Source organism: Leptolyngbya sp. AN10, from assembly GCF_050565645.1.
Classification (GTDB): domain Bacteria; phylum Cyanobacteriota; class Cyanobacteriia; order Leptolyngbyales; family Leptolyngbyaceae; genus Leptolyngbya.
In genome coordinates, this window is record NZ_JBNXVP010000049.1 from 1 (window position 1) to 48381 (window position 48381).

Consider the following 48381-nt stretch of genomic DNA (forward strand, 5'->3'; position numbering starts at 1 on the left):
GCGCTTATCCCCAAAAGCCGCGCCCTTGAGCGCTTGAGCATGAATCAATATCGGATTGTCCATCATTGGGCTGACCTCCTCTCACACTGCATCCAGCTTACAATCGACTTGTGTATACACGGTAGGTCCTTAAGGAGCGGGGATTCCCGCTCGATTCCGTTGAAGTCGGGGCTAATGGCTGAGTCCACTTCAGTGGACTCAGCCATCGTAAACTGGCTCTCAGTCCTCTGAAGAGAACTTTCCCCTGTTAGCCCGGAGATTGATCTCCGGGTGAGGCGGTGGACTGAACAAAAGGCTTGAAAATACGCTAACTGAGAGTAGGCAAGATTTCAGTTAGTTCAAGGAATTAAAGACGAATTGATCTCCCCTGCGAGTCACCTTGAGCGAAACTCGTGTGGGAGCTTTTCGATCGCCCGTATCCGGATCAAAGCTAATTTTGCGACCTTGAAGAATATCGCTATTCACACTAAATTCGAGATCGCTTAACCGATCGCGAATTTCATTCGGCTTAAAGTTCGGGGCTTGAAACACTGCCACCAATGCTTGCACTGCTTCATACGACAAAGCCGCTTTATGGTTGACATCGCCTGCCCAGTAGGACTTTACTTCTTGTCGAAACGCATTGGCTCCTTGCAGTTCAAAGAACCAATCGGCAGCAACAATCAGCTTGCCGTCTAGCTTCTCGAATCCGACACGATCGGCAAGTTTGGTCATTTCTCCTAAAATGCTGCTGTTATAAAGCGTGTTTGAAGCCAAAATTAGTTTATTGCCTGCATTTTGTCTGAGGACTTCGATCGAGCGTCTGAATGTGGTGGAACTATTCGTTTGTCCATCTGCAAACAGCGCGATCGCATCAACATCATTCATTTCAGAGAGCGATCGAGCAACATCAAAATCACTGTTAGCGAGGTTCTTCTCAGTAAAGTTGATATTGCCCGCTTGCAGTAGATCTTTGAATTGTTTTGCGAGATCTTGACTAAACTTTTCGTTGCTGTAAAAAATGCCGATCTGTTTTCCGCTTGGAACTTGCTGTTTGAACGCATTGAATAAGGCTCGCGCTTCATCTTCAGTTGTCGAAGTGGTGCGGAAGAACACTTTATTTTTATCGTTGCAGTTGGCATCATCTCGAATGTTGGTAGCAGTGCTCGCTGACGAAATTACAACGATATTGGCTTGGCTATAAGTTCCCAGTGCTGCACAAGTTACTGCGCTGGTGTAATGTCCGACCACAGCTAGAATTTTTCGTCCATCAACGCCATTGACTAAAGCTTGTGCTATCTCTTTTGCTTGTTCGGTATTACCGCGATCGTTGGCGATCATGATTTCTAGATTGATCTTGCCTTTTACGGCGCGATCTTGCATTTGTGCTGCCCCAAAGAGAATCTGGCGGCTGACATCGGTATCCTCTAGATTCAGCGGAGTGGCAACTGCGATCGTATGCAGTGGTGTTTTTTCTGCGATGCTGCGTCTACGGGATTCAGCATTGTTGCGATAAATCAGAATTTCGGGATCTTTGAAGGCTTGGCGGGCTTGCTCTCGCTCATCAGCAGAAAGCTTGTTCCTTTGCTCTCCAAAGACATTGCGAATTTGATCAAAGATTTTCACTGCTTCAGCAAAGTTACCTTGTCTCAGTTGATTGACTCCTTCTTCTTTGCGGTTTTGAAAATCTAATCGCAGTTGAGAAACGCGATCGTCGTCAATTTTGTCGAGTTGTCCATAGCTAATCAGTCGATTAGTTGGAATTAGCGAAATGGTTGCAGTGTCAGGATTTTGTGAGCCAACTGGAACCATTGAAGGGCGGAAAAATCCAAGTACGATCGCGATCGTCAATGCAAGCAATCCCAGTGCAATCCACTTAGCGTATTTCGGTAGCTTCCATTTTTTCGGTTGTAGGGGTGGACTAACGACAGGCGGAACCGTTGTTGATCCGGTTGGCGAGATATTTTGAGTTAGTGAAATGTTTTGAGTCGGTTGAAGTTCCGCAAGAATCGCCTTTGTGGTGGGGCGTTGTTGGGGATCATCGTTTAAACAGCGATCGAGCAAATTCCGAAACCGATCCGAAGGCGTGAAATCAAGCATCGTGTACCAATACGGTACATCGAGATAATCTGGGCGAGTTCCAGTCAGGAGATGCAATAGAGTTCGTCCTAAAGCATACACATCGGATTGCGGAACGGCTTTACCAATTAGCTGCTCTGGAGCCGTATAGCCAAGAGAACGCCATTGAGTGACCGGATGCCCATGAATCACGGTTTCGGTGAGTTCTCTGGCAGTTCCAAAGTCAATCAGAACCAGCCTGCCGTTTGGTTGGCGAATGATATTTGAGGGTTTGATATCGCGATGAAAGAACTGCCGCTGATGGACATAATCTAGAACTCTGGCGATTTGAGCAAACCAATCGACCGCCATTGTTTCAGTCGTCAATCGCTGACCCCGATCGAGCCAATCTTCGAGATTTTCACCTTCAATCCACTGCATCACCAAGCAAGGAAGTTCTCGGTGAGTTGGACTGGTAATCGCGATCGAAAAAGCATCTTCAAGTCTTGGAATGCTCGGATGCTTTAGTTCCGATAAAATTCTGCGTTCTTGTCCAAATGATTCTCGAAGCTTGGGATTGGTTTGACATTTCAGAGTTTTGAGAACCTTTCGCTTGCCGCCTTCTTCGAGATCTGAAACTTCAAACACTTCGGTGTAGGGATGCTCATGTTCCCCCAACAGCGATCGCAGAATTCGATAACGATCGTGAATGACCAGCGGAGTTTGACAAGCTTGGCAGTAATTTGTCGAAGCTTGATTCTGTCGCTGGGGGCACCAGGGATTGATGCAATAACTCATAGTTTCAGTCGGGGGCAGCGTTAGTTTTCAGTGTCGCATAAAGAGATCATGCTAGGAACTCGTCTTCAAATGTCTTCGTACCACTTCTAGTATCATCGGTTGAAGCGTGTATAAAACGTCATATCCTTCGATCACTTTCTCAATCAGCGATCGTCGTCCTAAGCGATCGAGTCCTTCGATCAAATCACCCTGTCCTTTTAATTCATCTTGTAGTTCTCGCTGTGATAATGGTTCTGATCGTGCTAGTAATTTCAGAATTAATCGATCGAATTCGGGAAGCGTTTGGATTTGCTGCATTAAAGCTTGCTGAATCAATCCTGAAACGTAGATGCCTGGATTTTCTAGAAATTGATGCACTTGACCCTGAAATAGATCTCGCACGATCGGACAGACGAGCTTGAGCGCAAGTGGATTTCCGCTGTATCGATCGACTAACTGCTTTCCGTCTTCAGGCTTAAACTTTAGTTGTCCATCCGCCAGAATTTTGCAGCCCGATTCTGAGTCAAGACCGAGCAAGACTTGTGAAATTGCCTGTTCGCGCATGAGTGCAGTAAAGTCTGGTGGACGTTCGCGAGTGGTTACGAGAATGCAACTCTGGTGTTGAATTTGTCCCAAGTCTTGTAAGGTGCGAATTAGATGTTGGTAATTGACACGATCGCCTTGATCGGGATTGACTTCATCAAGAACAATCAGCATTCTCGAATTCATTAAATCCTGTCTTAAAATCTGAGTGAGTCTGGTTAAATCATTCGGCAACGATCGGGGAGTTTCAGACAACGTATGTAGCAGATTTAGCATCAATTGTTCGATCGGTAATCGGTGATCAAATTGCAGCCAAATTCGTCGATCGAATAATGGCTTCACTTGCTCGACTAATTTCACAGCGATCGCCGTTTTTCCGATTCCAACTGCACCGTATAAAATCACAAATTGATACTTGAGTAGTAGATCTGTTAGCTGCTTTAGTTCATCACTACGACCATAAAAGTTTTGAATCAATGGCATCAAACTCAAATCATCACGAGAAATTCTGAGTTCGGGAAATTCAGCGATCGTTTTCCAATCGAGATCAAGCACGTCGCAATAAATCTGAAAAGTGCGGCGATGAATCGGACGACTCGCATAAACAAATCGCTTCCAAGTGGTTTCTGACACGCCTTTGGCATACTCTTCAGACGAACCTCCAAGGCGTTGACTTGCCGCAATCAGCGCCCGTTCATCGGTCATATTCCAGTTTCGGGCTTCAATGACCTGTTTAATTTGTTGTTTTCCTATTGCCGAAGCTCTCAATCCGACCATGATGACCATCACCAATTTGGGTCTATTCTACACTGACCCAAAAGTGACCCAATTGCAGAAACCCGCAAAATATCAGAAATTGAATGATTTTAAAAAGTGACCCAAATTCCGATCTAGTAAGACCCTAATTCGATTGATTAGGATGCGCTCAACAAGGCTGCAATTGGGAAAAAGAAATGAGCGTATCGAATTACTGGACTCTATTCCGTTTGAGTGCTTCGGGTCGGGCGATGCCGAAAATTGTGCTATCGGCAAAATCATTTTTTCAACAAGAATTTGCCGACCATCAAGACACTCGATCGATTCAAATTCGACTGTTTGATCTCAGCCAAAGTTCCGATGAAACAACTGCACAACTCGCGTTACTCTGTTTGCGTTGCTATATTTCCTATCAAATTGTTTCCACTTGTATGCGGTTGGTGGAACGATTTGGCGATCGCTATTCGTTCAATTTGACAGATATTCTCCCGTTTGTTTTGGATGATCAAGGACGCACAGAACTCAAAAAAACATTGTCGTTTGAAATTCTCCGAACGTTCAAACCCGACAAAGGCAGCTTATCGACGTGGACGGCTCGATTTGTCCAACAACGCCCAGATTTGACACGATTTTTTGCTCAACAAGGACTCCTTTTAGTGAGTAATTGGGCGTTGTTGAATGACACAACCGAGAAGCAACTCTGCCGGATTTTGAGCGAAGTTTATCTTTTGTCGCCACGAGAAATCGATCGCTCGATCGCGCTTCTGTCTGCTTATCGTTCGGTGTATCGCAATAATCCAAATCGTTCTGGTCGCTGTATCCCGCCGTCGATCGCTCAATTGCAAAAAATTGCTCAGCATCTCAATTCTTTTGATTCACCCGATGTCTTGATGTCGCGCTTGAATCGGTTATCAAACTATGTTCGTCAGTATCGGGTTTGGTGCAGACGTGGAGCCGCTTTGACTTGTTCGATCGAGTCTGTAACGATTCAGCCAGCGGAGATCGAGAAACAAGTCTGTCCGCTCGAAACTCGATTCCTCCGTCGCTATCGTCAAGCTTTGATTACGGAGCTAGATGCTGCAATCATTCATGTTTTGAATGCTCGAATGCAGAAAGTATCTTCTCAAGACTTCTTACTGTCGCTGCATGGATTGTACTGCGGACAGCAAACCATGAGAGCGATCGCGGTTCAACTCGGTTTGCCGGGACAGTATCGCGTCGTGCGGTTGGTGCAATTAGCGAAACTACGATCGACGATTCAAGCCGAATTAATCGAGCGCTTAAAACCAAGACTGGCTCCATTTTTGCCTATTGCTTCGATTGATCTCGATCGTATTTTGCAAGAAGAACTTGAGCCATTGTTCAATCTAGATGCACAGTACTTGCAGACTCCGATCGCTTATCGATCGTCCGAATCGCGGAGTTTGTTCACGTTACGAATGGAGCATTGTGTGGAAAAGCTCTTTACTGAGAGAAGAATCCCGCAAGCAACAATGGCACAAGCAGGATAGCGATCGCAATAATCAATAAAGTTCCAGCATCAACATCAATCACGTTCTTCGGTTTATTGTTCATAATCTTAGATAGTGTGCTGGTCTTATCTTATGCCCCCGAAACTGATCATCCAACTCGGTCGCTTTGTTTGGACGACGATGTGGAAAATTATGATGTCCAATCTAGCTCCGCGTGATGCGTCTGGGGCTTATCTTCGCCCAGAGAGTCAGTTTCGCGATCGCATTGGATCAGAATCTTATCCTGCGGCTTCAGGACGATACAAGTTGTTTGTCGGAATGAGTTGTCCTTGGGCGCATCGAACCCTGATCACACGAGCATTAAAAGGATTGGAGAGCGCGATCGACTTCTCGATCGTGTCTCCTTCTCCTGAGAATGGCGGATGGATTTTGGATCATCCTGAATTCGGCTGCACCACTTTGGCAGGACTTTATCGATTAGCAAAACCGGGATATCAAGGTCGATCGACCGTTCCAGTACTTTGGGACTGTGAGACAAATACGATCGTGAATAACGAAAGCTCAGAAATTATCGTAATGCTGAACGCTGAATTTAATGAATTTGCAACACGTTCAGAGGTCGATTTGTATCCAGGATCGTTAAAAGATGAGATTGATAGCTGGAATCTTAAAACTTACAACTCAGTAAATAATGGCGTTTATCGCTGTGGATTTGCTCAAACACAAGAAGCGTATGAAACTGCTTGCAATGAATTATTTTCGATGTTAGATACGATCGACAAAACTTTAGAAAAAAACCGCTACCTCTGCGGTGATACATTAACGCTTGCCGATGTTCGACTATTCACAACGCTATTCCGCTTTGATGCTGCTTACTATGGAATTTTCAAATGCAGCCGTCGTCGCATTCAAGACTATGCAAATTTAGGCGCTTATGTGCGAGATATCTATCAGCTTCCCGGTGTCGCTCAAACTTGTGATTTACAAGCCGTGAAACGAGACTATTACGGCAATCTATTTCCACTCAATCCAGGCGGAATTATCCCGATCGATAACGATCCCCAAAACTTACTTGCACCGCACAATCGCGAACACGTACCCGTGCAGCAAAGCTGACGCATCTACGCCTGACGACCACTTTCCCCGTTCATCACTGCTGACGCGATCAAATGCGCCAATCTCAACGCTTCAGGCACATGACCTCGATCGGTTAATCTTGCCAATACTCGTGCAGTCGTTTCTGGACTCGCTCCATGTACTTGAAACACAAACGGGGGCGATTGATGAATTTCTCCAGCTTTTGCAATCATCGCCAATCGACGTTCCGGTTCGGGTAATCGTCTGAGTGCAAATTCAACTTTCTCTAATTTCGGATAGCGGCGCATCACACTCACACAAGGACGTTCGATCGCATCAGATAAAGCAGGCAAATCCACCACATTAAAGCCACCGAGCGAAATTCCATCCAGGAGAACAATATGAGCTTGAGGCAGAAATTTACTATTCAAAAGAATGTTCGCGATCGTCTCTGTCGCATCCCAGCCATCGGGTTCGATCTGACCCCATAACATTCCTTCAAATCGAGTTCCAGCGCAGACAATTCCAGCGATCGACACAGGTTTGCCCGACTTCCGAATGAACGGCGCATCATCAAACCCGATCGCTCGAATCAATCGACGCTGCTCTAGTAATGCTTCTAGCTCCATTGCGATCTATTTCAGCCTGCTTAGCTGGACTTACTTTAGCAGGTGTAAATACCAATGGTGTTTAAGCCACTTGGCGACTTTAAAGACAAAAACCCCTCGATCGTGAATATTCGATCGAGGGCTTTTTCCAATCTTCAATCTAATTCAATGCCAGCCACTTCTGACCGTTCAACCGCTGAACCGCTCCAAAGACCAGCAGATCCAACGAAACTTTACGCTCATCAATCAGAAAAGATTCCAACGTGCTCAAACGGTCTCCTTCTGCACAAGCGAATCCTTTCAAGCCGTTGATGTTCTCTTCAAAGAAATAGATATTGAACTCGCGTAATTGCTTGTAGCTTGGTTGCCACTTTCCAATCACCTGCCAACATTCCGGCGCTTGGTCATATCCCTTGATCGGAATCTTGCGCTTCTCGAAATGCAACTCTAGCGATCGCGTTCCCAATTTCTCTAATCCTTGCTTCAGAGCAGGCAAATAATCCTGTTGAACAAAATCAGCAAACGGTTTGCTCTCAAGACCTGGAGCCTTTTCTTTCTTCGCTTTCGCAGGTTTGAGCGCCTCATCGGTTGGCGTGTCCTTGTCTGGTTTCCCAGCTTTAGGCTTTGCTGAGTTAGGATTATCTCCATCGTTTACGGCAGTCGGATCAGGCGCGTTTGCGGATGGGAGCGTCGTGGCAGTAGGTTCTGACTCACTGCTTATGTTTTCTTTGATTACATCGGGCACAGTGTCAGTCACCGTGGGTGGGAGTTCCGATTCGCCTTGCGGCTTGGTTTCTTCCGTTGCCATAACACCAGTTTGTTTGGGAGTACTCGTTTCTAATGATAACGAAGAGCGGGTGTCGGATATCGCGATTTGGGAGTAGAGATGAATCGATTTTCTTTAAAGGTATGGATTGATGGAAGCGGGTATCCGATCGTCTGTCTTCACGGTCATCCGGGATCGGGTCGCAGTATGGGCGTTTTTACTCAGCATTTATCAAAACGATTTCACACGATCGCGCCGGATCTCCGAGGCTATGGACAATCGAAAACACGAGAAAATTTCGTCATGCTCGATCACTTGGATGATCTTCAGGGTGTGTTTGATCAGTTCGGACTCGATCGCGCTTTGATCCTCGGCTGGTCGCTCGGTGGGATTGTCGCGCTAGAACTCGCCGCCCGATTTCCTGAAAAAGTCAGCGGTTTGATTCTGGTTGCCACTTCTGCACGTCCCTGGGGGGATCATCCGAGAATTAGCGTTCAGGATAATGTCTACACTGCGATCGCGGCTTTACTCAACATTGTCAAACCTGGATGGCAGTGGAATATCAATACATTTGGCAAGCGATCGCTCTTTCGCCATCTCATCCAGCAACATACGCCAGAGACGTATCAATATATCGCTAGTGATGCTGTGTATGCGTTTCTCAAGACTTCACCCGCTGCGAATCGAGCGTTAAATGCGGCATTGAGCCAAGGTGCGTATCGAGTACAAAATTTTGAAAATATTACTTGTCCTGTCCTGATGCTGGCAGGAGAACACGATCGACATATAAATGCGTCGTCGAGTTGCTTCACGGCTGAACACTTATCGAACTGTGAATGCAAGGTCTACCCAAAAACGGCTCATCTACTGCCCTGGGAAATTCCGAATCAAATCTTGGCGGATGTGGATGAATGGCTCGATCGACATCCCGAAGCTTGGCACTAAGGAGATTTCTACGAAAGAGCTTACCGCTTGAAAGACTGCCCTTCGGCTTCGCTCAGGGCGCGATCTCTAGCTGACTGAGCGAAGCCGAAGACAGCGGGTAATTTGTTTTCGATAAATCTCCTAATTGATCCCCTCTTGTTAAGAGAACTCCGACTTTCGAGAAAAAATCGGAGTTCTAGAATCTTACAAGCTTGACCTTAGTACTGACTACTCAACACACGGGACATCGAGTTAAACCCCCCGTCCACCTTCTCATCGTAAATCGTTAGATTCGACGGCTTACAGCGCTTGATGCTGACCTTAATACTAGTTGCTCCTTCCCGTTCAAGATCCTCGACATAGCCATTTTGATGTGACTTTGCTTCTTTCTCATTGAGAAACGGACCAAAATAGTAGACGCAGCGCGGGTTCTCGGTGGTGATTTCTGCCCACCATGCAAACCCGATCGCACTAAGGAAACTTGTCAAGAGTTCATTCATAAGCTTGCTAATTCAATTAAAAGAACTACCTGCAAACAGGAGCGAACATTGTCAGAGCGGAAATACAGCGCCGCATCAGGTTCAATCTTGCAACAGAATGCGAGGAGATTGTTGTGCTTGACGCTCCAAAATCGGAGTTCAAGCTTCTTTATACTCCGTTACACCTGATTTTTCAATCCGATCGTAGTCTTAAATCCGTCCAGATGAATCGTGTTTTCCCACCGTTGGCGAAACACTTCGTACAATGTCATTCCTGCTGCCACAGAAGCGTTGAGGCTGGGCGTAGTGCCATGTAGTGGAATCGAAACCAGTACATCACATCCGCGCTGCGTCATCAATCCTAAACCTTCCCCTTCTGCGCCGATTACCAACACTGAGGCTTTCGCAAATTTTACCGTATGAATGGGCTGACTGGACTCAGAAGCAGTGCCATAAATCCAAAATCCAGCGGCTTTCAGGTCTTCAAGAGCACGAGCTAGATTAACGACTCTGGCAACGGGAAGTTTCTCGATCGCGCCTGCTGAAACTTTCATCACGGTTGAAGTCACACCGACTGCACGACGCTGCGGGATCACGATTCCTTGCGCTCCCAAAGCTTCTGCTGTCCGAATGATTGCACCTAAGTTATGGGGATCAGTAATGCTATCAGCTACAACAATCACAGGCTGATCGGTTGCTGCTTTTGCCCGAACAATCAAATCACCAAGTTCAGTGTACTCATAAGCTGCGATTTGTGCTGCGATCCCCTGATGATTTGCTCCATGAGTGATCTGATCCAATCGTTTTGGAGTGACTTCATCGATCACAGTTCCGTTTGCTTTTGCTTGATTGAGTAAAGAAAGATAACGGGGATCGTAGTGTAGCTTCTCCGTAACCCAAATTCGATTCAGCGATCGCTCACCTTGCATTGCACTCAGCACCGGATGACGACCGTAAATCAAATCGGGTGCATCATCAGTTTCAAACGGTTCATCCTGTCCAACAAAGTGCCGAGGAATATCAGCGCGTTCTTGTTCTGCTAGACGATCGCGCTTTTCATCATTTCTAGAGCGATCGAACTTGTTAAATTCGCCTCTCGGACGATCAAAGCTGCGTCTCTCACCATTGTCGCGGTCATAGCTCCGACGCTCTCCATTAAACTCGCCTCTCGGACGGTCGAAGCTGCGTTTCTCACCTCGATCGAAACTGCGTCTTTCGCCGTTAAAGTCGCCTCTCGGACGATCAGAGTTTCGTCTGTCACCGTCGAACTCTCTTTTTGGACGATCGAAGCTGCGTTTTTCGCCATTGAAGTCGCCTCTGGGACGATCAGAGTGCCGCTTGTCACCGTCGAACTCTCTTTTTGGACGATCGAAGCTGCGTTTTTCGCCATTGAAGTCGCCTCTGGGACGATCAGAGTGCCGCTTGTCACCGTCGAACTCTCTTTTCGGACGATCGAAACTGCGTCTTTCGCCATTCGACTCCGGACGATCGCGCTTTTCAAATCGTCCCTTTGAATCATTTCCTGGACGATCGAAGCTTCTTTCCTTGCGCTCATAGCGTCCATTCGACTCTGGACGATCGAAACTGCGACGATCCCCATCGGAATTACGATCGCGTTTTTCGTAAGAGCCTTGGGAATCATCATTGCGGCGTTTGGGATTGCTGGGGCGCTTCCCTTTGAAGTTGGGCTTTTTGCCGCCAAAGTCACGATTTGACCGACCTTGCGAGTCGGCATTGCGGTTATTCGGATTAGCCATAGTAATTTAGTCCTGGTGTGGAGTCGGAAGAAACAGGCGAGAGAGATAGCAGCTTTTTTACTATCTTGATTTTTTATTCAAAGCTGAGAAATCCTAACAGCTCAAACAAACGATTCGGGTCAGTCAGGTAAAGATAACCAATGAGTGCTTCTAGGCTGGTGGCGTTTTGGTAAATTTCGGGGTCAAGACGTTTTGGGCGATTCAGGGCAGCATTTCGACCACGTTTAAGAAACTCATGTTCAGACTCGCTTAAATGGGGCATGAGCGATCGCAAATGGGATGCCTGGGTTTCTGCCCTCACTTGTGACACAACTTGCTGATGATAAATCTCAGACCGCTTCGGTGGCAAGAGACAACGCCTCCGAATATACAGTTCGTAAACTGCATCCCCTAAATAGGCGAATGCAGCCGGAGAAAGCCGCTGGATCTCAGACGAGGAAGGTACAGGCAAAACCGTAGATACGTCCAAAATCCCTAACTCATTCGATGAGATCACATTTTCTCCAACTCCGCACAACGTTCAAAGCTTATTAATCCTAGCAGACCACAAAAAAACCGACTATCCTTCAGGACAGCGGTTTTCTTGATTCAAGATAACATCAGACCTTTAGATGGGTAGAACTGCCTCATCTCGCCAAGAAGCAGGCAGTTCTACCCCAGAGTCACTCTAGTTTCCATTCTTAGGCTGGACATTTTCGATCGCTTGATCCACCGACGGTTGCAGCGCTAAGAATTGCTCTAAGCGAACGAGCTTGACCGTCTGAGTTACACGAGCGTTCGTCACAATCTGAAGAGTTCCTTCAGCTTGCTGCGCTTTTTTGGCGACTTGCACCAAAGCGCCCAAACCAGAACTATCGACGAAATCGATCTTGGATAGATCTAAAATGACGTTTTTAGGACCCTCTTCAACACATTTTGTCAGTACCTTCCGAAAGGTCGGTTCCGAAAAGGCATCGAGTTGCCCTACGAGGCGAAAGAGTTGGTATGTGTTGTCCCTAACTTCGCGTGTGCCTCGAAGACTGACTGTTAGGGTTAGTTGCTCAGGAATAGCCCCCTCCTACCGCGTTAACAATACTAAGTTTTAATTCGACGCTCCAGTATACACCGTTGCAGTAATATTTGCTATTTTTTATGTTCGCGCATCGATTTAACGAAATTCTCGAACAAATAGTCGGCATCGTGTGGTCCTGGGCTTGCTTCTGGATGATACTGCACCGAGAACATGGGAAGCGTTTTATGGCGCAATCCGGCAACGGTTCGATCGTTCAAATTCAAGTGCGTAATTTCAACGGTAGCATCTGGAAGCGAATCGGCATCGATCGCGAACCCATGATTTTGACTGGTAATCTCAATTTGCTGAGTCAATCCGCAAGGCTGGTTCAATCCACGATGCCCGAATTTCAGCTTGAACGTTTCCGCTCCAAGTGATAATCCGAGAATCTGATGCCCCATACAAATGCCGAAAACGGGTTTGTCAGCTTGTAAAAGAGCTTTAGTGGTTTCAATCCCTTCAGTCACAGCAGCAGGATCGCCAGGACCGTTTGATAAGAAAATTCCATCGGGATTATGTTTGAGAATTTCTTCTGGTGGCGTGTTCACCGGAACGACGATCACACGGCAGCCATAACTCGCCAATCGACGAAGAATATTGCGCTTAATGCCGAAATCCAGTGCCACAACCGTCATTTGAGCGCCATCTGTCGGAGTCGCGCTAAATTCCCAAATGGTTTCAGTTTTCTCTGACCATTCATAAACCTTGGTTGTACTGACTTCTTTCACCAAATTCAATCCCGCCATGCTGGGAGCGTTTTGAACTTGTTCGAGCAATTCAGCGGGATCGAGAATTTCGGTGGAAATCGCGCCGTTCATCGCACCGATCGATCTTAATTTCCGAGTGAGCGCACGAGTATCAATTCCGTAGATTCCCAGAAGATTATGGCGTTTGAGATAATCGGGGAGCGATTCGGTCGATCGCCAATTACTCGGTCGATCGCAGATATTTCGAGCAATCACGCCGCGCACGTGGGGCACGTCCGACTCTTCATCATCCGGATTCACGCCCGTATTTCCAAGTTCTGGATAAGTAAATGTCACAATCTGACCCCGATAGCTCGGATCAGTCATGACTTCTTGATAACCCGTCATTCCGGTATTAAACACGACTTCCCCGATCGTGGTTCCCGTCGCACCAAACGAGTAACCACAATAAGTTGTGCCATCAGCCAGCACAAGTAAGGCAGGTTGAGCAGAGGACATAAACAGAGGCAACTACAGAGATCTCATCATTATTATCATGTCCGTCGCAAGTTGCAAGCGGTTTCTAAGGTTTTGCACAGAATTTGGGGGAACTCTAATGAGGTCGGAATGTAGTTCGGATTATGCTCAGATTTGGTGTTCGGGTGATTCTGCCTTTGTCAATGGCAACTTCAGCGGCGATCGGGGTTGGTTGTAGTCGAATGCAATCACAACAATCTCAAGCGCCGAAAGTAGTCGCTGCTCCGATTCAGTCCAGTCCAACACCGTCGGCAAAACCTGTTCAGGAAGATTTTTATCAAACGGCGCTCGATCGTGCGGCAAGTGCCCGATCGATTAGTCAATCGGCGCAATCTCCAGAGGATTGGCAATTGGTCGCGAGTCGCTGGAAAAATGCGATCGCGGCTCTCAAACGAGTTCCCAAATCCGATCGGAATCACAAGTTAGCAACTCAAAAGCTATCGGAATTTAATCAAGCGCTCGCAAAAGCAGAAGATCGAGCGGCGAATACTGGCAAAGAAAAAATCGCGGCACAAGATCCAGGAATTCGAGTCGATCGTCGAATGTCTGCTGAAGAATTAAGTACGATCGCGGCTCAAAAAGAAAAAGGCATCCGAGTGCCAATCAAGTACCGAAAAAATCGAATTCCGGTGATCGATGTCGTATTCAACGGCAATCAACGGTTTGAAATGATGGTCGATACGGGCGCATCCGCAACGATGATTACTCAAGAAATGGCGCGGCGATTGGGTGTGAGAGTGGTTGGGGAAACTCAGGCGATGACTGCGGCAGGAATCACTACAGTTCAAATTGCTGTAGTGCAATCGATGTCGGTTGCAGGCAGCACGATTCGAGAGGTTCCGGTGTCGATCGGTCCTCTGGATGTTGGTTTACTCGGTCATGATTTCTTTGGCGATTGTACGATCTCTATCGATCGTGATTATGTTGAGTTTCGCCAGTGTAACGTGTTGTAGTTACGAATCTTTCTTGCCAAAAACCTCTCGAACGCGGTAGATTGGGCGACCTTGAGATTCGTGATAAGTTCGCATCGAGATTTCAGCCAGCAATCCAAAGCTAAAGAGATTCAGACCCGCGAGAAAAAGAACAACCGCAAGAATTAACAGAGGTCGCTGTCCGATTTCTTCGCCAAAACCGAATTTGACGATCGTCAAATAAATCCCGATCGACATTCCCGATAAGAGCGACATCAATCCAAACAAGCCAAAAACGTGCATCGGACGAGTGAGGAATTTCCGCATAAACGAAACGGTGAGCAAATCCATCACGACGCGAAATGTTCGATCGAGTCCATATTTGCTTTTGCCAAATTGCCGCGAATGATGCTTTACCGGAACTTCCGCGATTCGTGCCCCTTCAATAAACGCCAATGCGGGTAAGAATCGGTGTAACTCTCCGTACAAGTTCATGTCTGCGACGAGTTCCGATCGATAAGCCTTCAACGAGCAACCGTAATCGTGTAGTCGCACACCTGTCACCTGTCCAATCAGCCAATTCGCAATCTTAGAGGGGAGAACGCGAGTCAGAGAAGCATCCTGCCGATTTTTGCGCCAACCGCTGACGAGATCGTATCCTTCGCTTAATTTTTCTAGCAGCATGGGAATATCACTCGGATCATTCTGCAAATCGCCATCTAAAGTGATGATTACTTTCCCGATCGCTTGACTAAATCCGGCTGCCATTGCGGGTGTCTGTCCATAATTTCGCCGCAAAATCACCGCTTTCAAATCGTTCCGAGTTTGAGCCTGTTGTTTCAGCAGCGCATCTGAACCGTCACGAGAGCCATCATCGACACAGATAATTTCGTAGGTCAGCGCGGCATTTCTCAAACTGGTCGCGATCGCATCAATCAGACTCGGAATGCTTTCCACTTCGTTGTAGATCGGAACCACGATCGACACATCGGGCTGAAGAGTGGATGCAAGCGCAGTCGATACTCCGTCGGGAATCAAGGGCGAATTCATGAATGGTTCAAATCTAAACGGGACGCAGGCAAGATTTAGCTTAGGGCATCAGGACGATTTTTGAGCAAATTATGTTGCAGTTTTGTCTTGTGCAATTGCGCCGATCGTTCCTTTGACTGCTCGAAGATAATCACTTGGAGCCAATAGAATCTGTAGTCCCCGCATTCCCGCAGAAATCGAAATGACATCAAATAGTTCGATCAGTTCATCAACGTAAACTGGATAGTCTTTTTTGCAAGCAAGTGCTGTCACGCCACCTCGAATGTATCCAGTGAGCGGTTGAACTTCTTTGAGAGGAACGGTTTCAATTTTGCGATCGCCCGACACTTTCGCCAACGCTTTGAGATTGAGTTGCATATTCCCGCCAATCACTGCCAAACAAATCCCGTTGCGATCGCCACGCGCAACCAATGTTTTGAAAACTTGTTCAGGTGGAAGACCAATCTTTTCGGCAACGGATTCTGCTGCAAGATTGTCAGGATCGACTTCGTATTCTCTCAATTCGTAAGCGATTCCCAAATTATCTAAAATGCGAACAGCATTCGTTTTCATAACGTTGGCGTGTACGGAAGATCAGTGACTCCTGGATCATATCCGAGTTGATTTAGCAAAGTTGTAAGCTGTCCGCGATGATGAGTTTGGTGATTGAAAAAATGCGTCACCAATAACCACGCAGGGCGCGTAACGGTTTTTGTTGGAGCGGTAATCGTGGTGTAAGTAAACGGAGCTTCGAGCCACTCGGAAGTAAGTTGCTGTGTCCAGTTAAGAATATCTTGATCGGTACGATCGCGCTCTTGCCGCAATTCGTCAAAATCAGAATAGAGAATATCACTCAGTTTTGAGGTAAAAGGCTTTTGGATAAAGCGACCGAGCCAAATACGATCGGCAACCAGAATATGATTTAGCGTTCCATCGATCGATTCAAAGAATGCACCCAAATCTTCATTGCGTTTCGCGTTTGGAATTTCAGCACAGATCGTATAAATCTTTTGATTCATCCAGCGATTATACTGTGCCATCGTGGTGCAATATATTGTGCTGCTCATTTGTTTACTTAGTGCTAACAACGCTGACCAAGCCAAATTCTAACTTCTTGCCGATCGCTTCATGCACTTAGTCTAGGTTCCCAAGGTTGCATACTAAGGGTTTCTAAAGCACCTTTCGAGAAATCACACAAACTTTGGAATATTTCTCGCTAAGCCTTCGTTGTTTCTCTTGGGGTTGCGTTGCTGTGCTTTTCGAGGGCGCAACTTTAACTAGATAGAACAAAGGAACGGAGGAGTAAAATGCATTCAAGAATGAAGTCAATTAAACTCTTGGTGTTATCAAGCGTGATGTTTGGTGCAGGCGCGATCGTATCAGCAGTCACTCTTGCAAATCTATATCCTGTGAATGCGAATCCGATCAGGCTGAGGCAGCAATCAGGCGCAGAATCAACGGGTTCGATCGTCGAAGAAAATGGCTTTAGATTTGACTTTCAAGGTTGCCAAAGACCGAAGCGGGGAGGGTCGGTGCTCTGCAACTTCTTGGTCACGAACTTGAGTGCAGGCGATCGCTGGTTATCCGTTGGGGGTGGTTATACCGGATCTCGCATCATCGATTCTTCAGGAAATGGATACACAGACGTGCTAGCCAGGGTTGGAACTGGTGCACCTCAGATGTATAATACGTCTGAGGAAACGCTTGTTGCTGGAGTTCCGACAAAACTGACGATGGAGCTTAGAATTCCGCAAGAAGTTACCAATTTTTCGTTGCTTGAAGTCGCTTATAACTCAAAGGAAGGCAATAGCAGTATTCAGCTTCGGAATGTGAGCGTGAATGGAGCTAGAACTACGAATTCTGCGAGTTCCAGAAACGATTGTCCACCACAAACCAAGCCAACAAGAGCGAGATAGATTTGCTTGCTGATGTCGATCGTGCTGAAGGAATTTTTTGAGCAATGAACCGAAAAAAATATTTCGCTTGGGCTGCGATCGCAGCCCTGCTTTCTTTGACCGCCTGTGAAAATCCTAAGGAAGCCAACAAGGAAAATTTCAAGGTAGCCTTGAATCAGTATTTCAAGAAGAACCCTGCTTGTTTGCTATCCAGTGGTAAATTTCCTATTGAGAAAGAACAGGGAAAGATTGAATTTTTCAGGACAAGCAAAAGCATAAGCAAAGCAGAGTACGATGCTTTGGTGACAGTTGGGTTACTCGAAGTTCAGGTCGTTCAGAAGGAACGGGGAAGCTTTTTAGGCTCACCCGTAACCGCGCCTGTGCTTGTCTATGATCTAGCAGACAAAGGGAAAAAGAGCTTTAAGCCAGATGAAGGTTTTTGCTATGGAACACGCGAAGTGACTGAGATCGTCAAGTTTACAGAGCCATCAGAAACGCCACAGGGCAAAGCAGCACAAGTCGCATACAAATACCGAACGATTCCTACGGCAGATTGGGCGGACAAACTAAGTCAGCCTGAACTCGCAAAACTGTTTCCTAACCCAGAATTAACAGCGTTCAAAGAACCTCAGGAAGCAGTGATTGTTTTTGTTCTCACGAATGAGGGTTGGGAGCCTCAACAGTCGTTTTAGGCGGTGGTAGCTCTCATTGCATTCTCGATCGCAACCGATAGAGTATCCTGAGAGCTGTCAAATATTCGTCTTCACTTTATTGATTGGGATTTACTGATTGAGACTGGGGTGCATCGATCGTTCTCAACAAATGCTCAAAAGGTGCTTAAACCATGCCTCCAAGAAATGTTGGTAGCATTAAGGCTGCCAATTTATCCATTACGAATAAGACCCTCAAGCTAGATACTCCTTACATCGTCTATCAAGTTAAGAACATTGCAAGTGTTAATAAATTTGTTACTCAACCCGATCAAAACGATTCCATTCTTCGCTCCATCAATCAGGAGATTCAGTCTGTACAGCTACAGATTGCTTCAAAGGTTCCAATCCTAGGATTCGCAATTTTCGTAATTGGCATCTGTGCGATCGTGCTACTATCCAGCGCTTTTCATGCTTCCGATTTTGTCGCTCTTGTACGGCTTGTTGCTGGCTTAGGCATAATATATGCGTTGTGGAAAGCAAAAGCAAATCACACGTTAGATAGTCTCAAGTATGGGAAATACACACCGCTGGTTGCTCTTATTCCCTTGCTGTATCTTTTAGGTGGAAATGTTTTTACTCTAATGTTCATGGGTGGCGGTTTTCTTGTCCTTTATAGAACCCAGAATAAAATTAACGACCATAAAAACGAGATTTCCAAACTCAACGACAAGATTAGTCATCGCATGATCGATGGTGTGCGCTATTGCATTTCGATTTCTACCAATGATTCCAGATCTTTTACAATCCGTCATCGATATGAACCTTTTGTCGATGAGGTTATGGCGAAACTTCATGAGGTCATGGAGAATCAAGACACTTCAGTTCACTATCATTTCCAAGTTGAGGGAGATGTAATTCAGCAAAGCGGTAACTTTGGGGTAGGCGTGAATCAAGGGTCGATCGATAATTTGAGCATTTAAGTCGCTTTAAAACGAGGGATCTGAACAATGAGCGGTCATAAAAACGAAATTATTCAACAAAGCGGTAATTTTGGGGTTGGGGTGAATAAAGGCACAATTCATGCTCAACAGCTTGGAGGCGTGAACCAGACACTACCAGACCATCTGATCGAAACCATTCGTGAGGTTGAGCAGTTGTTGGAGCGCCTTGAACAAACCTATCCAGCCCGTACAACACTCGACAGAATGACGATCGCAACGGAAGCCATTAAAACGATCGACAGAACTCCTAACTTACGATACCGAATTTTAAGCGCTCTCAAAGCGGGTGGGCTGCAAGCCTTTGAACAATTCATGAATCATCCAATGGCGAGTTTCTTCATTGGGGTTTTAGATGACTGGCAGAAAAGCCAGGGGTGATTGGTAATTTAACTCATTTGTCTCAAATGCTGCGATCGACAAGGTGATCCCCAACACACATATTGTGCAGGCATCGATTTCAGAACCGTACTCCGCGCCCCAATCACCGCATTTGAGCCAATCTGAACTCCTGGAGCGATAAAGCAATCAGTCGCAATCCAAGCCCCGTGACCGATCTCGATCGCATTCGTTTCTAGTCCAAATGCTCGATCGCTTAGATCATGACTTCCGGTGCAAAGATAACTTTTCTGAGAAATGACACAGTGATCACCGATAGAAATGCGATCGAGACTATAAAAGACAACATTATCGCCAATCCAACTGTGATCACCAATCTCAACCTTCCAAGGATAAGTAAATCGTGCAGTTGGACGAATTAGAACACCTTGACCGATCTTGGCTCCAAACAATCGCAGAACCGAACATCGGATCGAATTTAGGGGCTGAGGCGTGATTGGAAATACGATCGCTTGCACCAGCCACCAGAGTAGAACGTACCAGCCTGGACGACCGCGATCGTACCAGGACTGATCATAAGAGCGAAGATCGACTAGCGGAGGCGCATTTAAGTCGATCGAGGATCTGATTTGCGTCATGATTCCGGTTGTACGATCGCTTGAGTAACAGGTTTCGGAGTGTTCAACGTGCCGCCAAACTGCTGCAATTCAAACAATTTCACGCCAATTTGGAACTCGTACTGACTCAGCAAACGTGCATAGATATAGCCCGCTTTACCATCCAGGAATCCTAACCGAATCACATACGCTAATAGAAATCGCAATGTCGGTTTGAACGGCAATCTCACCCAAATCCGCTTCAAAAATCGTTTCCGCTGCACCGAATCTCCAAATAGATTTGCGCCGATCGTGCCGTCGTCACCTTTCCCAGTCAGCAAATTCAAATAAACCTGTGCTTCCCAATTCGAGTAGCGATTATGCCGTTCTAACCAGTGATACAAATCCTTGAAATCGATGTGCAGCATATCATTTTTCAGATAGCCGACTTTTCCCGACATCACAACGTGTTCGTGAACTTCGTTGTCTCCAGTGTTCCGCATCCCCTCGGTGCCAAGATTTTCGTAGCGTCCTTTCTGGTGCTTAAACAATCTCAAGTTCCAGTCCGGATACTTGCCGCCAAATCGAATCCACTGACCCAGAAAGAACACTTTGCGATTGAGATAATACCCTTCAAACTCTGAATTCTGAATCGCTACCTCAATCTCTTCCCACAACTCCGGTGTGATCCGCTCATCGCAATCTACAATCAGCACCCATTCATTCCGAAATGGCAAATTTTCCAGCGACCAATTCTTCTTCTTCGGCAATCGTCCATTGAAGTGAAACTGAACGACATTTGCCCCATACCGTTCTGCAATTTCAACGGATCGATCGCTGCTCTGCGAATCCACGACAAACACTTCATCGGCTCTCGCCACACTTTCAAGACAGGCGGGCAAATTGGCTTCTTCATTGCGGGCAGGAATGAGCACCGAAATGGGGAGTTTAGAGAAAGTCATAATCTGAGTACAAAGAGGGCACGACACAGCCAAAATCAGCACAGCCAAAATCAGCCATGACAGCCCCAGTATTCCCATTCAAACTAAAAAAATCGGAGCCATTTCAGACTCCGATCGACATAAATCACGGGGATCAAACTTTCTAGCTGCTCGATTTATCCACACTCAATCGATAAGCAGGTTTCACAGATGGAATATTGGCAACTTTCTCGAACAGTACTTCGTACTGATTAAGCGCTTGCTCGAATGAATACCGCTCGATCGCATATTGCCGTCCTTGTTTTCCAAGCTTCGTCGCAAGTTCCGGATTCTCATATAGTTCCAAAATCTGATTTGCCAATGCTTCTGGATTTTCCGGCTCTACAACAACGCCACCGCGACTTTTCTCGATCGCTTTCGCTGCACTTCCCGTACTCGGAACCGAAGCAATCACCGCCCGACCACTAGCAAGCAATACCTGGGTTTTCGACGGCATGTTGAACGAAACAACATTGCGCTTTTGCACAATCAACCCCACATCTGCCGCCGCCAACATTTCCGGTAATTTCTCTCGCGGTTGGAACGGTAAGAGTTTCACGTTATCCGCTCCGAGTCGTTCACAGTGCTGTTTCAATTGCGCGATCGCTTTCGGTTCTCCTACGATCGCAAAAGCAATCTCTGGAACATGTTGCAGTTTCGCGGCCGCTTCAATGACCGTCTCTAACCCTTGTGTCAGCGCGATATTTCCTGCATAGAGAACGACAAATTTTCCATTTAGCCCATTTTCGCGACGAAACGCATTCTCTTCCTTAGACATGGGACGAATAAACCCTGTATCGACCCAATTCGGAATACAGGTGAGCTTACTTGACGGAACACCTTTATTTTCAAGATTTTCGACAAATCCATCCGCAATCACGCTAATCGTATGAGCCGTTCGATAAGCAAACTTTTCTAGGGCTTCAAACACCCGAATCATCGTTTTATTCTTCAACAGTCCAACATGAACCGCTGCTTCAGGGAGAATATCCTGGACATTTAGCACGATCGGGCAATTGTGGAACCAGCTTAGAAGTGCCGCAGGAACACAAACCGGAAGGGGCGGAACCGTGAGCAGGATTACATCCGGTCGCCAACCTTTCAGCGCTTGGAAAAAACTGGTAAAAACAAAACTGCTATCGAGGAGAAGTCGATCGATCAAACTAGGTTTCGGTTTGACCCACATGTAACTGCGCTGAATGATGACACCGTTGCGTTCTTCAGTGCTGTAGAGCTTACCGCGATAACCTTCATAGATCTGGCGTTGCGGATAATTGGGCATTCCGGTGATGACTCTAACTTGATGCCCCCGTCGAACTAACCCTTCAGCAAGTTCGGTCATTAAAGGCGCGATGCCTATCGGTTCTGGATGATAGTTGTAGGAATAAATCAAAACACGCATAGCTTTGTGAACCCAAACGGCAATGGTCGCGGTATTAAAACTCAGCCGCTAAGCGTTCAGAAGCCACAGTTGACTTGAACTGGTTCGATATTGGATGTGCTAGGGGGGTCACAAATGCAGATCAAATCTGCGATCGTGTTCAAACAATCCTGTGAGTTCTGGGCTGAACGTTCGGAATAAATTTAGGGACGCTGATTTTAGATTGCCCAGAAAACAATCGTCTTCACATTGCTTTCTAAAAAGCCCTCATTTCAGCTTTTCTCTGATGTCTTAAATTCGGACAAATTGACTTGAAATCTGACCTTTTGCGGGGGCGGTCTATATTACATTTCAACGCAAAACCTACCACTCCGGAAAGTGATAGGTGTTACAGATTTCAACTATTTAGAGAAAAATTATATTTGTGTAGTTTTACTGATCGGGACAAACGATCGAGAATAAAGCCGCATAGTCCAAATCGGATAGATTTTCAGCGATCGCTCGATCTAAAACCGCTTGGACACCTTCAACTGATGCCGTTTCAAGATTCGCTGACTGTGCAGTTTCAATGAATAATCCCATATCTTTCTGTAAATGTTTTGTGGGAAAATTCGGGTTTTCAAAATCTCGATCGACCATTCTTTGCAATTTCTTGTCAAAGGTCGGCGCGTACAAGGCACTTTGTCGCAAAATTTTCATGAACGCTTCAACATCCACATTTTGACGCAGCACTAATCCAAGACTCGCAGCAAACGCACTCGTCAACGATCCAATCAATTGATTCAATGCAAGCTTCACAGTCGCAGCGGAACCCACTGAACCAAGCAAAATCGGATTCTCCCCAAAGATTTGCAGTAGCGATCGCCATTTTTCAAACTGTTCCGGTTCGGCTCCAACCATGACGATTAATTTTCCCGATCTCGCTTCGGGAATACTCCCTAATACTGGAGCTTCGAGATAGTTTCCACCTGCGCCAACGACTTGATTCCGAATCAATTTGCTTTCATCAGGCGCGATCGTACTCATTTGAATCACAGTGCGATCGCGTAACACTGAAAAATCAGAAAGCAGCGTTTCTTGAATGGCTTGAGCATTCGTGAGCATGAGAACTACACACTCAGAAGCCGCGATCGCTTCCGAAGCAGAAGAAGCAATCACGGCTCCACTTAGAGAGTTCAATTTTTCAGCAGTTCGATTGTAAGCAGTGACCGAATGACCCGCCTCGATCAAGCGCTGAGCCATCGGTAAACCCATTAATCCTGTGCCGATAAATCCAATCTTTGCCATTGCCCCACTCCAGACTGCTCTTTCACAAGTCTAGAGGCAAAGGAACTAAGTAGGAGAGCCAAATTAAACCACTCGTTGGGTTTGGGTTTCGACTGCGCTCAACCCTCGAAGAATCGGGTGTTGCGCGTTGAGCGGAGTCGAAACGCATCTTACGATTAATCTCACCCATCTACTTATTGGATCGCTTTCATAATGAAGTCAGCAATTTCGATCAGTTCGGATTTGTTGAAGGATTCGAGTAGCGATCGAGCAGCGGCTCTCGGTTCTAGGGGGATCGAAATTTGCTGTTTGGCGGCAGGTGCAGGAGTGGATTTTGCAGGTTGAGCAGGCGGATTAACTAGATTCTTTAAAGTCTCACTCACGCTGATTTTGTTAGCGCTTCCAGTTAGGAGCAAATCGCTGGCTTGCTTCAGATCCTTGATGACGACAGGAGCGAGAGTGACATAAGAATTTTTGGGATTCGCGATCGCTCTTTGCGCGGTTTGCAGCAATTTCACCCAGTTCGGAGTGGTGCTGCTGATTTGAATCAAACGGTTACAGAGCGCGACTAATTGCTGCCGTCCTTTCTGAGAATCACCCTGTTTGAACAGTTGCAACATCGCTTTGAGAACAGCCGTGATCTGAGTTGCAGCGGTTTGAGAGGAAGACGATTTCGGAGATGAGCTTTTTCCTGAAATCAATGTATTCAGGTAGGATTGCAGTTCTCGAAAGGTGGGTTCTGCTTCGGAAACCGCTTGCAGGGCATCTTCTTCACGTAATCCAAACGGACTTTGCAGTGCTTCGATCAATTCTTTCAGCGTGTCAAAGCCTTTGAGAAAAAGGTCTTCCAAACGTTGGTCAATTTTAACGGGGTGCTCTTTGAGGATTTTGAAGCAGTCCTCGAAATGGTGAGCGGTTTTTTGAATCCCATCAAAACCGAGCATGGCAGCACCGCCTTTGACCGAGTGAGCCGCCCGAAAAAGTTCGTTCACACGCTCCGAATCTGCCATCGTTGCCGCGAGATCGACCAAACCTTGCTCGATCGTATCGAGGTGTTCTTTCGCTTCTTCGATGAAATAGCCGAGAATTTGCTGTTGCTTAACAGATTGCACCGCCCTGCTCCTGAAGTGACAGATCCACAAATTTTTGGGGCAACTTGCCCGTGTAATCTGAGTGTTCCCTGGCGCGGTAAGAATTCACAGCAAAAATAGGCTAAATTGCTGTTATGACAAATCTTTGCGGCGATTTCATGAATTCGTGCTGAGATGTTAAGTCCTGATTGAGAAGTTTGAAATTCTCCAAATCAGACGGTTCTGATCCTGAACGATTCTACGATCGTGCGGATAATTAGACAGAATCGGGATTTCAGCGGTATAAGTAAGGCATTCCCGCAACGTCCGTTTTAGCGTGTCCAATTTAGTGTGTCTATGGAACAGTCGAATCTATTAGAACTCGCGAAGCAAGGTGAACCCAATGCGATCGCTGCCTTGATGAATGCGGTGTTGTCCCCGAAAGGCATCACGGCACGTGCGGGAATGGATCAGGACTGTCTGTGCATTTTTTTGGAGTCTCAGAAGCCGCTGAATCAAGAGACGCTGGTGGCATTTATTCAGAAAGGGCTGCTGGAATTGGGCAATGACTCGATTCGAGCGGTGAGAGCACAAGGAAAACGGCTCGGAGAAGAAAATTTTGCCTGGACACGGGAATTTTCACTGCGATCGACGGAACCCACTTCACGAGTCGCAACGCTTACCTCTCCAATCGAATTGGAAGACGAAGAGCCTGAAGAAGCGATCGTAGAAGATTCCATTGAAGAAGAGTTTGAAGAGGAATCATTATCGTTTCGGGGCTGGCTCAAAACTCGGTGGCGAGTCTATGCGATTCCGGTCGCGCTCGTGGTGGTTGGTGGCTTTATCGCAGGCGGTACGATGGCATTTTGGTCAACCGCGAAAAGTCAATCGCAAGGCTCGATCAATTCGGCAATGAAGCCGCGTCAGGATAGCGCGAGTGAGAAGCAGAAAGAAGCGGAAACCTATCTCAAGGCGATGACCGCTGCACAACAGAAGTTTTATCAGCAAAATAATCGATTTGCGAAAAGCTTGGAAGAATTAGAGCGATCGGCAAATGTGATCTCTCAAAGTTACAGTTATGCGTATCGATTACGAGTGGGAACCGATTCGGTGATTACAGCCGTTCCACGTGAGGCAGATCTGAAGAGCTATGTTGGGCTTGTTGCGGTCACACCATCGGGAACGGAAAGCTTGATTTGTCGATCACTTAAGCCTTCGACTCAAGCTCCTGAGAAACCGAAAGCAGCGAAGACGACGAAGAAATTGGCTTGTCCGAGTCGATCGCAGAAACTTTAGGAATGTGGTTTGAAGGAGAGGAATGTGATTTGAAGAAGCTCGTCGATCGCCTGAATCGCCCCTCGAATGGAATTCGGGGCTATCGGAACAAAGTCTGTTGAAACAGACTGAACCACTTGCATTTATTGGGCTATGGTTCTTTTAATAGAATTCAGAGCTTGTATTTAGAGGGTGTTTGAAAAGTAATCGTTGATCGCATTCACCCGCCCGGAAATGAATCTCCGGGCTAATCGGGGGAAGCCCACTAAACTGGGCTAAGAACTCCGAATGATTCTCCCAGTCCGCTTCAGCGGGGTTTCCTCCATTAGCCCGGAGATTCATTTCCGGGCGGACTGGCAACGCAGCAAAGCCGCTTTTTATACTTTTCAAACACCCTTTTAGATCAACAGTAGCTCCGAATTCTATTAAACAAATCTCTAAACCTTTGCTTCCAACGATTTGAGGAATTCTGTATTTACGCCCGATTCGCGGCTGAGAGCAATTTTGCCTGTTCGAGCAATTTCGCGCAGCCCAAACTTTTGCAGCACTTGAACGATCGCGACCAGTTTTCCTGGATCGCCTACCACTTCCAGAGTCAGCGAATCTTCTGCAACATCTACCACACGCGCCCGGAAAATCTGCGCCAACTCGACAATTTCCGATCGAGTCGAACTGCCTGCATTCACCTTCAGCAGCATCAGTTCGCGTTCAACACACGGAACTTCGGTGATGTCTTGAACCTTGATCACATTGATCAACTTGTAAAGTTGTTTGGTCAACTGCTCGATCACTCGATCGTCTCCAGGAACCACCATTGTGATTCGTGAAACGCCCATTTGTTCAGCGGGTCCCACTGCCAGACTTTCGATGTTGAAACCACGACGGGCAAACAATCCTGCAATCCGAGTCAGAACCCCGGCTTCATCTTCGACCAAAACCGAGAGCGTGTGCTTCATTGCTGTATGTTGAGTAACAATTTGTCTTTCTATGGTGCAACGATCGTTCCGTCTTGTCCACCCACGAGCAAAAGAATTTCTAAAATATCTTGAACCCGAAGAATTTTATCGATAAGGTAAAACACGACAGCGATCGAGGTGGATTCCTTCTCTAGAGCGATGGACATTCTGATGACTCGATCGCTCAATTGTCTGTGTAAAGTGATATTTGGAGTCAGAATTGTTATGGGCTGGTTACAAAGACTTTTTGGGCAAGAGAAGCCTGCAAATCCTCAACAGGCGGTGAGCGGTCAAGCGGCTCCGCAGGCAGTGGCATCGGCTCCTGCGGAGGCTCAAGTGGGTGGCACGATCGCGCCTGAACGGGTGGGATTGAATGGTGAGTACGACCAAAGTGGTTTGGCGAAGCGCGTGGCGTTGGCATTTGACCAAGATCCGCAGTTGGATGATGTGAATACGCTTTGGGTGGCACAGTTGGGGACGACTGTGGTGCTGAAAGGGAGTGTTCCGAGTCAGGATGTTTTGAATAAGATGGTTCAGGTTGCTCGTAGCGTAAACGGTGCACAATCCGTTGATACCAATCAGGTTCAGGTCGGCTAGTTTGAGCGCTGAATAATTGAAGACCTCCGGCTATCAGGTTGGAGGTCTTTCGTGTGAAAAGGGTTGTTTTACGATTTGGCTTTTTCTGGGCAGAAATATTTTGGCGCGATCGACATCATAACCAGAAATTCCTGTCTTAGCTCTTTTGCTTCGGTCTGAGTGTCTTTCGAGGAGGGTTGACGGTTTCGAGCGATCGATTCAGCGATCGTATCCATCGTGTCGGATTCTGGAGTACCGCCGTTTCGCAGATATTTGCAATAGGTGAGAGCGCTTTCAACCCGCCAATTTAGCATCGTTCTCCAGCGTTCTACGGCGGTTGGGTCATTGGATGCGATCGCAGAAGTTCGCCCAAATGCAGCTTGGTGGACTCGCTCAAATTCGGTCAAGTACTCCATTGAGCGCCGATGCAATTCGGGAGTTTTTGCGGGTTCGTTGGCGAATCCTGTTGGATGTGGAAGCGCGATCGCACACATCACTAAGCCTGCAAGACCGAGAACAAGAGTCTTTTTCATAAATCTCTCCAAAAAGCTCTCTCATCTTGCAAGCCAAAGCGATCGACGAAATCCGTGTTTGCCAGGAAATCATTAGGCAGGGATGAGCGCAAGGCGGTTAATCCTGCCTAGTAAACTTTTCGTGTAGATGCCTGGGCGAATAGAATTTGCAGCTACTTCATGCAAACACTCTAAGAGGGTGTTTGAAAAGTATAAAAAGCGGCTTTGCTGCGTTGCGAGTCCGCCCGGAAATGAATCTCCGGGCTAATGGAAGAAACCCCGCTAAAGCGGGCTGGGAGCGTAATACGGAGTTCTTAGCCCAGTTTAGTGGGCTTCCCCCGATTAGCCCGGAGATTCATTTCCGGGCGGGTGAATGCGATCAACGATTACTTCTCAAACACCCTCTAATGAATACTATTAGCTCGCCCAGTCTTTTGCCCAATTCAAAGTTTGGTGAACTTGCTCGATCGATGACGCTTCACAGTACAAACGCAAGACAGGTTCCGTTCCACTAAAACGAATCAACAGCCAGCTTTGATCTTCTAATCGGAATTTGTAACCGTCATCGGTTTGGCAGCTTACTACGGCTTTTCCAGCGATCGCTTGTGGAGGTTGCGTTTTCAATTGCTCTAACAATTTGGCGCGGACTTCCATGCTGGCAAGCGGGAGATCAATTCGATCGTATTCTGCCGAAAATCCGGCTTTCTCTTGCAAACGACGATACAGTTCGCCTAAGTCAGTTCCAGTTTGCACCACAGTTTCGAGAACGTACAAGGCAGAAAGTAGCGCATCTCGTTCTGGAATGTGATGTCCGTATCCGATCCCGCCGGATTCTTCGCCGCCAAGTAACACTTTCGCTTCGAGCATACGATCGGCAATATATTTGTACCCGATCGGGGTTTCATACACAGGCAATCCGTAGAGTTTTGCAACCAAGGGCATGAGATCTGAGCCACTTACAGTTTTGACAAATTCACCTGTGAAGCCTTTATCCACTAGATGTTCGAGCAAGATCGGAATCAGAATTTGAGAACTGAGAAAATTCCCTTTTGCATCGACCGCGCCCACTCGATCGGCATCTCCGTCAAATACCAATCCAACCGCTAAACTGTTGCCATCAAAATTCTGAATGGTGTGGAGAATTTTGGGGAGATACTTCGGCAAAGGTTCCGGTGCACCACCTTCAAAGAGAGGATCACGATCGCTGTTCAATTCATGGATTTCAACTCCAAGCAATCGGGATAATCCAGTCGCCGCTGCTCCGTGCATCACATCTGCGAATACGGTGACTTTACCTTGCTCGATCGCGGTTTTGATGGCAGAGGTATCGACTAGCGATCGCAATCCTTCACAGTAACTTTCCCAAGGATCGAACGTCGTGAATGTTCCGGGTGTCTTTTCAGCAGCAGGCTCGTTCTTTGCGAGTAATGCTTCAATCTTTTTCGTGACTTCGGGTGGAACTGATCCCCCATGAGCGCTTTTGACTTTCAAGCCTGAATAGTTTCCAGGATTGTGGCTTGCAGTAATGACGATCGCGCCTAACGCATTCAGTTTTTTAGCTGCCCAACTAAAGGCGGGAGTGGGAGCGAAACTTTCAGAAAACAGAATATCAAAGCCCATTTTGCGGATTGATTCTGCCGCAGTTCGGGCGAACTCTTCGGATAAAAAACGGCGATCGTAGCCCACGATCACGGTATTGCTTCCGGTTTCTGCACCGTAGACTTCCGACAAAACTTGAGCCGTGATCGGAGCCACTTGCATCACTCGATCGAAGGTAAAATCAGCAGCAATCACGCCGCGCCATCCATCCGTACCAAACTGAATCGGGTTAATCGTTGTAATCGTTATCGGCGCGTGAGCCATGAGCGCATTCTCCTCAGCAAAACAAAGGGGTTCGGGACACAAACAGTGTAACGGGATAGATTCGACTCAGTGCGAGTTTTTTGATCTTTCCCCTGTTTCTTTACAGCTTGCCTCAAGTTTTCCAGGAGAGTTCACAAATTTTTTGCACGTTCGATACAGGCGGAATCTGGGTGTTTCTGATATAACCCTCAACATTGTTCGCTGTTTGGAATTATGAGGGCTTCGTTAGTTTGGATGATGGCGATCGCGTCAGGGGCATCGGTCGCAAATTTGTACTACAATCAGCCACTTTTAGCTAAGATTGCTCATCAGTTTGGCGTGTCGGCTGCGGAGGTGGGCGCGATTCCAATGTTGACGCAGGTGGGATATGCGATCGGGGTTTTCTTGATTGTTCCGTTAGGAGATCGATTAGAGCGGCGACGATTGATCGTGATCATGACGATTCTTAGTGCGATCGCGCTTTTAATCGCAGCAACCGCAACGAATTTGATTTGGATGAGTGTGGCGAGTTTTGCGATCGGAGTGAGTGCGGTATCGGCTCAGATTTTGGTTCCATTTGCTGCCCAATTATGTGAACCTGCACAGCGGGGAAAAGTGGTTGGCATGGTGATGAGTGGATTGTTTATTGGAATTTTGGTGGCGCGGATTGTGAGCGGATTTGTCGGGCAACGATACGGATGGCAGGTGATGTATTGGTTGGGAAGTGTGGCAATGATTGTTTTAGCGATCGCGCTTTCTAAACAGCTACCGCGCTATCAATCAAGCTTGAAAATGGCGTATCCCGCATTGCTCCGATCGATGTTCAGTTTGATCCAACGAGAGCCAGCACTTCAGGTTTCATCGTGGATTGGAGCGATGTCGTTTGGAGCGTTTAGCGTGTTCTGGAGTACGCTTGTGTTTCTATTAGCTCAACCGCCTTATGAGTATGGAAGTGGTGTAGCAGGATTGTTTGGATTGATCGGAGTAGTAGGAGCATTCGCGGCTCCGATCGTTGGAAGAATTGCCGATCGTCGGAGTCCAGGATTTACAGTTCAAGTCGGAATTCTGATGACGACTACTTCGTTTTTAGTGTTCTGGATTTTTGGGAAACAATTACTAGGATTGATTCTAGGCGTGGTTCTCTTAGATCTGGGTGTGCAGACGACGCAGATTTCTAATCAAGCGACGATTTATCGATTGCCTATGGAATTTCATAGTCGGCTGAATGCGTTGTATATCATGCTTTACTTTGTCGGTGGCGCATTAGGATCGTATTTGGGAACCTCTGCTTGGAATCGGGCACAGTGGAATGGAGTTTGTGCGATCGGTTTTGTGATGATGCTGTTTGCTTGGTGTGGATTGTTCTGGCGACAACAGCGATTAAAGAATGTGGCATGAACAATCGAAAGCGATTTTTTCGATTCATACTATAGCAATGCGTTGAAGGAATAGAAGCGATGAATCCTGAACCGTCTGAGTTACCGATACTTTACCCGTGGGACCAAGGTGGCAAAGTGATGGAATTGCAGGAACTTCTACGGGCGCATGGATTTGAGGTCAGATTAAACGGAGACTTCGATCGATTCACTGAAGCTGCTGTGAAAGCTTACCAACATCAGCAAGGATTGAGAATTGATGGAGTTGTTGGTGAAAAAACCTGGATGGCGCTAACTTCCTCAGTGCAGCCTGGAACGCGATCGCTGAGGTGCGGATGTTGGGGTGCGGATGTTTGTGAACTTCAAGGATTGTTATTAGTGCATGGCTACAACATTGCTCGGAGTCGAATGTTCGAGGATGAGACAGAAGCGGCGGTGCGAGATTTTCAGGAGCGATCGCGCTTGCGAGTGACTGGAGTTGTAGATGCGACGACTTGGACATTTTTGAGAGGGCGTGGACTTTCTACACCGCCTCCGAAACAGAATCGCTGGATTATGAATCCGCGTAAGTGGTGGTAGCCCAACTCCACAATTTCGGCTAAAGAAAAGACGGAATCGCTATGATCGGGAGCGAAGAGAGTCGCTATTAGCCGATTAGGGAGTCTGAGATCGATGCTGAGTGCGGGTGAAGTCCTATACGATCGCTATCAACTAAAGGAGAAACTAGGTCATGGAGCCGGACGGCAAACTTGGCTGGCAAGTGATCAATCGATGAATTCTGAGCCTGTGGTTTTGAAGCTCTTAGCCTTTGGAGAACAATCACAGTGGGATGATCTCAAACTCTTCGAGCGCGAATCGCAAATCTTACGACAGCTTGATCATCTGAAAATCCCGAAATGCCGAGATTCGTTCTCGATCGACGATCGTATTCTTTGGTTTGGGCTAGTTCAAGACTATATTCCTGGCATTTCACTGAAACAATTAATTCAGGACGGCAAACGATTTTCAGAAGTAGAAGCGCGAAAAATTGCGATCGAAGTTCTCACCATTCTGCGCGATTTGCATGGTCTCAATCCGGTCATTCTGCACCGTGATATCAAACCGAGCAATCTGATTCTAGGAGCCGATCAGCAGATTTATCTCGTCGATTTTGGAGCCGTTCAAGACCGTCCGACTGTTGAAGGCACAACGTTTACGGTAGTTGGAACTTATGGCTATACCCCGATCGAACAGTTTGGCGGGCGTGCGGTTCCTAGTTCTGATCTCTATGCGTTAGGTGCAACATTGATTCATTTACTTACGGGAGTGTGTCCAGCAGATTTACCTCAAAAACAACTTAGAATTCAATGGCGTAATTTAGTAACGATCTCTCCAATGTTGGCAGATTGGATTGATCAACTGACTCATCCTGATCTAGAACAGCGATTTCAATCTGCGGCTCAAGCACTTGAGCATTTATATTCAGAAAGTCCAGTTTCGACTGCACCGATCGAGCGTCCGAAAAATACGCGAGTTCAATTAGTGCGATCGAAAAAACGTCTAGAAATTATCATTCCGAAAAATGCTCAGGAAGACGATTCTCGCTCAGAAATACTAGGGCTAATCATGGCAGGTGTAGCACTCCCGCTTCTGATGTTTGCTGCTCCGATCTTTGTATTGATGCTGATTGCAGGCGCACTAAGTTCTGCAAGCTGGATTCTGATCTTGGGATTAGTAGTTTTCTTTATGTTCATCAATCCCAAATTTCAGCGGACTTATGTAAAGTTCGATCGACGAGAATTCGTAGTAGAAACCCAGCGATTCAAAACGATGAGTAATCGAATGACGGGAATTACCCGCGATATTCGAGAAGTCCGACGCGACTCGAATGGACTAATCACAATCACGTCAGGTCCGTATCGAACTGGATATCGACTGCATCAATTTGGCGAAGAACTAACTGATTTCGAGCGGGCTTGGGTACTGAAAGAGATTCGATCGTGGCTCAAACTCAAATCGAATTCTTAAATTCTCTGTTAAGTTCCGCAAAGATGGGAGAATAGATCGAATCCAAAAACTCATCGATCGTACATCATGGCAGAAATTCAATTTTCAAGAGGCATTACCGAAAACGTGATTCCCGATGTTCGTCTGACCCGCTCGAAAGACGGCAGCAACGGAACTGCAACTTTTATTTTTGATAAACCTAAAGCATTAGAAGCAGAAAACACCGATAGCATTACCGGAATGTATATGATCGATGAGGAAGGCGAAATCCTTACCCGCGAAGTAAAAGCGAAATTCATCAATGGTCAACCCGCAGCCCTTGAAGCGTTGTACATTATGAAATCCGTCGAAGATTGGGATCGCTTTATGCGGTTTATGGATCGCTACGCAGAATCAAATGGTCTAGGCTTTACAAAGTCATAATGCAACCTCATCCCGACGATCGACAAATTTCCGTTTCTTGTGCTGTGATTACCGTAAGCGACACGCGCACAAGAGAAACCGATCGGAGTGGTCAATTGATCCAACAGCTTCTAGAACAATCGGGACATACGATCGCACATTACGCGATCGTTCCCGATGAACCGGATCAAATTCGATCGCAATTAGAGATTGATACTGAGGCGATTATTCTGAGCGGTGGAACAGGAATCGCACCGAGAGATACAACTTACGACGCGATCGAACAATTGCTCGAAAAAACGCTTCCAGGATTCGGGGAGATTTTCCGTTCTCTTAGCTACGCCGAAATTGGATCGAGAGCAATAACATCAAGAGCGATCGCGGGCGTTTATTCAGGTAAATTAATTTTCTCGCTTCCTGGCTCATCAAATGCGGTCAAACTCGCACTTGAGAAATTGATCCTGCCAGAGCTTGTGCATTTAGTAACCCTGTTGAAAGGTTAAGTCGATCGACTACCCTACTAGGTGCATCGGGTCTACAAGCACTTCCGCCTCTGATTTCATGTACCCCACTGGCAGAAGACCAATTGCTTTGGAAGACTTACGCCAGCATTCCGCGATATCGACGGCACGATCGCGTTCTGATTGTCGATCGCTCGATGATTTCTGAGATCGCTCTATCATTCCCCAAAATGTCGATCGCTCAATGACTTAGGGCGATCGCCCTACTTCGCCCTCACCGATTGATCTCATCCCCTGAAAAAAGTCCGTCTAGCATTCAAAAAAAGTTCCGCTAACCGCCAAAATTGGCTTTTGCTGTGCGCCAACACTCGGTAGGCTAAACATTAAACACTTCTGCAATTCAACAATGCCAACCTCTAAGCCGCTTCAATCTAAAACTCCCTTACTTCGACTGTTGGACTATGGGAAACGCTATCGATCGCAGATTTGGATGGCAGCAAGTTGTTCGATCGTGAATACCTTAATGGATCTCGCACCACCCGCACTCATGGGAGCCGCGATCGATGTCTTACTCAAACAGCAAAACTCTTTCTTATCTCAATTCGGCATTCAGAGTGTCATTCATCAGTTCTTTCTACTCGCCTTGCTCACAGTGCTAATTTGGGGACTCGAATCGCTCTCGAACTATGGCTATGACTTACTCTGGCGCAATCTTGCTCAGAATATCCAGCACGACTTACGCTTAGATGCTTACACTCATCTGCAAGAGCTAGAATCTGCTTACTTTGAAGAACAGACCACAGGCGGCTTAATCGCGATACTCAGCGATGATATTAATCAACTCGAACACTTCCTCAATACGATCGCAAATAACATCATTCAAATTGTCAGCGCAGTTCTCATTCTGATGGTTGGTGCGTTTCTAGTTCTACCTGTCGAGATTGCGATCGCGTCAATGCTACCCATGCCGTTTATTCTGCTCGGCTCATTGCGCTATCAAAAATTGCTAGAGCCTCGGTACGATCGTGTACGTGAGCAAGTCGGCGATCTCAATGCTCGGCTCGAAAACAATATCAGCGGTATTACCACTATCAAAAGCTTTACGGCTGAGGGGTATGAACGCGATCGCTTAAAAGCAGAAAGTAACGCCTATCGTCGCAATAACTCTAAAGCCATTCGACTGTCTGCGGGATTCATACCACTCATTCGCATCTTAGTTCTAATCGGATTTACAACATTATTAGTATTAGGCGGAATTGCAGCATTTTCGGGTAGATTGTCGATCGCAAGCTATAGTATTGCTCTGATTCTGATTCAGCAACTACTCTGGTCATTAGTTGACTTAGGAGAAATCTTTGATTCGTATCAACGCGCAATGGCATCGACAAAACGAATTATGGATTTGCTCGATACGCCTGTGCAGATTCAGACTGGAAAGATCGCACTCTCAAACGTTCAGGGCGAAGTAAGCTTCGATCGTGTAACTTTTGCTTATCCCAGTCGTCGCCCTGTGCTAACAAATCTATCGCTGCATATTCCTGCTGAGAAAACAACTGCGATCGTGGGTTCAACTGGATCAGGAAAAAGTACACTCGTTAAGCTATTGCTGCGATTCTATGAGGTGAATTCTGGCAGAATAACGATCGACAATCTTGATATCCGAGATCTGAACTTACAGGATCTTCGTCGCAGCATTGGGTTAGTCAGTCAAGATGTGTTTCTCTTTCATGGCACTGTTGCAGAAAACATTGCCTACGGGAGCTTTGATGCAACCGAGCAAGAGATTATCACAGCGGCAAAAGTAGCAGAGGCACATGAGTTTATTGAACGACTGCCAGAAGGCTATCAAACAATTGTGGGAGAGCGGGGACAGAAGCTATCCGGAGGACAACGGCAGAGATTAGCGATCGCCAGAGCCGTGATCAAAAATCCACCGATTCTGATTCTCGATGAAGCGACTTCTGCCGTGGATAATGAGACGGAAGCGGCGATTCAGCAGTCTTTGGCGCGAATTACTCAGAACCGAACGACGATCGCGATCGCGCATCGCCTTTCAACGATTCGCCATGCTGACTGTATCTATGTGATGGAACACGGGCAGTTTGTTGAGTCAGGAACTCATGAACAATTGTTAGAGCAGGATGGAACTTATGCCAACCTTTGGAGAGTACAATTAGGAATTACTCTCATCAATTCCTACCCTGATTACCATGACTATCTCGATGTCTGAGCAAGTTTGGGCTGACTACGAGGAAGAGTTAATTAGTCAAGCACAATATCCTGATCTAGAAGATCAGCACGATTTGCTGATGCCTCAACCCGCGTGGCTGGCTCAAGGATATGTACGAGAAATTGCCCTGCGCGATGGCATCACAATCAAGGTAGATCACTACAAAATGCGCGATCGCTGGGAACAGGCGAACCCAGAAGGGGAAGAAGCGGTTCGGTTTCACTGCCATCTCTCAGGCGATCATTTGGATGCTCGTACAGAAGTGGGCAACCTGGAATACTCACTGTATGGCAGTGGTATCACTCCCAAGCAGACAATGATTTGTTCCGGTCAGTTCCCGATCGTGGAAGTGACGATCGAGATGGAGCCGGAGGTATTAACAGCATTTGTGGGTCGGCAAGGAGAACTACCATCAGAGTTTCAGCACTTGATTGGGTCTACGAGTCAACCGTCTTATGCGCGGGTGGGATCGCTTTCTCCAACGATGCAGCGCGTTCTTTGGCAAATTCTGCGGTGTCCGTATCAGGGCATGACCAAGCGGATGTATTTGGAGAGTAAGGCGTTAGAAGTTGCCGCACTGATGTTGGAGCAGGAACGGGAAGCACAGCAGGGACGACGATTGACGATCGCACTAAAGCCAGATGAGGTCGATCGAATTCATCTGGCGCGGGAAATCTTGCTGCGGAATTTGGAGCAACCGCCTTCGCTGATGGAGTTGGCGCGACAGGTGGGACTGAATGATAATTCGCTGAAACGGGGATTTAAGCAGGTGTTTGGTCAGCCTGTGTTTGCTTATTTGCTCGACTATCGCATGGAGCAGGCGCAGCAGTTGTTGATGGCGGGAGAACTGAAGGTGGGTGAGGTGATGCAGCGGGTGGGCTTTCGCAGTCGGAAATACTTTGCAGAAGCGTTTCGGAAGAGATTTGGAGTCAATCCCAAGGACTATCTGAATCCAAAAAATTCCCGCTAACACCCAAAAATAGTTCTTTTAGCACTCAGCGATCGCTTGTGATTCACGGTCTAATTTTGGTATTTCTTGAGAGAGATTTTCAAGAAGGTGTGGCGAGATGAGTGGACGATCGACGCTGGAGCAAGGATTGAGAGCGCAAAATATAGCCTGGATGCTCAGCATTCTATCGGTGTTTGTCACCTCGATCGCGGGAGCAGCGGAACCGACAACCGTTCGGGATGTGTCTGCTCCAGCAAAGACGGTGAAAGAGTGGGTGGCACAGGTAGAAGCGGCGACGGCTCAAGTCATTGCGATTCGAGTAGTTCCGGTTGAGAATCGTCTACAGGTGCAGCTTGACACTGCTGATGGTAGAACGTTGCAAGCGACGACGCGAGAAGAAGGGAATACGCTGATTGCTGAGATTGCGAATGCGGTGTTGGTGCTACCGAGTGGGCAATCGTTTCGGGCAGAGAAGCCAGCGATCGACATTACAGAAATCACAGCAACTCAAATTAATGCTTCGACGGTGCAGATTCGGATTGTGGGAGATGGAATTGCGCCGATCGCTGAGGTTGTGAAGAGCGATCGGGGTTTGGTGCTGAGTGTCGAACCTGATGAAGATGCCTCTGAAGAAGAAATTACGGTAACGGGTGCAGGGCAAAGCGGCTATCGAGTCCCAAATGCGAGTACAGCAACCCGGACAGATACACCGATTCGGGATATTCCTGCTTCGATTCAGGTTGTGCCGCAGGAGGTATTGCGCGATCGTAACGTCAGAACTACGGCTGAGGCAGTAGAAACAGTCAGTGGTGTACTTGATGGCTCAAACAGCTACGGTGCGCCAGGTGGAACTTTTCTCATTAGAGGATTTAACATCGGCGAGGGTTCAGGAGGCAACCTAAGAAACGGCTTCCGAGATTATGATTACTACTCTGTGTCATCGATTGGAACGATCGAGCAAATAGAAGTGCTGAAAGGACCCGCTTCAGTTTTATTCAGCGCTCAGGAACCCGGTGGAGTCATTAATACTGTTACTAAAAAACCTCTCAACACGCCTTATTACAATATTGCATTCCAAGCAGGAAACTATGGCTTCTATCAACCTAGTATTGACTTTTCTGGACCATTAACAGCAGACCGTAATGTTCTGTACAGGTTCATTGCTAGTTATCGGGGCGCTGGAAGTTATCAGGATTTTGTGAGTTCTGGGACAACCACGATCGCTCCTTCAATTACTTTGAGATTGGGAGAGCGGACAGATCTCAACCTATCCTATGAGTACGTCCGATATTTTGCAGATAATCCAATTTTTGAAGTTCCTCTACTGAGCGATGGCAGCTTACCGCCTCGAAATTTTTACCCTGCCTATCCTAGTTTAGTTTTGCAGGATGTCACAACGAATAGAATTGGCTTGAATCTAAATCATAGATTCAGTGAAAATTTGCAGGTGCGTAGTAATCTTGCGATCGTCTTGAATCAGCGAACTCTTAACCGAAATGGGTTTTCTACCCTCGTTGACGATCGTATTCTGACAGACTCATTCGCTGAGGAATCTAGCGAGTGGGCAAATAGCTACTTCGGACAAATTGACTTGCTTGGGAAATTTAACACTGGCTCGATTTCTCATCAACTTTTAGCAGGCTTTGATATCAGCTATCTTGAATTTGATTATCGGGCTTTTAGTACCACGGTACCGGATTTAGATATCTTGAATCCAAACTACGATATTCCAAGACCCGAATATTCACCAGGCTTTGCCTATGGTCAACTAAACAAAAGTTATGGCATCTACCTCCAGGATCAAATAGCTTTGAGCAACAACGTGAAGCTACTAATTGGTGGTCGCTATGATTGGACATCCTCTGACCTGGAAATCCGTAGCAATGATACTAATGAGCCAGTGATCAACGATGGAGCCTTTAGCCCCCGTGTTGGCTTGGTTTATCAGCCCAGCGATACTATCTCTCTCTATGCCAGTTACAGCAGTTCTTTTAAACCAAGCAGCGGGTTCAGCATTAATCCCGATGGGGGAGCATTCAAACCAACGCGGGGAACTCAATACGAAGTAGGAGTAAAAACAGACTTTTTAGATCGCAAGCTTTCGGCAACTCTTGCTGCGTATCACCTTACTAGAACAAACGTGATTACACCTGACCCGAACAATCCTGGTTTTTCGATTCAGACTGGAGAAGCCAGAAGTCAGGGCATTGAGTTAGATGTCGCAGGCGAGATCTTGCCAGGTTGGAAAATTGTTGCTTCCTATGCTTATACCGATGCAGAAGTCACAAAAGACAACTCGACTCCCGTTGGCAATCAATTGGACAACGTACCTTTCAACCAAGCCAGTCTTTGGACGACGTATGAAATTCAGCAAGGCAACTTAAGAGGGCTAGGGTTTGGCTTAGGTCTCTTTTACGTTGGTGCAAGACAGGGCGATCTAGCAAATTCGTTTGAGATCCCTAGCTACTTACGAACTGATGCAGCAGTGTACTACCGTCGCGATGGCTTTAATGCAGCAGTTAATATTCGCAATCTGTTTGATGTAGATTCAATTAGATATTCTTTCGGCAGAACCTTTATTCAAAGGGATGCGCCCTTGACTATCACAGGTTCGATTGGTTGGACATTCTAACGCCTTTGATATTAACTAGAAGTCCAACCCTGTATCATGAATAGACTATCCTGCCTGCGATCGAAGAACGAGCATGATGAAAAGACAGTCGCATCACCTAGTTAAACTATCCTTACTTGTGATTCTTTCCTTAGCTCTAATTGCAGCTTGCTACCAACCTATCATTAAAAAATCTCACCCCTCCTTGCTGTCTCCTTCTGAGTGTCGAGTCGTCCAACACAAACTTGGTGATACCTGCGTTCCAGTTAAGCCACGGCGTATCATTGCACTAGACTCTCGTATCATACTCGATCCTCTAATCGCTCTGGGTGTTAAACCTATTGGTTTTGCGTCTCACAACAGCAAAGGGAAAGAGGTTCTTCTGGGTGTATCTTCTAATGAAGTCAAAGAAATCAAGAATGTTGGAGACTCAGCACAGCCTTCATTAGAAGAAATCTTGATGCTTAAGCCTGACCTAATCTTATCGACAGATTACAGCAATACTCATCAACGATATCGGTTGTTATCCGCGATCGCGCCTACTGTTTCAATTCCTACCGAGGCTGACATAGCGTCAAATACAAACTTGGAGAACAAAGCTTTCTTTAAAGAGAATCTTCGATATATTGCTAGATTGATTGGTCAAGAAGCGAAAGCAGAGGAAGAATTGGATCAATACCAAAGACGAGTTGAAGAACTAAGAAAGCGACTGGAAAAACAGGCACAGAAAGCAGAGATCTCTGTCATTTTTTACGGTGAGGGTTACATTTGGACAATTGCTAGAAGTGATTCCATTTCTCATATTTTGACTGATGCTGGGCTACGGTATAGAGTTCTACCTGATGGCAAGGAGTGGATGCTCAGCATTGAAGCGATCGATGAATATGATGCTGATGTCGTATTTATTGTTGATATTGATGAGCGATCGCCAAACTTCTATTCTCAAAATTCCATTTTCAGTAGGCTAAAAGCATTTAAAAACAATCGTGCTTATGTTGTCAGCCAAGAGAATTGGAGATCGTTCGGTATTTCAGGAGCCAATAAGATATTAGATGACCTTTACAAATATTTGGTCAACACTTCTTAACTGTCGTTTTACTGGTCTGCCAAGCCCCTTCATCTCTGCAACGTCGCGATCGTCGTTGTGGTATTGTCTGATTTCTCCGTTAGCGCGATCGCGTCAAGCTTCCAGAACTGCGATCGCGCTTATTTCAGGGCTTGTGCTAGGAATGCGATCGCGGTAGCTTTACCAGGTGCGATCGCCTTGACCATTCATTCAGCCAGCGAGCCGCAGCTTGAAGAAAAGACCGCTATCGTCATTGTGGTACTCTGATTTCTCTTGGCACAGCGCGATCGTAGTTTGAGGAGCAGTCCGCGATCGCATTGCTTATTGTGAACAGACATACGATCGCTGAAAACATCACACCGTAAGTAGACGCTGTACTCTTAAATTTCAATGTTGACGAATGTATTCTACTAAAGCCTGATTAATTAGCGATTGATATCCCTGCTCACCCGCCTTCGTCTCAAAATACTCCAAAACAAACGCATCTAGCAGAATCTCAACCCGACGCTGCCCCCGTTCAACAGGCTTTCCCCCAACACGCAGCACCGCCCGGCTCATCTGCTCCTCTGTCACCTCTGGAATCTCAGACAAATCAATCTCCTCATCCGTCATTGCATCAATCCGCTCCCAATCCGTCTCAGAAGTTTTGGAAGAAAATGGCTTGTTCACGTTTCGTCCCCTCCCGCATTGAAATCACTCGAATCTCATCCCCCACTTCGGTATGAGCAATCACTACTACCCTGCCCTGCAACATCCCCATTGTAATGAATCGTTGCTCTCCATAAGTATAGCGGTCATCTTCAAACGTGAAAGTTGCCCCCTCAAAAACTTGTGCAGCATCGAGAAAATCAAATCCATGTTTTGCTAAATTGGAGCGCCGCTTATTTTCATCCCAGGTGAATTGCATTCGTCAACCCACATCCAGACCATTGATTTGTCCAATCTTACTGGAGAATCAGCGATCGCGCCAAGATTCCAGAACTCCGATCGCCCTTGTGGTACTCTGATTTCTCTCACCGCAGTGCGACCCTTGCGGTATCTGCGGAGCAGCGCGCACTCTCAAGAACCTTAGCGCGATCGCGCTTACTTCAGAGCTTGTGCTAGAGATGCGATTACGTTGATGTCTGTTCAATGAGCGCGATCGCGGTGGTTTGAATATTTAGCCGTAGCATGGATCAAATCTGCGATCGACGTTCTCAACTAATCGGTAAATATTCGATGCGATCCTGGTATTCATCCTCAAAGGAAGCCCCTGCGATGATGATTAATTCCTCAACGGTTTGCCCAATACTACGATCGGTATTAATGGTAAAAATTCCTGGAATATGACGACCTAACGCTAGATGGTCAGCCAGATGTTTCGGCATTGACTTGCGATTGTTCGTCACTAAGATAAATCCATTCGTTTGACACCAAATCAAAATTTCTGGATCGAGAGTGCCCTTGGGTGGCGCGTCCAAATCCCCAATAATCCGCACTACTAATTCAGAATCACGTCGCACCAGTTGGGCGCGATACGCTGGATTGAGATGCTCATCCAATAGATACCGAATTGCCATTAGTGTTCCTGCAATTGCTTGCCAGCTTGCTCCTCCCGTATTTGCCGAAACCTCAGTCTGGCAGGAGAAGGATTTCGCTCCTGTTCTTCCCGCATCGTGCGAGAAAACTCCAGCCAGTCTGCCAGATACGCATCTATCTCTGAGCGATGATGCAAGTAATACAAGATGGTGGCGTAGACCTGTTCGAGCGTCACCGTATGAAATTGTTCGGCGATTTCTTCGGGTGTTTTGCAACGATAGATGTACTCGTACAGAATTGACTCAATCCCAATCCGAGTCCCTTTGAGCCGAATATCGTCTGGTGACAATACATTGAAATAATCTTCCAGTTGCATGGAGCCAGTCCTCTGAAATCAACCATTCTACTGCGATTATAGACGGTAACAATTTCTGAAAACGATAACCATTCATCTAGGATTGCTATATGTGATGGAGCATGGGCAATTTGTTGAGTCAGGTACTTATGAGCAATTGCTGGAGAAGGATGGGGCTTATGCGAAACTCTGGCGGGTGCAGTCGGGAATTCTCTGAGCGCGATCGTGGTATTATTGCGAATAATTGCCATTCACAGTACTTGCAATCCTGATCTAGCCCACCATGACCCTAATTCTTAATTAATCTGACTTAGAGGAATTGGAGCAGCAGGCTCCTATCACTTGTCCCAGCAATCTGATTTTGGATGAGTTTGAGGAACTGACAGGAGTCCCAGAATGTTTAGGGCGGGGGTACAGTCGTGCAATGGAGTTGTTGCCTGGGGTCTGGTTGAATTTTTTGGATATCGAATACTATCAGGATTCCGGGATGAAGGTGTCAGCGCATGAACACCTGATTCAGATGACGATTTTTTCCTCTAGCTTTATGGGCTGTAGTATCTACCCTCTGTTCGGCGGAAGTTGTAGCTATTTTTCAGGAAGCGGGCTCTCGCCTGCCTATATTGAGCGGTATCAGGGTGGACAGCGTATTACTCACATCAATGTTGAGATTGATCCAGATGTTCTGGAATCTGCTTTTTTAGATGATCATCAGCGCAAGTCGGATACGATTCGGCAATTGTTCAAAGGGGAAGAGTGGAAGGCTTCGTTTTATCCGAAAGTTACGCCAGAAATGCGATCGCTGGTTCAGCAGATGTGGAATGTGCCATATCGGGGTGCAGCCAAGCGGATGTACCTTCAGGCAAAGGTGCTAGAACTGTTGGCGATTCACCTTGATCTGATTGCGGAAGATACTGCACAGAATCAAGTTTCACTCGGATTAAAACCGAAGACGATCGAGCGGTTGCACCAGGCGAGGGCAATTTTGACGACGCAGTTTGTGAATCCGCCTTCGTTGCCAGAGTTAGCTCAACAAGTCGGATTGAGCCATCGCACGCTTCAGCGAGGATTTCAGACCTTGTTTGATACAACGATTGTGGGGTATTTAAAGCAACGACGATTGGATCAGGCAGAACAGCTATTGCGTCAAGGCAATCGATCGGTGGCTGAGGTGGCGCTTTTGGTTGGGTATGGGCATTTGGGGCATTTTGCGACTGCGTTTAAGCGGCGATTTGGGATTACGCCGAGTCAGTGTTTGGCAGGAAAACGCACATCTTTACTAGAATAAGTTTATTCTCTCCCCCTTCGAGGTTGTATGAACCCATCCATCAGCGATGAACGCATCCGTTGGACGACGGCAGATCTGGAACTGTTGCCCGAAAGTAGCAACCGTTACGAAATCATTAATGGAGAATTATTGGTGACGAGAGCACCTCACTGGAAACATCAAAAAACAGCAAACCGTGCGGCTAGCGCTCTCGATATCTGGTCACTTTCCACTGGACTAGGTGAAACAGTTCAAGCTCCTGGGGTGATCTTTAGCGATGCAGATAATGTGATTCCAGATGTAGTCTGGGTGAGCCAAGAGCGGCTGGCGAACGGGTTAGATGAGGCGGGTCATCTGACTCTAGCGCCTGAACTGGTGGTGGAGGTGCTATCGCCGGGAGTGGAAAACCAGCGCCGCGATCGGGAAACCAAGCTAAAACTTTATGCAGAGCGGGGAGTTCAGGAGTATTGGATCTTGGACTGGCGATCGCAGCAGGTGGAAGTCTATCGTCGGCAACGGGGGCTGTTAAAGTTAGTTGTCACGTTGTTTGTTGGCGATGACATCGTATCGCCCTTGTTGCCAGATTTTAGCTGTCCCGTTGCCCGATTATTTGTTTGACTCGCGATTCGGCTCCTTGAACTTCTGAATTTAGCCGTTTGGCGTTTTTTGGATTAGGATTAGCGCATTTTGGATAGACAGACCCAGAGCAACTTCTTTACACTCTCTTGCAAATTACTTTTGATAAGTAATTTGCAAGAGAGTGATTTGTAAGGAGTGGGCGATGAGTGTAGGATCATCTGTGCGAGTATTGTTGGCGATCGTCATTTCAGGAGGCGCGACCCTTCCGGTATCTGCGGAGCAGCGCGTACATTGGACGCTACCAGGAACAGCACAGGAGAAAGTTCCGCATCTGCAAGAGCGCGATCGTCCTGCAACTTCGGTGAAAGAATGGATGGCACAGGTGGAAGCTGCCATTGTTCGGGTAACGGGGGTGAGACTCGATCGGACTGATGGAGGACTGCGAGTGGTTCTCGAAACAGAAGCAGGTCAGAGTTTGCAAGCGACGCAACAATCCGAAGGAGATACGCTGATTCTCACGGTTCCGAATGCAGTGTTAGCGTTGAGCAATGGACAATCCTTTGAGGCAGAGAATCCGGGAGCGGGAATCAGTCGGGTTACTGTCTCTCAGATAGATGCGACTAACATTCGGATTCGGATTGCTGGGCTGAATGATTTACCGACAGCCGAGGTTGTTGCTGGACAAGGGTTAGTGTTGGCAGTGACACCGGAAGCAGGAGAGGAAGAAGAGATTACGGTGACGGGGGAGGGAGCGCGAGGCTATCGAGTGCCAAATGCGAGTACGGCGACGCGGACGGATACGCCGATTCGGGATATTCCTCAGTCGATTCAGGTTGTGCCGCAAGAGGTGCTGCGCGATCGTAACGTCAGAACTATTACTGAAGCAGTAGAAACGGTGAGTGGTGTAGTCGATGGTTCAAACAGTTACGGCGCACCTGGTGGAACCTTCATCATTAGAGGATTTAATCTAAGTACAGGACAAAAATTGTAGAACTTGCATGAATTCAGTTGCTTTTTGCTCGAAATTGAGAACAATATTGCGAAGATGATCGAAGCCATAGCGAAAGATACTTTTAGCTTTGCGACCATGCTTTTTAATCGTGAGCGGTTTGAGCTGATGCAGCCACTCCCCGATGAGAATTGCCCAACATAAGGCTAATGAAAGCAGGGCGAGTAGCTTACTCAATCGCTCTGGGTCTGTCAGATGGGTCGATTCCAAGCAGAAGCCACGGGTCTTGAACATGCCAAAAAGTGTTTCAATGCCCCAGCGCTTCGCGTAATCGAGAATGGCAGATTTGGGAGCGCTTTGGGTTGCAACCACAAGGAGTTGACCATCGGCTAAACGCAATGCGGCAATGTAGACCCTGAAATGAACCCTCAAAACTAGACCAGGTACTCCGAATTTTTAGCAGCATTTACTTGTTCATCAGTATACTGCTTCCTTCATTTGTTTTCAGGTTTGTCTTACTGTTTCTCTTCCTGCTCACGCTTGAACTCAATGAGCGTTCTTAGCAGTACTTGCCTTTCTATTAGTATACTGCTTGTTCTTGTTCAATTCTACATTTATTTTACTGTTTCTTCCTCCATTCATCTTCAAACTCAATCGGCGTTAAGTACCCAATTGACGAATGTATCCGCTTCTTCATGTACACATCTTCCAAAAACGTCTTGATCTGTTGATACGCTTCTGCAAAGTTGCGATACTCCGATAAGTCCACTTCCTCCTCCTTAATCGTTCGCATCAGTCGTTCTGCATAGCCATTCTGCGTTGGCTCTCCCACTTCTGCCATGCTAATCTGCACCCCTCGCTGTTTCAGCACGTCAACGTATCCAGTCGCAGCATATTGCACCCCTTGGTCTGTATGATGAATTTCCGGCTGGTGATGTTCTAAGGCTTGATTGAGAGCCGTCAGAGTCAGACTGTGATCTAATCCTCGCCCTAAGTGCCAACCGCGAATACAACGGGTGAACACATCCATCCGATCCAATACACGACAGATATCTGTTGAGATTTTTGGCGTGTCGCCCAGGTTGATTGATTTACTCAACCGTCTATCTGACAAGCGTTCTGAGTCCTCTTAATGCACTGGTTGCGTATCTCGTGGGCACAAATGCGCGGATTCATACTAAACAGCATTTGCATATCGCCCCGACGTGTATAGTGAATTTCACGGCGGTACATGCGATGCCCATCAGGACATTCCACAGATTCATCATCCAGGATTTTGAAGTCTTTGCCTGCATACTTGTGACGACTTTTCGCCCAACCCTCCGAAACCGTCATGGCTCCATAGCGAGGGGCGGGTAGTTTACTAGATTGAGGCGCAGATGCTGGTTGAGGGGCTTCTGGTTGAGGAGTCGCAACCTCCTCGGTTCTCTCTGGTAGAGCAGACGACCATTCTGTTTGCCGCCCACACAATTGAGGCGATTGTGCCGCTCCTGCTCGAATCCGCCAGTTCCACACCCATTGATTCAAAATCTGCCAAAAGCTTTGTCCTTGTGCTTGCCAACTACACCATCGGTCACCATCTTGTTCTTTGTCTTCTTCTGCAAGCGTTTGCTCAAATCCACCCCGACCACAATAGAGATTCAGCACATCGGTTGCGGTAAATTGCTCGACTGGAAGGGAGGTGAGAAATAGCTCATGAATGTACTTCCCGTTGCATTTGCCCACTGCCCGTTTGCGCTTGTCAAATCGCTCCATTCGCACAATCACCAGGCGCATCGGTTCATGGTAGCCGCGTCGGGTCGAATCCAGGCAAGGAATATCAAAGAGTTCGCGGGGATGAGGACTATCCGGATAGGTAATCGTGGCATGAGGGGGTTGCCTTAGCGCTTCTACAACGGTTGGGTCAGTGAGCAAATGATAGTCGCGACAACGAATGGCATAAGCGATCTTCGCTTGTTGCAGCGGGCTAACATAGCTCGCTGCCATACAGTCCATCGAGTCGAACAATGCCCTGCCCGATAGTTAACCCTTGGGTCTGAAGATAGCGTTTCACTAAGCCACAAGCACGAGCAAGATCTGGCTTTGGAGTGCCATTGCCAGGAGCAGCAAACGTGCCTAGCCATTCGTGGGTATGGGCACAAGCTACCGTGCTGCGGGTGCGAACATAGTCTCCCCGCTTGCGTCCGCCATACCCTGGAGCGCAAGCATTTTCGCTGCGCCGCTTCACCTGTGGATGCGTTGGTGCATTGACTAAAGCACGATGTCGAGTCGCCTTGACCGTGCCATCGACATCAAAGATTACCCATCGCGCTCCAGTGCGGTCACTCAATCCCATTGCGGTGTTCATTTCAATTGGATGTGCCAGTAAATCCATCTCAAATAAGTTTCGCAACTGCTCAACAGCAGACTCATCGACATCGGCTAGAAAACGGCTCAAGGTTGCTGCGACTGGACACTTTTCTCGTTTCCAGACTGACATTAGCACAGGCTTAACGCTCTCTAGCTGCTGGAAAAATAACTTGAGAGTTTCGACTCCACTGACCGCATAAGCGAGAAGTAAAAGTGCGAAGTCACACACCTCATACTGTCCCATCCGCCCGCGACTGACTCGAACCTGCTGCTGTAACTGGTCGAGCAATCCACTCTGATTCCAGTATTGTCCTACCAAAAGTGCTTCTGCTAACCAACTTGGAATGGCAAGATTGGATTGTTCTGTGGTGGTAACTTCTAACAAACCTGCTACAGTAAAGCCAACATTGTTTTCTGACATCGGGAACTGCCTCCATGCAGGACAACTCGATGTCTTTTCTTAGCGAATTTAGTGAACTTTATAATCCCCTCTGTGTCTTGTTTCTAGCATTTACCCTGGCACTGGTTGCGTATCCC

At 46.9% G+C, this 48381-nt stretch carries 53 protein-coding genes and 1 pseudogene; 25 read left to right on the plus strand and 29 right to left on the minus strand.

Annotation, left to right across the window (positions count from 1 at the left end; all coding sequences use genetic code 11):
• Positions 1-333: 333 nt before the first annotated feature.
• Both ACQ4M5_RS36050 and ACQ4M5_RS36055 read right to left on the minus strand, forming a co-directional pair.
• Complete coding sequence (locus ACQ4M5_RS36050; protein WP_430680614.1) at positions 334-2835, minus strand: bifunctional serine/threonine-protein kinase/ABC transporter substrate-binding protein; 2502 nt, start codon at positions 2833-2835, stop codon at positions 334-336.
• Between the two features lie 51 nt (positions 2836-2886).
• Positions 2887-4143: an NB-ARC domain-containing protein gene (locus tag ACQ4M5_RS36055; RefSeq protein WP_430680615.1), complete on the minus strand. Its 1257-nt coding sequence runs from the start codon at positions 4141-4143 to the stop codon at positions 2887-2889.
• Positions 4144-4310: 167 nt separating this feature from the next.
• Here ACQ4M5_RS36055 and ACQ4M5_RS36060 point away from each other — a divergent pair, with 167 nt between their 5' ends.
• Both ACQ4M5_RS36060 and ACQ4M5_RS36065 read left to right on the plus strand, forming a co-directional pair.
• Complete coding sequence (locus tag ACQ4M5_RS36060) at positions 4311-5624, plus strand: hypothetical protein (RefSeq protein ID WP_430680616.1); 1314 nt, start codon at positions 4311-4313, stop codon at positions 5622-5624.
• A 93-nt stretch (positions 5625-5717) separates the two neighbouring features.
• Positions 5718-6701, plus strand: a complete 984-nt coding sequence (locus ACQ4M5_RS36065) for a glutathione S-transferase family protein (protein WP_430680617.1) — start codon at positions 5718-5720, stop codon at positions 6699-6701.
• A gap of 5 nt (positions 6702-6706) precedes the next feature.
• Here the strand turns inward: ACQ4M5_RS36065 and ACQ4M5_RS36070 are convergent, their stop codons facing one another.
• Together ACQ4M5_RS36070 and ACQ4M5_RS36075 are read right to left on the minus strand one after the other, a co-directional pair.
• Positions 6707-7291 carry a DUF99 family protein gene (locus ACQ4M5_RS36070; protein WP_430680618.1) on the minus strand — a complete coding sequence of 195 codons (585 nt, stop codon included), beginning with the start codon at positions 7289-7291 and terminating at the stop codon, positions 6707-6709.
• A 139-nt stretch (positions 7292-7430) separates the two neighbouring features.
• Positions 7431-8078, minus strand: coding sequence for a DUF2996 domain-containing protein (locus ACQ4M5_RS36075; RefSeq protein ID WP_430680619.1), 648 nt, complete (start codon positions 8076-8078; stop codon positions 7431-7433).
• A 78-nt stretch (positions 8079-8156) separates the two neighbouring features.
• On the opposite strand from ACQ4M5_RS36075, the gene ACQ4M5_RS36080 reads away from it, so the two are divergent.
• A complete protein-coding gene (locus ACQ4M5_RS36080; protein ID WP_430680620.1) occupies positions 8157-8981 on the plus strand; it encodes an alpha/beta fold hydrolase in 825 nt (274 codons plus the stop codon).
• A gap of 197 nt (positions 8982-9178) precedes the next feature.
• Here the strand turns inward: ACQ4M5_RS36080 and ACQ4M5_RS36085 are convergent, their stop codons facing one another.
• The 5 genes from ACQ4M5_RS36085 to carA all read right to left on the minus strand — a co-directional run bounded on the left by ACQ4M5_RS36085 (position 9179) and on the right by carA (position 13452).
• Positions 9179-9460 carry a DUF1816 domain-containing protein gene (locus ACQ4M5_RS36085; protein WP_430680621.1) on the minus strand — a complete coding sequence of 94 codons (282 nt, stop codon included), beginning with the start codon at positions 9458-9460 and terminating at the stop codon, positions 9179-9181.
• 158 nt (positions 9461-9618) lie between these two features.
• Positions 9619-11196, minus strand: a complete 1578-nt coding sequence (gene rlmB, locus ACQ4M5_RS36090) for a 23S rRNA (guanosine(2251)-2'-O)-methyltransferase RlmB (protein WP_430680622.1) — start codon at positions 11194-11196, stop codon at positions 9619-9621.
• Between the two features lie 73 nt (positions 11197-11269).
• A complete protein-coding gene (locus ACQ4M5_RS36095; RefSeq protein ID WP_430680623.1) occupies positions 11270-11692 on the minus strand; it encodes a Mini-ribonuclease 3 in 423 nt (140 codons plus the stop codon).
• A gap of 171 nt (positions 11693-11863) precedes the next feature.
• Positions 11864-12244 (minus strand): STAS domain-containing protein, encoded by a 381-nt coding sequence (locus ACQ4M5_RS36100; protein ID WP_430680665.1) that lies wholly within the window; start codon positions 12242-12244, stop codon positions 11864-11866.
• 74 nt (positions 12245-12318) lie between these two features.
• Positions 12319-13452, minus strand: a complete 1134-nt coding sequence (carA, locus tag ACQ4M5_RS36105; protein WP_430680624.1) for a glutamine-hydrolyzing carbamoyl-phosphate synthase small subunit — start codon at positions 13450-13452, stop codon at positions 12319-12321.
• Positions 13453-13574: 122 nt separating this feature from the next.
• Here carA and ACQ4M5_RS36110 point away from each other — a divergent pair, with 122 nt between their 5' ends.
• Positions 13575-14423: a retropepsin-like aspartic protease family protein gene (locus ACQ4M5_RS36110; protein WP_430680625.1), complete on the plus strand. Its 849-nt coding sequence runs from the start codon at positions 13575-13577 to the stop codon at positions 14421-14423.
• Here ACQ4M5_RS36110 and ACQ4M5_RS36115 read toward each other — a convergent pair whose 3' ends face one another.
• From ACQ4M5_RS36115 to ACQ4M5_RS36125, 3 genes are all read right to left on the minus strand, one after another.
• Entirely contained in the window at positions 14424-15431 is a 1008-nt protein-coding gene (locus ACQ4M5_RS36115; protein ID WP_430680626.1) for a glycosyltransferase family 2 protein, read from the minus strand.
• A 69-nt stretch (positions 15432-15500) separates the two neighbouring features.
• Positions 15501-15983: a Cys-tRNA(Pro) deacylase gene (ybaK, locus tag ACQ4M5_RS36120; RefSeq protein WP_430680627.1), complete on the minus strand. Its 483-nt coding sequence runs from the start codon at positions 15981-15983 to the stop codon at positions 15501-15503.
• The gene (locus tag ACQ4M5_RS36125; protein WP_430680628.1) at positions 15980-16477 is read right to left on the minus strand and encodes a DinB family protein; all 498 of its coding nucleotides are present in this window, start codon (positions 16475-16477) and stop codon (positions 15980-15982) included. The genes ybaK and ACQ4M5_RS36125 overlap by 4 nt, the downstream gene beginning before the upstream one ends.
• 252 nt (positions 16478-16729) lie before the next feature.
• Between ACQ4M5_RS36125 and ACQ4M5_RS36130 the strand changes: the two genes are divergently transcribed.
• From ACQ4M5_RS36130 to ACQ4M5_RS36145, 4 genes are all read left to right on the plus strand, one after another.
• Complete coding sequence (locus tag ACQ4M5_RS36130) at positions 16730-17326, plus strand: hypothetical protein (RefSeq protein WP_430680629.1); 597 nt, start codon at positions 16730-16732, stop codon at positions 17324-17326.
• Positions 17327-17370: 44 nt separating this feature from the next.
• Positions 17371-17997 (plus strand): hypothetical protein, encoded by a 627-nt coding sequence (locus tag ACQ4M5_RS36135; protein WP_430680630.1) that lies wholly within the window; start codon positions 17371-17373, stop codon positions 17995-17997.
• Positions 17998-18149: 152 nt separating this feature from the next.
• Positions 18150-18938 carry a hypothetical protein gene (locus tag ACQ4M5_RS36140; protein ID WP_430680631.1) on the plus strand — a complete coding sequence of 263 codons (789 nt, stop codon included), beginning with the start codon at positions 18150-18152 and terminating at the stop codon, positions 18936-18938.
• A 27-nt stretch (positions 18939-18965) separates the two neighbouring features.
• Positions 18966-19337 (plus strand): hypothetical protein, encoded by a 372-nt coding sequence (locus ACQ4M5_RS36145; protein ID WP_430680632.1) that lies wholly within the window; start codon positions 18966-18968, stop codon positions 19335-19337.
• A gap of 8 nt (positions 19338-19345) precedes the next feature.
• Here the strand turns inward: ACQ4M5_RS36145 and hpsU are convergent, their stop codons facing one another.
• The 5 genes from hpsU to ACQ4M5_RS36170 form a co-directional block, all read right to left on the minus strand.
• The gene (gene hpsU, locus ACQ4M5_RS36150; protein WP_430680633.1) at positions 19346-19933 is read right to left on the minus strand and encodes a hormogonium polysaccharide biosynthesis acetyltransferase HpsU; all 588 of its coding nucleotides are present in this window, start codon (positions 19931-19933) and stop codon (positions 19346-19348) included.
• A complete protein-coding gene (locus tag ACQ4M5_RS36155; RefSeq protein WP_430680634.1) occupies positions 19930-20853 on the minus strand; it encodes a glycosyltransferase family 2 protein in 924 nt (307 codons plus the stop codon). The genes hpsU and ACQ4M5_RS36155 overlap by 4 nt, the downstream gene beginning before the upstream one ends.
• A gap of 142 nt (positions 20854-20995) precedes the next feature.
• Positions 20996-22273: a glycosyltransferase family 4 protein gene (locus ACQ4M5_RS36160; protein WP_430680635.1), complete on the minus strand. Its 1278-nt coding sequence runs from the start codon at positions 22271-22273 to the stop codon at positions 20996-20998.
• A gap of 411 nt (positions 22274-22684) precedes the next feature.
• A complete protein-coding gene (locus ACQ4M5_RS36165; RefSeq protein WP_430680636.1) occupies positions 22685-23539 on the minus strand; it encodes an NAD(P)-dependent oxidoreductase in 855 nt (284 codons plus the stop codon).
• Between the two features lie 173 nt (positions 23540-23712).
• Positions 23713-24630, minus strand: a complete 918-nt coding sequence (locus ACQ4M5_RS36170; RefSeq protein ID WP_430680637.1) for an Hpt domain-containing protein — start codon at positions 24628-24630, stop codon at positions 23713-23715.
• A 315-nt stretch (positions 24631-24945) separates the two neighbouring features.
• Between ACQ4M5_RS36170 and ACQ4M5_RS36175 the strand changes: the two genes are divergently transcribed.
• Positions 24946-25884 (plus strand): type IV pilin-like G/H family protein, encoded by a 939-nt coding sequence (locus ACQ4M5_RS36175; protein WP_430680638.1) that lies wholly within the window; start codon positions 24946-24948, stop codon positions 25882-25884.
• Complete coding sequence (locus ACQ4M5_RS36180) at positions 25857-25985, plus strand: hypothetical protein (protein ID WP_430680639.1); 129 nt, start codon at positions 25857-25859, stop codon at positions 25983-25985. Before ACQ4M5_RS36175 ends, ACQ4M5_RS36180 begins: the two co-directional genes overlap by 28 nt.
• Before the next feature lie 315 nt (positions 25986-26300).
• Here the strand turns inward: ACQ4M5_RS36180 and ilvN are convergent, their stop codons facing one another.
• Entirely contained in the window at positions 26301-26819 is a 519-nt protein-coding gene (ilvN, locus tag ACQ4M5_RS36185) for an acetolactate synthase small subunit (RefSeq protein ID WP_430680640.1), read from the minus strand.
• Between the two features lie 29 nt (positions 26820-26848).
• The gene (locus tag ACQ4M5_RS36190) at positions 26849-26986 is read right to left on the minus strand and encodes a hypothetical protein (RefSeq protein ID WP_430680641.1); all 138 of its coding nucleotides are present in this window, start codon (positions 26984-26986) and stop codon (positions 26849-26851) included.
• Between ACQ4M5_RS36190 and ACQ4M5_RS36195 the strand changes: the two genes are divergently transcribed.
• A complete protein-coding gene (locus ACQ4M5_RS36195; RefSeq protein ID WP_430680642.1) occupies positions 26979-27416 on the plus strand; it encodes a BON domain-containing protein in 438 nt (145 codons plus the stop codon). The genes ACQ4M5_RS36190 and ACQ4M5_RS36195 overlap by 8 nt on opposite strands.
• 68 nt (positions 27417-27484) lie before the next feature.
• Here the strand turns inward: ACQ4M5_RS36195 and ACQ4M5_RS36200 are convergent, their stop codons facing one another.
• Positions 27485-27928 carry a hypothetical protein gene (locus ACQ4M5_RS36200; protein WP_430680643.1) on the minus strand — a complete coding sequence of 148 codons (444 nt, stop codon included), beginning with the start codon at positions 27926-27928 and terminating at the stop codon, positions 27485-27487.
• 396 nt (positions 27929-28324) lie between these two features.
• Positions 28325-29770, minus strand: a complete 1446-nt coding sequence (locus ACQ4M5_RS36205; protein ID WP_430680644.1) for a phosphoglucomutase/phosphomannomutase family protein — start codon at positions 29768-29770, stop codon at positions 28325-28327.
• Between the two features lie 213 nt (positions 29771-29983).
• On the opposite strand from ACQ4M5_RS36205, the gene ACQ4M5_RS36210 reads away from it, so the two are divergent.
• The 11 genes from ACQ4M5_RS36210 to ACQ4M5_RS36260 all read left to right on the plus strand — a co-directional run bounded on the left by ACQ4M5_RS36210 (position 29984) and on the right by ACQ4M5_RS36260 (position 41097).
• Positions 29984-31147 (plus strand): MFS transporter, encoded by a 1164-nt coding sequence (locus tag ACQ4M5_RS36210; protein WP_430680645.1) that lies wholly within the window; start codon positions 29984-29986, stop codon positions 31145-31147.
• 59 nt (positions 31148-31206) lie between these two features.
• Positions 31207-31704, plus strand: coding sequence for a peptidoglycan-binding domain-containing protein (locus ACQ4M5_RS36215; protein WP_430680646.1), 498 nt, complete (start codon positions 31207-31209; stop codon positions 31702-31704).
• 93 nt (positions 31705-31797) lie between these two features.
• Positions 31798-33132, plus strand: coding sequence for a protein kinase domain-containing protein (locus tag ACQ4M5_RS36220; protein WP_430680647.1), 1335 nt, complete (start codon positions 31798-31800; stop codon positions 33130-33132).
• 66 nt (positions 33133-33198) lie between these two features.
• Complete coding sequence (psb28, locus tag ACQ4M5_RS36225; RefSeq protein WP_068381177.1) at positions 33199-33534, plus strand: photosystem II reaction center protein Psb28; 336 nt, start codon at positions 33199-33201, stop codon at positions 33532-33534.
• Positions 33534-34016, plus strand: coding sequence for a MogA/MoaB family molybdenum cofactor biosynthesis protein (locus tag ACQ4M5_RS36230; protein WP_430680648.1), 483 nt, complete (start codon positions 33534-33536; stop codon positions 34014-34016). The genes psb28 and ACQ4M5_RS36230 overlap by 1 nt, the downstream gene beginning before the upstream one ends.
• Positions 34017-34099: 83 nt before the next feature.
• Positions 34100-34222, plus strand: a complete 123-nt coding sequence (locus ACQ4M5_RS36235; RefSeq protein WP_430680649.1) for a hypothetical protein — start codon at positions 34100-34102, stop codon at positions 34220-34222.
• 158 nt (positions 34223-34380) lie between these two features.
• Positions 34381-36204: an ABC transporter ATP-binding protein gene (locus ACQ4M5_RS36240; protein WP_430680650.1), complete on the plus strand. Its 1824-nt coding sequence runs from the start codon at positions 34381-34383 to the stop codon at positions 36202-36204.
• Positions 36197-37174, plus strand: a complete 978-nt coding sequence (locus ACQ4M5_RS36245; RefSeq protein WP_430680651.1) for a helix-turn-helix transcriptional regulator — start codon at positions 36197-36199, stop codon at positions 37172-37174. The genes ACQ4M5_RS36240 and ACQ4M5_RS36245 overlap by 8 nt, the downstream gene beginning before the upstream one ends.
• A 97-nt stretch (positions 37175-37271) precedes the next feature.
• A complete protein-coding gene (locus tag ACQ4M5_RS36250; RefSeq protein ID WP_430680652.1) occupies positions 37272-39785 on the plus strand; it encodes a TonB-dependent siderophore receptor in 2514 nt (837 codons plus the stop codon).
• A gap of 73 nt (positions 39786-39858) precedes the next feature.
• Entirely contained in the window at positions 39859-40851 is a 993-nt protein-coding gene (locus ACQ4M5_RS36255; RefSeq protein WP_430680653.1) for an iron-siderophore ABC transporter substrate-binding protein, read from the plus strand.
• Between the two features lie 57 nt (positions 40852-40908).
• Complete coding sequence (locus ACQ4M5_RS36260; protein WP_430680654.1) at positions 40909-41097, plus strand: hypothetical protein; 189 nt, start codon at positions 40909-40911, stop codon at positions 41095-41097.
• Between the two features lie 120 nt (positions 41098-41217).
• Here the strand turns inward: ACQ4M5_RS36260 and ACQ4M5_RS36265 are convergent, their stop codons facing one another.
• The 4 genes from ACQ4M5_RS36265 to ACQ4M5_RS36280 all read right to left on the minus strand — a co-directional run bounded on the left by ACQ4M5_RS36265 (position 41218) and on the right by ACQ4M5_RS36280 (position 42724).
• Positions 41218-41499: a BrnA antitoxin family protein gene (locus tag ACQ4M5_RS36265; RefSeq protein ID WP_430680655.1), complete on the minus strand. Its 282-nt coding sequence runs from the start codon at positions 41497-41499 to the stop codon at positions 41218-41220.
• A complete protein-coding gene (locus ACQ4M5_RS36270) occupies positions 41468-41737 on the minus strand; it encodes a BrnT family toxin (RefSeq protein ID WP_430680656.1) in 270 nt (89 codons plus the stop codon). The genes ACQ4M5_RS36265 and ACQ4M5_RS36270 overlap by 32 nt, the downstream gene beginning before the upstream one ends.
• Before the next feature lie 289 nt (positions 41738-42026).
• Positions 42027-42389, minus strand: a complete 363-nt coding sequence (locus tag ACQ4M5_RS36275; RefSeq protein WP_430680657.1) for a hypothetical protein — start codon at positions 42387-42389, stop codon at positions 42027-42029.
• Positions 42389-42724 carry a DUF433 domain-containing protein gene (locus ACQ4M5_RS36280; RefSeq protein ID WP_430680658.1) on the minus strand — a complete coding sequence of 112 codons (336 nt, stop codon included), beginning with the start codon at positions 42722-42724 and terminating at the stop codon, positions 42389-42391. Before ACQ4M5_RS36280 ends, ACQ4M5_RS36275 begins: the two co-directional genes overlap by 1 nt.
• Positions 42725-43022: 298 nt before the next feature.
• On the opposite strand from ACQ4M5_RS36280, the gene ACQ4M5_RS36285 reads away from it, so the two are divergent.
• The 3 genes from ACQ4M5_RS36285 (at position 43023) to ACQ4M5_RS36295 (ending at position 45537) form a co-directional block, all read left to right on the plus strand.
• A complete protein-coding gene (locus ACQ4M5_RS36285; RefSeq protein WP_430680659.1) occupies positions 43023-43988 on the plus strand; it encodes a helix-turn-helix transcriptional regulator in 966 nt (321 codons plus the stop codon).
• A gap of 27 nt (positions 43989-44015) precedes the next feature.
• Positions 44016-44585, plus strand: a complete 570-nt coding sequence (locus ACQ4M5_RS36290) for a Uma2 family endonuclease (RefSeq protein WP_430680660.1) — start codon at positions 44016-44018, stop codon at positions 44583-44585.
• 163 nt (positions 44586-44748) lie between these two features.
• Positions 44749-45537, plus strand: a complete 789-nt coding sequence (locus tag ACQ4M5_RS36295; protein WP_430680661.1) for an AMIN domain-containing protein — start codon at positions 44749-44751, stop codon at positions 45535-45537.
• Here the strand turns inward: ACQ4M5_RS36295 and ACQ4M5_RS36300 are convergent.
• From ACQ4M5_RS36300 to ACQ4M5_RS36315, 4 genes and pseudogenes are all read right to left on the minus strand, one after another.
• Positions 45514-45909, minus strand: a pseudogene (locus tag ACQ4M5_RS36300) (transposase); the annotation flags it as partial. The gene ACQ4M5_RS36295 and the pseudogene ACQ4M5_RS36300 overlap by 24 nt on opposite strands.
• 205 nt (positions 45910-46114) lie before the next feature.
• A complete protein-coding gene (locus ACQ4M5_RS36305) occupies positions 46115-46609 on the minus strand; it encodes a transposase (protein WP_430680662.1) in 495 nt (164 codons plus the stop codon).
• A complete protein-coding gene (locus ACQ4M5_RS36310) occupies positions 46591-47481 on the minus strand; it encodes a hypothetical protein (protein ID WP_430680663.1) in 891 nt (296 codons plus the stop codon). Before ACQ4M5_RS36310 ends, ACQ4M5_RS36305 begins: the two co-directional genes overlap by 19 nt.
• On the minus strand, positions 47462-48265 hold the full coding sequence (locus ACQ4M5_RS36315; protein ID WP_430680664.1) for a hypothetical protein: 804 nt from the start codon (positions 48263-48265) through the stop codon (positions 47462-47464). The genes ACQ4M5_RS36310 and ACQ4M5_RS36315 overlap by 20 nt, the downstream gene beginning before the upstream one ends.
• Positions 48266-48381 lie beyond the last annotated feature (116 nt).

Excerpts from the sequence above, each read along its gene's own strand:
- ACQ4M5_RS36050 (WP_430680614.1), bottom strand. The coding sequence starts at position 2,835 with ATGAGTTATTGCATCAATCCCTGGTGCCCCCAGCGACAGAATCAAGCT.
- ACQ4M5_RS36055 (WP_430680615.1), bottom strand. The coding sequence starts at position 4,143 with ATGGTCATCATGGTCGGATTGAGAGCTTCGGCAATAGGAAAACAACAA.
- ACQ4M5_RS36060 (WP_430680616.1), top strand. The coding sequence starts at position 4,311 with ATGAGCGTATCGAATTACTGGACTCTATTCCGTTTGAGTGCTTCGGGT.
- ACQ4M5_RS36065 (WP_430680617.1), top strand. The coding sequence starts at position 5,718 with ATGCCCCCGAAACTGATCATCCAACTCGGTCGCTTTGTTTGGACGACG.
- ACQ4M5_RS36070 (WP_430680618.1), bottom strand. The coding sequence starts at position 7,291 with ATGGAGCTAGAAGCATTACTAGAGCAGCGTCGATTGATTCGAGCGATC.
- ACQ4M5_RS36075 (WP_430680619.1), bottom strand. The coding sequence starts at position 8,078 with ATGGCAACGGAAGAAACCAAGCCGCAAGGCGAATCGGAACTCCCACCC.
- ACQ4M5_RS36080 (WP_430680620.1), top strand. The coding sequence starts at position 8,157 with ATGAATCGATTTTCTTTAAAGGTATGGATTGATGGAAGCGGGTATCCG.
- ACQ4M5_RS36085 (WP_430680621.1), bottom strand. The coding sequence starts at position 9,460 with ATGAATGAACTCTTGACAAGTTTCCTTAGTGCGATCGGGTTTGCATGG.
- rlmB (WP_430680622.1), bottom strand. The coding sequence starts at position 11,196 with ATGGCTAATCCGAATAACCGCAATGCCGACTCGCAAGGTCGGTCAAAT.
- carA (WP_430680624.1), bottom strand. The coding sequence starts at position 13,452 with ATGTCCTCTGCTCAACCTGCCTTACTTGTGCTGGCTGATGGCACAACT.
- ACQ4M5_RS36110 (WP_430680625.1), top strand. The coding sequence starts at position 13,575 with ATGCTCAGATTTGGTGTTCGGGTGATTCTGCCTTTGTCAATGGCAACT.
- ACQ4M5_RS36115 (WP_430680626.1), bottom strand. The coding sequence starts at position 15,431 with ATGAATTCGCCCTTGATTCCCGACGGAGTATCGACTGCGCTTGCATCC.
- ybaK (WP_430680627.1), bottom strand. The coding sequence starts at position 15,983 with ATGAAAACGAATGCTGTTCGCATTTTAGATAATTTGGGAATCGCTTAC.
- ACQ4M5_RS36125 (WP_430680628.1), bottom strand. The coding sequence starts at position 16,477 with ATGAGCAGCACAATATATTGCACCACGATGGCACAGTATAATCGCTGG.
- ACQ4M5_RS36130 (WP_430680629.1), top strand. The coding sequence starts at position 16,730 with ATGAAGTCAATTAAACTCTTGGTGTTATCAAGCGTGATGTTTGGTGCA.
- ACQ4M5_RS36135 (WP_430680630.1), top strand. The coding sequence starts at position 17,371 with ATGAACCGAAAAAAATATTTCGCTTGGGCTGCGATCGCAGCCCTGCTT.
- ACQ4M5_RS36140 (WP_430680631.1), top strand. The coding sequence starts at position 18,150 with ATGCCTCCAAGAAATGTTGGTAGCATTAAGGCTGCCAATTTATCCATT.
- ACQ4M5_RS36145 (WP_430680632.1), top strand. The coding sequence starts at position 18,966 with ATGAGCGGTCATAAAAACGAAATTATTCAACAAAGCGGTAATTTTGGG.
- hpsU (WP_430680633.1), bottom strand. The coding sequence starts at position 19,933 with ATGACGCAAATCAGATCCTCGATCGACTTAAATGCGCCTCCGCTAGTC.
- ACQ4M5_RS36155 (WP_430680634.1), bottom strand. The coding sequence starts at position 20,853 with ATGACTTTCTCTAAACTCCCCATTTCGGTGCTCATTCCTGCCCGCAAT.
- ACQ4M5_RS36160 (WP_430680635.1), bottom strand. The coding sequence starts at position 22,273 with ATGCGTGTTTTGATTTATTCCTACAACTATCATCCAGAACCGATAGGC.
- ACQ4M5_RS36165 (WP_430680636.1), bottom strand. The coding sequence starts at position 23,539 with ATGGCAAAGATTGGATTTATCGGCACAGGATTAATGGGTTTACCGATG.
- ACQ4M5_RS36175 (WP_430680638.1), top strand. The coding sequence starts at position 24,946 with ATGGAACAGTCGAATCTATTAGAACTCGCGAAGCAAGGTGAACCCAAT.
- ilvN (WP_430680640.1), bottom strand. The coding sequence starts at position 26,819 with ATGAAGCACACGCTCTCGGTTTTGGTCGAAGATGAAGCCGGGGTTCTG.
- ACQ4M5_RS36195 (WP_430680642.1), top strand. The coding sequence starts at position 26,979 with ATGGACATTCTGATGACTCGATCGCTCAATTGTCTGTGTAAAGTGATA.
- ACQ4M5_RS36190 (WP_430680641.1), bottom strand. The coding sequence starts at position 26,986 with ATGTCCATCGCTCTAGAGAAGGAATCCACCTCGATCGCTGTCGTGTTT.
- ACQ4M5_RS36200 (WP_430680643.1), bottom strand. The coding sequence starts at position 27,928 with ATGAAAAAGACTCTTGTTCTCGGTCTTGCAGGCTTAGTGATGTGTGCG.
- ACQ4M5_RS36205 (WP_430680644.1), bottom strand. The coding sequence starts at position 29,770 with ATGGCTCACGCGCCGATAACGATTACAACGATTAACCCGATTCAGTTT.
- ACQ4M5_RS36210 (WP_430680645.1), top strand. The coding sequence starts at position 29,984 with ATGAGGGCTTCGTTAGTTTGGATGATGGCGATCGCGTCAGGGGCATCG.
- ACQ4M5_RS36215 (WP_430680646.1), top strand. The coding sequence starts at position 31,207 with ATGAATCCTGAACCGTCTGAGTTACCGATACTTTACCCGTGGGACCAA.
- ACQ4M5_RS36220 (WP_430680647.1), top strand. The coding sequence starts at position 31,798 with ATGCTGAGTGCGGGTGAAGTCCTATACGATCGCTATCAACTAAAGGAG.
- psb28 (WP_068381177.1), top strand. The coding sequence starts at position 33,199 with ATGGCAGAAATTCAATTTTCAAGAGGCATTACCGAAAACGTGATTCCC.
- ACQ4M5_RS36230 (WP_430680648.1), top strand. The coding sequence starts at position 33,534 with ATGCAACCTCATCCCGACGATCGACAAATTTCCGTTTCTTGTGCTGTG.
- ACQ4M5_RS36240 (WP_430680650.1), top strand. The coding sequence starts at position 34,381 with ATGCCAACCTCTAAGCCGCTTCAATCTAAAACTCCCTTACTTCGACTG.
- ACQ4M5_RS36245 (WP_430680651.1), top strand. The coding sequence starts at position 36,197 with ATGTCTGAGCAAGTTTGGGCTGACTACGAGGAAGAGTTAATTAGTCAA.
- ACQ4M5_RS36250 (WP_430680652.1), top strand. The coding sequence starts at position 37,272 with ATGAGTGGACGATCGACGCTGGAGCAAGGATTGAGAGCGCAAAATATA.
- ACQ4M5_RS36255 (WP_430680653.1), top strand. The coding sequence starts at position 39,859 with ATGATGAAAAGACAGTCGCATCACCTAGTTAAACTATCCTTACTTGTG.
- ACQ4M5_RS36270 (WP_430680656.1), bottom strand. The coding sequence starts at position 41,737 with ATGCAATTCACCTGGGATGAAAATAAGCGGCGCTCCAATTTAGCAAAA.
- ACQ4M5_RS36275 (WP_430680657.1), bottom strand. The coding sequence starts at position 42,389 with ATGGCAATTCGGTATCTATTGGATGAGCATCTCAATCCAGCGTATCGC.
- ACQ4M5_RS36280 (WP_430680658.1), bottom strand. The coding sequence starts at position 42,724 with ATGCAACTGGAAGATTATTTCAATGTATTGTCACCAGACGATATTCGG.
- ACQ4M5_RS36290 (WP_430680660.1), top strand. The coding sequence starts at position 44,016 with ATGAACCCATCCATCAGCGATGAACGCATCCGTTGGACGACGGCAGAT.
- ACQ4M5_RS36295 (WP_430680661.1), top strand. The coding sequence starts at position 44,749 with ATGAGTGTAGGATCATCTGTGCGAGTATTGTTGGCGATCGTCATTTCA.
- ACQ4M5_RS36310 (WP_430680663.1), bottom strand. The coding sequence starts at position 47,481 with ATGGCAGCGAGCTATGTTAGCCCGCTGCAACAAGCGAAGATCGCTTAT.
- ACQ4M5_RS36315 (WP_430680664.1), bottom strand. The coding sequence starts at position 48,265 with ATGTCAGAAAACAATGTTGGCTTTACTGTAGCAGGTTTGTTAGAAGTT.